Source organism: Amycolatopsis thermalba, assembly GCF_023376025.1.
Lineage (GTDB): Bacteria > Actinomycetota > Actinomycetes > Mycobacteriales > Pseudonocardiaceae > Amycolatopsis_E > Amycolatopsis_E thermalba.
On sequence record NZ_CP091196.1, the window covers coordinates 3633590 to 3689234 of the forward strand.

General features: G+C 72.2%; 58 protein-coding genes and 1 tRNA gene (2 of these 59 cut by a window edge). 31 read left to right on the forward strand and 28 right to left on the reverse strand.

What is annotated here, in order from left to right; translation table 11 throughout:
• On the reverse strand, positions 1–971 hold the 5' portion of the coding sequence (locus L1857_RS17445) for an MFS transporter (RefSeq protein ID WP_249465626.1). 232 nt of this gene lie to the left of the window's left edge; only the first 971 of its 1203 coding nucleotides appear in the window; the start codon lies at positions 969–971; its stop codon lies beyond the left edge, outside the window.
• Positions 972–1118: 147 nt separating this feature from the next.
• On the opposite strand from L1857_RS17445, the gene L1857_RS17450 reads away from it, so the two are divergent.
• The 8 genes from L1857_RS17450 to L1857_RS17485 are packed head-to-tail and all read left to right on the forward strand — an operon-like array spanning position 1119 to position 7341.
• Positions 1119–2186 (forward strand): FecCD family ABC transporter permease, encoded by a 1068-nt coding sequence (locus tag L1857_RS17450; protein ID WP_249465629.1) that lies wholly within the window; start codon positions 1119–1121, stop codon positions 2184–2186.
• Positions 2186–2968 (forward strand): ABC transporter ATP-binding protein, encoded by a 783-nt coding sequence (locus L1857_RS17455; protein WP_116113263.1) that lies wholly within the window; start codon positions 2186–2188, stop codon positions 2966–2968. Before L1857_RS17450 ends, L1857_RS17455 begins: the two co-directional genes overlap by 1 nt.
• Positions 2965–3261 carry a hypothetical protein gene (locus tag L1857_RS35885; RefSeq protein ID WP_249465632.1) on the forward strand — a complete coding sequence of 99 codons (297 nt, stop codon included), beginning with the start codon at positions 2965–2967 and terminating at the stop codon, positions 3259–3261. The genes L1857_RS17455 and L1857_RS35885 overlap by 4 nt, the downstream gene beginning before the upstream one ends.
• Entirely contained in the window at positions 3213–3950 is a 738-nt protein-coding gene (locus L1857_RS17465; RefSeq protein WP_249465635.1) for an ABC transporter substrate-binding protein, read from the forward strand. Before L1857_RS35885 ends, L1857_RS17465 begins: the two co-directional genes overlap by 49 nt.
• A complete protein-coding gene (locus L1857_RS17470; protein ID WP_240323356.1) occupies positions 3947–4702 on the forward strand; it encodes a class I SAM-dependent methyltransferase in 756 nt (251 codons plus the stop codon). Before L1857_RS17465 ends, L1857_RS17470 begins: the two co-directional genes overlap by 4 nt.
• Positions 4699–5502, forward strand: coding sequence for a Rossmann-like domain-containing protein (locus L1857_RS17475; RefSeq protein ID WP_094008357.1), 804 nt, complete (start codon positions 4699–4701; stop codon positions 5500–5502). The genes L1857_RS17470 and L1857_RS17475 overlap by 4 nt, the downstream gene beginning before the upstream one ends.
• Positions 5503–5507: 5 nt before the next feature.
• A complete protein-coding gene (locus L1857_RS17480; protein ID WP_240323357.1) occupies positions 5508–6434 on the forward strand; it encodes a GHMP family kinase ATP-binding protein in 927 nt (308 codons plus the stop codon).
• Positions 6355–7341 carry a pyridoxal-phosphate dependent enzyme gene (locus L1857_RS17485; protein WP_116113277.1) on the forward strand — a complete coding sequence of 329 codons (987 nt, stop codon included), beginning with the start codon at positions 6355–6357 and terminating at the stop codon, positions 7339–7341. Before L1857_RS17480 ends, L1857_RS17485 begins: the two co-directional genes overlap by 80 nt.
• A gap of 315 nt (positions 7342–7656) precedes the next feature.
• Here L1857_RS17485 and L1857_RS17490 read toward each other — a convergent pair whose 3' ends face one another.
• Entirely contained in the window at positions 7657–8334 is a 678-nt protein-coding gene (locus tag L1857_RS17490) for a GNAT family N-acetyltransferase (protein WP_094008404.1), read from the reverse strand.
• A 16-nt stretch (positions 8335–8350) separates the two neighbouring features.
• Positions 8351–9262 (reverse strand): Gfo/Idh/MocA family protein, encoded by a 912-nt coding sequence (locus tag L1857_RS17495; RefSeq protein ID WP_249465637.1) that lies wholly within the window; start codon positions 9260–9262, stop codon positions 8351–8353.
• 151 nt (positions 9263–9413) lie between these two features.
• Between L1857_RS17495 and L1857_RS17500 the strand changes: the two genes are divergently transcribed.
• Positions 9414–10385, forward strand: coding sequence for a magnesium transporter CorA family protein (locus tag L1857_RS17500; RefSeq protein ID WP_094008353.1), 972 nt, complete (start codon positions 9414–9416; stop codon positions 10383–10385).
• A 30-nt stretch (positions 10386–10415) separates the two neighbouring features.
• Here the strand turns inward: L1857_RS17500 and L1857_RS17505 are convergent, their stop codons facing one another.
• Positions 10416–10952: a L,D-transpeptidase gene (locus L1857_RS17505; RefSeq protein WP_094008352.1), complete on the reverse strand. Its 537-nt coding sequence runs from the start codon at positions 10950–10952 to the stop codon at positions 10416–10418.
• A 161-nt stretch (positions 10953–11113) separates the two neighbouring features.
• On the opposite strand from L1857_RS17505, the gene L1857_RS17510 reads away from it, so the two are divergent.
• A complete protein-coding gene (locus tag L1857_RS17510; protein WP_094008351.1) occupies positions 11114–11572 on the forward strand; it encodes a carboxymuconolactone decarboxylase family protein in 459 nt (152 codons plus the stop codon).
• A gap of 17 nt (positions 11573–11589) precedes the next feature.
• Here L1857_RS17510 and L1857_RS17515 read toward each other — a convergent pair whose 3' ends face one another.
• The 6 genes from L1857_RS17515 to L1857_RS17540 are packed head-to-tail and all read right to left on the reverse strand — an operon-like array spanning position 11590 to position 16725.
• Positions 11590–13068, reverse strand: coding sequence for an aldehyde dehydrogenase (locus L1857_RS17515; RefSeq protein ID WP_240323359.1), 1479 nt, complete (start codon positions 13066–13068; stop codon positions 11590–11592).
• On the reverse strand, positions 13055–13786 hold the full coding sequence (locus L1857_RS17520; RefSeq protein WP_249465640.1) for an alpha/beta fold hydrolase: 732 nt from the start codon (positions 13784–13786) through the stop codon (positions 13055–13057). The genes L1857_RS17515 and L1857_RS17520 overlap by 14 nt, the downstream gene beginning before the upstream one ends.
• Complete coding sequence (locus L1857_RS17525; RefSeq protein WP_094008348.1) at positions 13783–14334, reverse strand: amino acid synthesis family protein; 552 nt, start codon at positions 14332–14334, stop codon at positions 13783–13785. The genes L1857_RS17520 and L1857_RS17525 overlap by 4 nt, the downstream gene beginning before the upstream one ends.
• Positions 14335–14925, reverse strand: coding sequence for an amino acid synthesis family protein (locus L1857_RS17530; protein ID WP_249465643.1), 591 nt, complete (start codon positions 14923–14925; stop codon positions 14335–14337).
• Complete coding sequence (locus L1857_RS17535) at positions 14922–16055, reverse strand: LLM class flavin-dependent oxidoreductase (protein WP_094008346.1); 1134 nt, start codon at positions 16053–16055, stop codon at positions 14922–14924. The genes L1857_RS17530 and L1857_RS17535 overlap by 4 nt, the downstream gene beginning before the upstream one ends.
• A gap of 25 nt (positions 16056–16080) precedes the next feature.
• Positions 16081–16725 (reverse strand): GntR family transcriptional regulator, encoded by a 645-nt coding sequence (locus L1857_RS17540; protein WP_094008345.1) that lies wholly within the window; start codon positions 16723–16725, stop codon positions 16081–16083.
• A 143-nt stretch (positions 16726–16868) separates the two neighbouring features.
• On the opposite strand from L1857_RS17540, the gene L1857_RS17545 reads away from it, so the two are divergent.
• Positions 16869–17354, forward strand: a complete 486-nt coding sequence (locus L1857_RS17545) for a flavin reductase family protein (protein WP_094008344.1) — start codon at positions 16869–16871, stop codon at positions 17352–17354.
• Positions 17355–17380: 26 nt separating this feature from the next.
• Positions 17381–18937, forward strand: a complete 1557-nt coding sequence (locus tag L1857_RS17550) for a BCCT family transporter (protein ID WP_094008343.1) — start codon at positions 17381–17383, stop codon at positions 18935–18937.
• 27 nt (positions 18938–18964) lie between these two features.
• On the opposite strand, the gene L1857_RS17555 is transcribed toward L1857_RS17550, so the two are convergent.
• Genes L1857_RS17555 through L1857_RS17570 form a run of 4 tightly spaced genes read right to left on the reverse strand, consistent with a single transcriptional unit; the run spans position 18965 to position 23239 of the window.
• Positions 18965–19846 (reverse strand): carbohydrate ABC transporter permease, encoded by an 882-nt coding sequence (locus tag L1857_RS17555; protein WP_116113291.1) that lies wholly within the window; start codon positions 19844–19846, stop codon positions 18965–18967.
• The gene (locus L1857_RS17560) at positions 19843–20781 is read right to left on the reverse strand and encodes a carbohydrate ABC transporter permease (protein ID WP_249465645.1); all 939 of its coding nucleotides are present in this window, start codon (positions 20779–20781) and stop codon (positions 19843–19845) included. The genes L1857_RS17555 and L1857_RS17560 overlap by 4 nt, the downstream gene beginning before the upstream one ends.
• 1 nt (position 20782) lies before the next feature.
• Positions 20783–21820, reverse strand: coding sequence for an ABC transporter ATP-binding protein (locus L1857_RS17565; protein ID WP_094008340.1), 1038 nt, complete (start codon positions 21818–21820; stop codon positions 20783–20785).
• 3 nt (positions 21821–21823) lie between these two features.
• Entirely contained in the window at positions 21824–23239 is a 1416-nt protein-coding gene (locus tag L1857_RS17570) for an ABC transporter substrate-binding protein (protein WP_198958365.1), read from the reverse strand.
• 101 nt (positions 23240–23340) lie between these two features.
• Here L1857_RS17570 and L1857_RS17575 point away from each other — a divergent pair, with 101 nt between their 5' ends.
• Positions 23341–24507 (forward strand): metallophosphoesterase, encoded by a 1167-nt coding sequence (locus L1857_RS17575; RefSeq protein ID WP_094008339.1) that lies wholly within the window; start codon positions 23341–23343, stop codon positions 24505–24507.
• Here L1857_RS17575 and L1857_RS17580 read toward each other — a convergent pair.
• Together L1857_RS17580 and L1857_RS17585 are read right to left on the reverse strand one after the other, a co-directional pair.
• The gene (locus L1857_RS17580; RefSeq protein WP_094008402.1) at positions 24504–26030 is read right to left on the reverse strand and encodes an Nramp family divalent metal transporter; all 1527 of its coding nucleotides are present in this window, start codon (positions 26028–26030) and stop codon (positions 24504–24506) included. The two genes, L1857_RS17575 and L1857_RS17580, sit on opposite strands and share 4 nt — an antisense overlap.
• Positions 26031–26089: 59 nt before the next feature.
• Positions 26090–27325, reverse strand: a complete 1236-nt coding sequence (locus L1857_RS17585; protein ID WP_249465649.1) for an MFS transporter — start codon at positions 27323–27325, stop codon at positions 26090–26092.
• A gap of 38 nt (positions 27326–27363) precedes the next feature.
• Here L1857_RS17585 and L1857_RS17590 point away from each other — a divergent pair, with 38 nt between their 5' ends.
• Positions 27364–27816, forward strand: a complete 453-nt coding sequence (locus L1857_RS17590) for a winged helix-turn-helix transcriptional regulator (protein ID WP_094008337.1) — start codon at positions 27364–27366, stop codon at positions 27814–27816.
• A 25-nt stretch (positions 27817–27841) separates the two neighbouring features.
• On the forward strand, positions 27842–28072 hold the full coding sequence (locus tag L1857_RS17595) for a hypothetical protein (RefSeq protein ID WP_162830623.1): 231 nt from the start codon (positions 27842–27844) through the stop codon (positions 28070–28072).
• Between the two features lie 7 nt (positions 28073–28079).
• Here the strand turns inward: L1857_RS17595 and L1857_RS17600 are convergent, their stop codons facing one another.
• Positions 28080–28679 (reverse strand): TetR/AcrR family transcriptional regulator, encoded by a 600-nt coding sequence (locus L1857_RS17600; RefSeq protein WP_116113299.1) that lies wholly within the window; start codon positions 28677–28679, stop codon positions 28080–28082.
• Positions 28680–28784: 105 nt separating this feature from the next.
• On the opposite strand from L1857_RS17600, the gene L1857_RS17605 reads away from it, so the two are divergent.
• Positions 28785–29834 (forward strand): NAD(P)-dependent alcohol dehydrogenase, encoded by a 1050-nt coding sequence (locus tag L1857_RS17605; protein WP_249465652.1) that lies wholly within the window; start codon positions 28785–28787, stop codon positions 29832–29834.
• On the opposite strand, the gene L1857_RS17610 is transcribed toward L1857_RS17605, so the two are convergent.
• Positions 29795–30889, reverse strand: coding sequence for a LacI family DNA-binding transcriptional regulator (locus L1857_RS17610; RefSeq protein WP_249465654.1), 1095 nt, complete (start codon positions 30887–30889; stop codon positions 29795–29797). The genes L1857_RS17605 and L1857_RS17610 overlap by 40 nt on opposite strands.
• Positions 30890–31026: 137 nt before the next feature.
• On the opposite strand from L1857_RS17610, the gene L1857_RS17615 reads away from it, so the two are divergent.
• The 5 genes from L1857_RS17615 to L1857_RS17635 all read left to right on the forward strand — a co-directional run bounded on the left by L1857_RS17615 (position 31027) and on the right by L1857_RS17635 (position 37632).
• Positions 31027–32367 (forward strand): MFS transporter, encoded by a 1341-nt coding sequence (locus tag L1857_RS17615; protein ID WP_205413362.1) that lies wholly within the window; start codon positions 31027–31029, stop codon positions 32365–32367.
• Between the two features lie 34 nt (positions 32368–32401).
• Positions 32402–34444, forward strand: a complete 2043-nt coding sequence (locus tag L1857_RS17620; protein WP_249465657.1) for a hydantoinase/oxoprolinase family protein — start codon at positions 32402–32404, stop codon at positions 34442–34444.
• A complete protein-coding gene (locus L1857_RS17625) occupies positions 34441–36078 on the forward strand; it encodes a hydantoinase B/oxoprolinase family protein (protein WP_094008332.1) in 1638 nt (545 codons plus the stop codon). The genes L1857_RS17620 and L1857_RS17625 overlap by 4 nt, the downstream gene beginning before the upstream one ends.
• Positions 36079–36568: 490 nt before the next feature.
• Entirely contained in the window at positions 36569–37306 is a 738-nt protein-coding gene (locus L1857_RS17630; protein ID WP_233157488.1) for an HAD-IA family hydrolase, read from the forward strand.
• A gap of 83 nt (positions 37307–37389) precedes the next feature.
• Positions 37390–37632: a hypothetical protein gene (locus tag L1857_RS17635; RefSeq protein ID WP_094008331.1), complete on the forward strand. Its 243-nt coding sequence runs from the start codon at positions 37390–37392 to the stop codon at positions 37630–37632.
• Positions 37633–37730: 98 nt separating this feature from the next.
• Here the strand turns inward: L1857_RS17635 and L1857_RS17640 are convergent.
• A tRNA-Leu gene (locus tag L1857_RS17640) sits at positions 37731–37804 on the reverse strand.
• Between the two features lie 225 nt (positions 37805–38029).
• Between L1857_RS17640 and L1857_RS17645 the strand changes: the two genes are divergently transcribed.
• From L1857_RS17645 to L1857_RS17670, 6 genes are all read left to right on the forward strand, one after another.
• Positions 38030–38647 (forward strand): ANTAR domain-containing response regulator, encoded by a 618-nt coding sequence (locus tag L1857_RS17645; RefSeq protein ID WP_017988040.1) that lies wholly within the window; start codon positions 38030–38032, stop codon positions 38645–38647.
• 315 nt (positions 38648–38962) lie between these two features.
• Complete coding sequence (locus L1857_RS17650) at positions 38963–40135, forward strand: branched-chain amino acid ABC transporter substrate-binding protein (protein WP_094008330.1); 1173 nt, start codon at positions 38963–38965, stop codon at positions 40133–40135.
• A gap of 89 nt (positions 40136–40224) precedes the next feature.
• Positions 40225–41220 carry a branched-chain amino acid ABC transporter permease gene (locus L1857_RS17655; protein WP_094008329.1) on the forward strand — a complete coding sequence of 332 codons (996 nt, stop codon included), beginning with the start codon at positions 40225–40227 and terminating at the stop codon, positions 41218–41220.
• Positions 41217–42329, forward strand: coding sequence for a branched-chain amino acid ABC transporter permease (locus L1857_RS17660; protein ID WP_094008328.1), 1113 nt, complete (start codon positions 41217–41219; stop codon positions 42327–42329). Before L1857_RS17655 ends, L1857_RS17660 begins: the two co-directional genes overlap by 4 nt.
• Positions 42326–43243 (forward strand): ABC transporter ATP-binding protein, encoded by a 918-nt coding sequence (locus L1857_RS17665; protein ID WP_094008327.1) that lies wholly within the window; start codon positions 42326–42328, stop codon positions 43241–43243. Before L1857_RS17660 ends, L1857_RS17665 begins: the two co-directional genes overlap by 4 nt.
• The gene (locus L1857_RS17670) at positions 43230–43943 is read left to right on the forward strand and encodes an ABC transporter ATP-binding protein (RefSeq protein WP_094008326.1); all 714 of its coding nucleotides are present in this window, start codon (positions 43230–43232) and stop codon (positions 43941–43943) included. The genes L1857_RS17665 and L1857_RS17670 overlap by 14 nt, the downstream gene beginning before the upstream one ends.
• A gap of 62 nt (positions 43944–44005) precedes the next feature.
• On the opposite strand, the gene L1857_RS17675 is transcribed toward L1857_RS17670, so the two are convergent.
• Positions 44006–44449, reverse strand: coding sequence for a PaaI family thioesterase (locus tag L1857_RS17675; RefSeq protein ID WP_094008325.1), 444 nt, complete (start codon positions 44447–44449; stop codon positions 44006–44008).
• A gap of 85 nt (positions 44450–44534) precedes the next feature.
• Here L1857_RS17675 and polA point away from each other — a divergent pair, with 85 nt between their 5' ends.
• The 4 genes from polA to L1857_RS17695 all read left to right on the forward strand — a co-directional run bounded on the left by polA (position 44535) and on the right by L1857_RS17695 (position 48957).
• Positions 44535–47270 (forward strand): DNA polymerase I, encoded by a 2736-nt coding sequence (polA, locus tag L1857_RS17680; protein ID WP_240323361.1) that lies wholly within the window; start codon positions 44535–44537, stop codon positions 47268–47270.
• Between the two features lie 4 nt (positions 47271–47274).
• Complete coding sequence (locus tag L1857_RS17685) at positions 47275–47715, forward strand: helix-turn-helix domain-containing protein (RefSeq protein WP_094008323.1); 441 nt, start codon at positions 47275–47277, stop codon at positions 47713–47715.
• Positions 47716–47745: 30 nt separating this feature from the next.
• Complete coding sequence (locus L1857_RS17690) at positions 47746–48177, forward strand: VOC family protein (RefSeq protein ID WP_116113358.1); 432 nt, start codon at positions 47746–47748, stop codon at positions 48175–48177.
• Between the two features lie 162 nt (positions 48178–48339).
• Complete coding sequence (locus L1857_RS17695) at positions 48340–48957, forward strand: Rossmann-fold NAD(P)-binding domain-containing protein (protein ID WP_249465661.1); 618 nt, start codon at positions 48340–48342, stop codon at positions 48955–48957.
• A gap of 153 nt (positions 48958–49110) precedes the next feature.
• Here L1857_RS17695 and L1857_RS17700 read toward each other — a convergent pair whose 3' ends face one another.
• The 8 genes from L1857_RS17700 to L1857_RS17735 form a co-directional block, all read right to left on the reverse strand.
• Entirely contained in the window at positions 49111–50337 is a 1227-nt protein-coding gene (locus L1857_RS17700) for an RNA polymerase sigma factor (protein ID WP_249465665.1), read from the reverse strand.
• Complete coding sequence (locus L1857_RS17705; protein ID WP_116113364.1) at positions 50334–50669, reverse strand: YciI family protein; 336 nt, start codon at positions 50667–50669, stop codon at positions 50334–50336. Before L1857_RS17705 ends, L1857_RS17700 begins: the two co-directional genes overlap by 4 nt.
• 16 nt (positions 50670–50685) lie before the next feature.
• The gene (locus tag L1857_RS17710; protein ID WP_116113366.1) at positions 50686–51306 is read right to left on the reverse strand and encodes a dihydrofolate reductase family protein; all 621 of its coding nucleotides are present in this window, start codon (positions 51304–51306) and stop codon (positions 50686–50688) included.
• 85 nt (positions 51307–51391) lie between these two features.
• Complete coding sequence (locus L1857_RS17715) at positions 51392–51976, reverse strand: TetR/AcrR family transcriptional regulator (protein WP_116113368.1); 585 nt, start codon at positions 51974–51976, stop codon at positions 51392–51394.
• A complete protein-coding gene (locus L1857_RS17720; RefSeq protein ID WP_249465667.1) occupies positions 51973–53853 on the reverse strand; it encodes a YhgE/Pip family protein in 1881 nt (626 codons plus the stop codon). The genes L1857_RS17715 and L1857_RS17720 overlap by 4 nt, the downstream gene beginning before the upstream one ends.
• Positions 53850–54503: an ATP-binding cassette domain-containing protein gene (locus L1857_RS17725; RefSeq protein WP_249465670.1), complete on the reverse strand. Its 654-nt coding sequence runs from the start codon at positions 54501–54503 to the stop codon at positions 53850–53852. Before L1857_RS17725 ends, L1857_RS17720 begins: the two co-directional genes overlap by 4 nt.
• Before the next feature lie 73 nt (positions 54504–54576).
• Positions 54577–55494, reverse strand: coding sequence for a GNAT family N-acetyltransferase (locus L1857_RS17730; protein WP_094009191.1), 918 nt, complete (start codon positions 55492–55494; stop codon positions 54577–54579).
• Positions 55491–55645 carry the final stretch of a class I SAM-dependent methyltransferase gene (locus tag L1857_RS17735; protein WP_115944944.1) on the reverse strand. It continues 718 nt past the right edge of the window, so the window shows 155 of its 873 coding nt (coding positions 719–873); the start codon falls outside the window, past its right edge; it ends in the stop codon at positions 55491–55493. The genes L1857_RS17730 and L1857_RS17735 overlap by 4 nt, the downstream gene beginning before the upstream one ends.

The window sequence follows — 55645 nt, forward strand, 5'->3', positions numbered from 1 at the left end:
GTGAACCACGGGACGTTGAACAGTTCGATGCCCACCCCCGCGACCGCGTAGGCCGCCACGACGACCGCCGGGTGCACCGGCAGCAGCAGGCTCAGCGGGGCGGCGGCGTAGGCGGCCAGGCCGGCCAGTGCCGTCCGGCCCGCCGCCGCGGGCGTCCACCGCGCGAGCAACAGCGCACCGGCCAGCGCGCCGAGGGTGTAGGCGGTGGTCGCCGCGGCGAGCACCGCCTCCGAGCCGTACCGGTCGCGGCTGATCAGCGGCAGCGCCACCCCGGTGGCCGAGTAGCCGGTGGCGATCACGGCGGTCAGCGCGAACAGCCCGGCGACGAACCACGGGTGGCGGCGGGCTTCGCGGATCCCGTCGGCGAACTCGGTGACCAGCGACGCGCGCGCCGCGGGGACGGCCGGGAGCGGGCGCCCGGCGGGCGGGACGACCGCGGCGGCCAGCCACAGCAGCCCGGTGCCCCACAGCAGGGCCGGGACCGGCAGCACGGTCGCCAGCAGCGCGGTCAGGCTCGGCGCGACGAGGGTGGTGACGCGCACCGACAGGGTGATCGCGGCGTTCGCGCGCTGCCGGGCGTCCTCGGCGACCACCTCGGCGGTCAGGGCCTGGAACGCGGGGCGGCACGCGCCCTGCCCGGCTCCGGCGACGGCGGCCGCCACCACGGCCACGGCGAGCGAACCGCTCAGCCCGGCCCCGATCACCGGGCTGGCCACGGCCGCGGCCACCCCGGCGGCGGCGACCACGCGCCGCCGCGCGAGCCGGTCGGCCAGCACGCCGCCGACCGGGACGGCCGCGAGGAACCCGATCGTGCGGGCGGCGAGGAGCACGCCCAGACCGGCCGGGGTGAGCGTGGAGTCCAGAACGGCCAGGCCGAGGACGAACGGCAGCGCCCAGGTCGCCAGCCCGGAGGCCGTGGTGCCGCACCACAGGCGCAGGAACGCGGGATCACGCAGGACGGGAGCGGTCACGGCGGCGGGGTTCCTCCTCGGTCGGCGGCACATCCGGACGAGACTCTAGACGAAAATGATTATCGTTTGTAACATCGGGTCCGGTTCACGAAGAGTAAGCGGTTTCCGCCGCCGTCCTTCGACGGTGGTAACGACAAGGGGGTACTCGTGACGGTCACCGCGACCGGCGCACCGCCGGCCCGAGCCGTTCCGGGTGTGCTCGCCGTGCCCGTTCTCGTCGTCGTGCTCGGGGTGTCCGTCGTGGTGGGGGTCGCTCTCGGTCCCACCGTGATCCCGCTGCCGGACACGCTGCGGTACCTCGCCGCCGCGCTGACCGGGGGTTCCCTCGACGCCGCGGAGATCACCGGGTACTCGATCGTGTGGCAGGTCCGCACACCGCGCGTGCTGCTGGCCGCCGTCGTGGGCGCCGGGCTGTCGGTGATCGGTGTCGCCGTGCAGGCCATGGTGCGCAACGCGCTCGCCGACCCGTTCATCCTCGGCGTCTCCTCGGGCGCGTCGGTCGGGGCCAGCGCGGTGGTGTCCTTCGGGCTGTTCGGTGCGCTCGGCGTGTACGCGTTGTCGGCCGCGGCGTTCCTCGGCGCGCTCGCGGCGTCGGTCCTGGTCTACGTGGCCGCCCGCGGCCGGGCCGGCCTCACCCCGCTGCGGCTCGTGCTCACCGGTGTCGCGCTCGCCTACGGGTTCCAGGCGCTGATGAGCGTGATCGTGTTCTTCGCGCCGTTCGGCGAGGCCGCCCGCTCGGTGCTGTTCTGGCTGCTCGGCAGCCTCGGCGGGGCGACCTGGGGATCGCTGCCGGTCGCGGTGGCCGCCGTGGGGCTCGCGGTGGTGGTGCTGCTGCGGCGCAGCCGGGCGCTCGACGTGCTGGCTCTGGGTGACGAGTCCGCCGCGAGCCTCGGGCTCGACGCCGACGCCCTGCGGCGGGAGCTGTTCCTGCTCACCGCCGTCGTCACCGGCGCGCTGGTCGCGGTCAGCGGCGCGGTCGGCTTCGTCGGCCTGGTCCTGCCGCACCTGGTGCGGATGGTGGCCGGACCGGGCCACCGGCGGGTGCTCGTGCTCGCGCCCCTGGCCGGGGCGATCTTCCTGATCTGGGTGGATCTGGCCTCCCGCACCCTGTTCGCGCCGCGCGAGCTGCCGCTCGGGGTGATCACCGCGCTGATCGGGGTGCCGGTGTTCGTCGGCCTGCTGCGCGGCCGCGGCTACCTGTTCGGAGGCCGCTGATGGACCTCGCCCTCGACTCGGTCACCGTCGAGGTCGCCGGCCGCAGGCTGGTCGACGCGCTCAGCCTCAAGGCCGGCGACGGCGAGGTGGTCGGGCTGGTCGGCCCGAACGGCAGCGGCAAATCCACCGCGCTGCGCTGCGTCTACCGGGCGCTGGCCCCCAGCTCCGGCGCCGTCCTGGTCGGCGGGACCGACCTGAGTGGACTGTCCACCCGGGACAGCGCGCGGGTGGTCGCCGCGGTCACCCAGGAGGCGGGCAGCGACCTGGACTTCACCGTCGCCGAGATCGTCGCGATGGGCCGGTTCCCGCACCACCCCGGCAACCGGGCGCTGAGCGAGCGCGAGCACGACCTCGTCCGCCGGTGCCTGGAGCGGACCGGCGTCGCGCACCTGGCCGGGCGCGGCATCCAGTCGCTGTCCGGCGGCGAGCGCCAGCGCGTGCTCATCGCCCGCGCGCTGGCGCAGGAACCGCGGATCCTCGTCCTCGACGAGCCGACCAACCACCTCGACGTGCGTCACCAGGTCGAGCTGCTGTCGTTCCTGCGCACCTGCGGGCTGACCGTGCTGGTCGCCCTGCACGACCTGAACCTGGCCGCGGCCACCTGCGACCGCGTCGCCGTGCTGCACGAGGGGGAACTCGCGGCCGCCGGCCCGCCCGGCGAAGTACTCACCCCCGAGCTCGTCCGCCGTGTTTTCGGCGTGACCCCGGTGCTGGTGACCCATCCGGTCACCGGGGTCCCGCAACTGCTCTGGACGTTCACCGATCGAGGAGGAAGCCCGTGAGAGGGCGTTGGACAGCCGTGCTCGCGATCGCGGCGGTGGCACTCACCGCGTGCGGCGCGCAGGTGCGGCCCGGCGGTGACACCGGCCCGGCGCCGGTGACCGTCGAGAACTGCGGCCACGCGATCACCTACCCGCTGCCGGAGCGCGCGGTCGCCTACGACATGAGCAGCACCGAGAAGATGTTCGCGCTCGGGCTGGCCGGCCGGATGCGCGGCATCGTCATGCCCGCACCGCCGAACCCGCCGTGGCGCGGTCACCGTACGTGGCCGACTACCGGTCGGTGGAGACCCTGAGCACCGACGTGCTCAGCTTCGAAACCGTTGTCGCCGCGCGGGCCGACTGGGTGCTGGCCGGGTGGAACTCCGGCTTCAGCGAGGCCCGCGGCATCACCCCGGCCAAACTGGACGGTGTGGGCATCCGCAGCTACCAGCACACCGAGAGCTGCTTCAACTACGGCGACCGGCCGGTCAAGGTGCCGCCGCTGGAAGCGCTCTACACCGACCTGCGGCAGATCGGGCAGATCTTCCACGTCGGCGACCGCGCCGAGGCCCTGGTGGCGGACCTGCAGGCGCGGGCCGCCGCGCTGCGGGCGAACGCGCCGGCGGGGGAGCCCGCCCGGGTGTTCATCTACGACTCCGGCACCGACCAGCCGTTCACCTCCGGCAACCAGGCCGCGCCGGACACCATCGTGTCCCTGGCCCGCGGCCGCAACATCGCCGGGAACCTGGACGCCCGCTGGACCACCATCGGCTGGGAACCGGTCGTGCAGGCCCAGCCCGAGGTGATCGCCGTCGTCGACTACGGCGACCGCCCGGTCGCGGACAAGATCGCGTTCCTCAAGTCGTTCCCGCCCCTGGCGGACACCCCGGCGGTGCGGGAGAACCGCTTCCACGTCCTCGACTACGGCGAGGCCGTGAGCGGCCCGCGCAACCTCGACGCCGCCGAAAAGCTCGCCGCCTACCTGCGTTCGATCGGACGATGACCGGAAAGGCCGGAAAGGACACTGTGGACACCGTGGACACTGCCCGGATCGACCAGCTCCCGCCGCCCCTGCCCGCCGAGCGGATCATCGCGCTCAACCAGCCGAAGGCCGACCTGCACACCACCCGCCGCTACACCTGGCGGGGATGGGAGTTCACCGCGCCGCCGGGCGTGTTCCTGCCCGGCGGGACCAGCCGCATGATCCACGAGCGGGTCCTGGACGGCACCATCGAGGTCCGCGACCGCGTCTACGCCGCCATGGGCTGCGGGCTCGGCGTCGAAGCCGTCGCCGCCGGAGTGCGCGGGGCCCGGGAGATCTACGCGATCGACGTGCACCCGGACAGCGTCGAGGCCACCCGCCGGCACTACGAGCGGATCGCCGGGCCGCGCCAGGGCACCCGGTTCGTGCCGGTGGTCGCCGACCTCTTCGACGGTTTCCCGGACGGCGTGCGGCTGGACGTCGTCACCTTCAACCCGCCCGCGGTGAGCCAGCCGGTGAGCGACGACCCGGACGTCGTGCGCAACGTGTGCGCCGGAGCCCCGCTGCTGGAGCGGTTCTTCGCGCTGCTGGCCGGACGCGACCTGCTCGCGCCCGGCGGCGAGGTGTTCGTCATCGTGTCCAACACCGCGGACCTGCGCACGATCGTGCGGGACGCGGCCGGGCACGGGTTCACCACCGAGGTGGCGCACTGCCACGACTGGCAGGACGGCGTGCTCACCTACCTGTTCCGGCTGCGGCGGGAGGCGGCGTGAGCACCGTCGGCGCCCTGACCGCCGAGGTGCTCGCCGGCAAGCACGGCCCGGACCCGGCGGAGCTGACCGTCACCAGCGTCTTCTGGCTGCACCACGGCACCCGGCTGGCCGGCGGGGACGTGACCTACCGCAACTCCTACGTCCTCGTCCGGCTGGGCGCGGCGTTCGGGGCGTGTGCCTTCGAAACCGGTGAACTGGCGCCGGAGATCTGCGCGGAGTTCTCCGGGGCGCCGCTGGACGAGCTGCTGCGCCAGGAGCTGCGTCCACTGCGGATCGCCGCGCTGGACGCGTACCTGTCGGCGGCCGCGCCGCACGAGCAGCAGCCCGCGGCGGAGCCGGTGATCCTGCCCGCCGGCACGCCCGAGGTCCGGGCCCGCGCCCGGGACGCGGCGATCGCCGGGCTCCTGGACCTCGGGCCGGGCGCGCGGGTGGGGCTCATCGGCGTGGTGAACCCGCTGGTCGCGGCGATCCGCGAGCGCGGCGGGACCTGCCTGCCGTGCGACCTGAACCTGCGCCGCACCCAGTGGGGCGATCCGGTGACGCCGGAGATGGGGAAGGTGCTCGACGTGGCGGACGCGGTCGTGGCGACCGGGATGACGCTGGGCAACGGGACCTTCGACGAGATCGTCCGCCGCTGCCGGGAGCGGGCGGTGCCGCTGGTCGTCTACGCCCAGACCGGCAGCGCCGTGGCGCGGGCGTTCCTCGGTGACGGGGTCAGTGCCCTGTCCGCGGAACCGTTCCCGTTCTCGCAGTTCAGCGCCGCGCCCACGGTGCTGTACCGGTACCGGGCGGCGGCGTGACCGGTGTGGGGTACGCACCCGGGCACCACGGGGAGATCCTGCAGGGCGTCTTCCGCGACGGTGACCGCCGCTGCCGCGGGCTGGTCACGCTGCCCGTGCCGGGGGCGGTGACGCGCGCCGAGTTCGTGCCCCGGCCCGGCCCGCTGACGGTGGTCCCGGCCGACCGGGTCAAGGCGCGGCGGGCCGCCGAACTGGCCGCCGCCGCGTGCGGCCGCCCGGCGGGCGGGGCGTTGCGGCTGGACAGTGGATTACCGGTCGGGCTGGGGCTGGGATCGTCCACCAGCGACATCCTGGCCACCGTGCGGGCCGTGTCGGCGGCGTTCGGCACGGCGCTCGCCCCGGAGGCGGTCGCGCGGATCGCGGTGCGGGCCGAGCACGCCAGCGACCCGATCATGCTCGGCGGTGGTGCGGTGCTGTTCGCGCAGCGGGAGGGGCGGGTGCTGGAACGCCTCGGCCCCGCGTTGCCGGCCGCGGTGGTGGTCGGGTGCGTGACCGGCGGTGGCGCGCCGGTGGACACGCTCGCGCTGGACTTCGCCGGTGACGTGGCGGCGTTCGAGCGGCTGCGGCGGATGCTGCGGCTGGCGATCGCGACCGGGGACGTCGCGCTGCTGGGCCGGGTGAGCACCGAGAGCGCGCGGCTGAACCAGCGCGTGCTCGCCAAGGACGAACTGCCGGAACTGGAACGGATCGCGGCGCTCACCGGGGCGGCCGGCGTGCAGGTCGCGCACAGCGGCAACGTGGCCGGCCTGCTGTTCGACCCGCGCGGCGGCGGGGACCGGTTGCGCCGGTGCGTCCGCGCGCTGCGGGCCGCCGGGTTGCCGGTGACGCGCCTGTTCACGACGGAAGGGAAGGATGCACGACCACATCGCCGAGGCGATCGCGCGGCCGGCTCTGGTCCGGACCGGCGAGCGGCTCGTCTGCCTGCGGTTTGAGACGATGAAGGTGGTCTCCGCGCTGGAGGCCGTGCGGCATCTGCTGCGGACCGGCGTGGTCGCGCCGGGGGACACCCTGGTCGACAGTTCCAGCGGGATCTACGCCTACGCGCTGGCCCTGGCGTGCCACCGGTTCGGGTTGCGGTGCCACATCGTCGGATCGACCACAGTGGACCACACGTTGCGCACGCAGCTGGCGGTGCTGGGCGCGACGCTGGAGCAGATGCCGCCGGCGGCCGATCTCAAGCTCGACCAGGACCGGCGGGTGCGGCGGATCGGGGAGATCCTGCGCGCGCACCCGGACTGGCACTGGATGCGGCAGTACCACGACCGCGTGCACTACCTGGGGTACCGGGCGGTGGCTGAGGAGATCGCGCGGGAGCTGGACGCGTCGCGGCTGATCGTGGTGGGCGGGGTCGGGTCCGGTGCGTCGACCGGGGCGCTGGCGACGTGGTTGCGGTCGTCGGCGCCCGGTGTCGGCCTCGTCGGGGTGCAGCCGTTCGGGAGCATCACGTTCGGCAGCGAGCACGTCGCCGATCCGGACATCATCATCGCCGGGATCGGCAGCTCGATCCCGTTCGGGAACGTGACGCACGAGCTGTACGACACGATCCACTGGGTGGGGTTCTCCGCGGCGCTGTCCGGAAGCGTGGACCTGTTGCGCCGGCACGCGATCTTCGCCGGGCTCTCCACGGGCGCCGCGTACCTGGCCGCGCGCTGGGAACGCGACCATTCGGACCGCACGGTGGTGTTCATCGCCGCGGACACCGGGCACCGGTACGTGGACACGGTGTTCGCCCGGCACGCGGAGGCGGCCCCGGTGGCGTCCCTGGCGCCGGTGGAGCCGGCCACCCGGGCGGGCCTGGCGTTGCCGTGGTCGCGCATGCGCTGGCCGGCGCCCGCGTGATGCGTTTCGGGCGGGTGCGCACGCCGAGGGAGTCCTGACTTCGTCTCAGGTGGGCGCGCCCATCCCGAGGGAGTCGGTGCCGGGGCGGAGGTGGAAACCCCGGTGCGGGGCGGAGGGCGCACATCCGCCGCCGAGGCGGTGCCGGTGGCGTCCCTGGCGCCGGTGGAGCCGGCCACCCGGGCGGGCCTGGCGTTGCCGTGGTCCCGCATGCGCTGGCCGGCGCCCGCCTGACCCCGGCTCGGGCGGGCGCGCGTACGCCGACGAAGTCCGGACCCCGTCTCAGGCGGGCCCCCGCGCGCCCACGAAGTCCCCGGCTCAGGCGGGTACCCGCACCCCGACGAAGTCGATCTCCCGTCGCAGGCGGAAGCCCAGCGCCGCGTACAGGCGGATCGCGCTCGTGTTGTCCGCCGCCGCGTGGAGGAACGGGGTTTCGCCGCGTTCCCGGATTCCGTGCGCCACCGCGAGCACCAGCCGCGTCCCCAGCCCCTGCCCGCGGAACTCCGCGTCCGTGCAGACCGCGCTGATCTCGGTGTACCCCGGCGGGTGCAGGCGCTCCCCGGCCATCGCGATCAGCCGTCCCGCGCGGCGGAAGCCGAGGTAGGTGCCCAGCTCGACCGTGCGCGGCAGGAACGGCCCCGGCCGCGTCCGCTCGGCCAGCGCCAGCATGTCCGGCACGTCCGCCGCCGTCAGCCGCACCGCCTCCGGGTCCGGCGCGGTCTCCATCGGCCCGGCCACCATCTGCACGCCCGGCACGGCGAACTCCACCGCCCAGCCCGCCGGCGCCGGCAGCCGCGGCCCGGGCAGCGACAGCACACCGCCCGGCCCGGCCAGCTCGGCCAGGTCCTTCCACGCCGTTTCGTCCGCGTCGTCCGGCATGCCCGCCCACGGCGAGACCGCGGGGTCGTACCGCACCGCGGTCCCGTGCGACTCGGCGAACCGCGCGTGCGGTCCGGTCAGCGACGCGTAGGCCGGGTTGTCCAGGGGAGAACTCACGCCCCGACGGTACCGGTCACCCACCCGCCGCCGGTGCCACACGTGAGCGGGGACGCACACCGAACCCGGCGGCCCGGTAACACTCGTCGACCAGTGTCATCGTCGCGACCGCGTCCGCCAGGCCGTTGCGCGGCGGCGCACCCTCCCGCACGTACGCCGCGAACGCCTCCAGCTGGTACGAGTACGACGGGCGCCGCCCGAGGTGCTCGACCCGGTCGCCCACCAGGATCCGGTCGTCGGTGTCCGGGCGCACGAAGTTCACCGCGGTCGCCGCACCTCGGGTGCCGGTCAGCCGCAGGCCGAACCGGACCTCGCCCGCGGCCATGTCGCAGCGCACGGTTCCGGCCGCCCCACCGGGGAACGCCAGCCGCGCGTCCATCGCCTGGTCCACCCCGGGCCGCCGCGCCGTCCCGCTCGCCGACTCCAGCACCGGCGCGCCGCCCGCCCACGGCGCGAGCCCGCGCAGCGCGTGCAACCCGTAGCAGCCGACGTCCATCAGCGCGCCGCCCGCCAGCTCGAACGACCACCGCGGGTCGCCGTCGGCGGGCGCGGGGATCAGCAACTCGGCCTCGGCGCGGCGCAGCTCACCCAGCTCGCCGGAGTCCAGGATCTCGTGCAGCCGCGGCAGAACCGGGTGGTAGAGGTAGTGGAACGCCTCCATGACGCACACCCCGGCCTCCTCCGCCGCCTCGGCCACCTGGCGGGCCTCTTCGGCGTTGGCGGCGAAGGGTTTCTCGGTCAGCACGTGCTTCCCGGCGCGCACCGCGGCGAGGTTCCACGGCCCGTGCAGCCCGTTCGGCAGCGGGTTGTAGATCACGTCGATCTCGTCGTCGGCGAGCAGCTCGGCGTAGGAGGCGGCGACCCGTTCCACACCGTGCCCGGCGGCGAACGCCTCGGCGCGGGCGCGGTCCCGCGCGGCGACGGCCACCAGCCGGTGCCCGGTTTCGCGGGCCGGCGCGGCGATGGCGGTCCCGGCGATGCGCGCCGCGCGCCCAGGATGCCGATGCGGAGTGGTTCCACCGAGAAACCCCCAGGTACTCCGGTGCGCGGTCGTCCGGCGCACAGCCTAGCGTGGGGGCATGGCTCGCACCCGCGTGTACCGCCACGGCGTTCTCGAGGCCGAGAACTTCCCGGCGGCCGAAATGTCCGAGTATCTCCAGGATCCGGCGACGGTGGTGTGGCTCGACCTCGCCGCACCGACCGAGGCCGACCTGGCGACCATCAGCGAAGAGCTCGGCCTGCACCGGCTCGCCGTCGAGGACGCGGTGCACGAGCACCAGCGGCCCAAGCTCGACCGGTACTCCAGCCACGCGTTCCTGACCGCCTACGCCGTGCGGCTGGACACCGGGACCGGCGTGCTGAGTTCCAGTGAGCTGGCCGCGTTCCTCACCGATCGCGCGCTGGTGACCGTCCGCAAGGACGAGCACTTCGACATCGAGGCGGTCGTGGACCGCTGGGACGCCTCCGCCGACCTCGCCAAGGGCGGCGTCGGCTTCCTCGTGCACGGGCTGCTGGACTACATCGTGGACACCCACTTCGAGGCGGTGCAGGCGATGGACGACCAGATCGAGTCGCTCGAGGACGGGGTGTTCGCCGAGCACGTCGACCACACCGGCATGCAGCGCCGGTCGTTGCGGCTGCGCAAGAGCCTGGTGTCGCTGCGGCGGGTCGTGCTGCCGATGCGCGAGGTGGTGAACTCGCTGATGCGCCGCGACCACCACCTCGTCGACGAGATGCTGATGCCGTACTACCAGGACGTCTACGACCACGTGCTGCGTGCCTCGGAGTGGACCGAATCGTTGCGGGACCTGGTCACCACGATCCGCGAGACGCAGCTGAGCCTGCAGGGCAACCGGCTCAACCTGATCATGAAGAAGGTGACCAGCTGGGCGGCGATCATCGCGGTGCCCACGGCCATCACCGGGTTCTACGGGCAGAACGTGCCCTATCCCGGGTTCGAGCAGCCGTGGGGGTTCTGGCTGTCCACCGCCGTGATCGTGGCGCTGTCCGGCGCGCTGTACGCGATGTTCAAGCGGCGCGACTGGCTGTGAGCCGTCCGGCCTCGATGCCGGACCGGGCGGTCAGAACACCGCGACCTCGGCGCCCACCGGCAGGGCGTCGTAGAAGAGGGCGGCGTCCCGCGCCGACAGGTGGACGCACCCGTGCGACGGGGTGTCCAGGCTGCCCTCGTGGAAGGCGATCCCGCCGGGGGCGAAGAACACCGAGTGGTTCATCGGGTCGCCGAACTCGGCGCTGGTGTGCTCGGCGTCCTTCCACTCGACGCGGAAGACACCGCGCGGGGTGGCGACGGAGTCCGGGGCGCCGGGGTCGCCGGGCATGATCGCGACCGGGCCGTGGGTGACCTCGCCGTCGTGCTGGAGCCAGGCCACGCGCCGCTCCTCGTCGACGCAGGCGCGGGCGGTGTCCGGGCACAGTTCGGTGCGCGGGGCCGGCGGCGCGGTGCTGGACAGCGGCATCGGCGGCGGAACCGGACGGGCGGCGGGCGCGGCGGCGGTCTCGGCCGGCGCGGCCTCCAGCACGGCCCACCCGGCGGCGAGGGTGAGCGCGGCGAGGGTGGTCCAGCAGGCCTGGCGCGCGGGGGAGCGAAGCGGTGCCACGGCCGCACCCTAGCGAGGGTGAGCAGTCCCGGACCCGGGAATGCGGCGGATTCCGGCCGATATCCACGAATTCGGGTGAAAGATCCCCGGGCGGGGTTTGGCGGCCTCCGGTCACACTTCCGGGCGGCCATCCGTCAGACCGGTGAACCGAGGAGGACACCATGACCACACGGATGAAGAACCCGGCCTACGTACTGCCCGACGGGATGAAGGGCATCGGCACGCTGCTGAAGGCTGTCAACGACAGCGGGCTGCCCGCCGCGGTGCGCGAGTTCACCGGGCTGCGGGTGAGCCAGATCAACGGATGCGCGGCGTGCGTGTACGGGCACGTCGCCGAGGCGCGCAAGGCGGGGGAGACCGACGAGCGCATCTTCAACGTCGCGGCCTGGCGGGAAGCGCCCTTCTACAGCGACGCCGAGCGGGCCGCGCTCGAGCTGGCCGAGCACGCCACCCGCCTGGCCGACCTCTCCCGGGAGGGCGTGCCGGACCGGGTCTGGGACGACGCCGCCGACCACTTCGACGAGCGGCAGCTGTCCGGGCTGATCCTGGCGATCGCGCTGACGAACCTGTTCAACCGCATCAACGTGACCATCAAGGAACCCGCGGGCACCACCTGGTAGGGACCGGCGCGGGACCCTCACGAGCGCAGCACGAACGGGTCCCGCGCCTCCTCTTCGCCGGTGTTGATCCACACGCTCTTCACGCGCGTGTACTCGCGCAGCACCTCGGTCCCGTGCTCCACCCCGAGCCCGCTCGCCTTGAAGCCGGACCGCGGGGACATCGGCGCCATCGCCCGGTAGGTGTTCACCCACACGGTGCCCGCCTCCAGCGCCGAGGCCATCCGGTGCGCCCGCGCCAGATCCCGCGTCCACACGCCCGCCGCCAGGCCGTAGCTGGTCGCGTTGGCCAGGCGCACGACCTCCTCCTCGGTGTCGAACGGCATCACCGTCACCACCGGGCCGAAGATCTCCTCCTGGCAGATGCGCATCGCGTTGTCGGTGTCCACGAACACCGTCGGGCTGTAGAAGAACCCGTCCCGGCCGGTCTCCGGGCGCCGGCCGCCGGCCAGCAGGCGCCCGCCCTCGGCCACCCCGATCCGCACGTACTCCTCGATCTTGTCCAGCTGACCGGCGAACGCGACCGGCCCCAGCTCGGTCTCCGGCTCCAGCGGGTCGCCGATCCGGATCGTCCCGGCCCGCTCGCACACCAGCTCCAGCACCTCGTCGTACACCGCGCGCTGCAGGAACACCCGGCTGCCCGCGATGCACGTCTGCCCGGCCGCGGCGAACACGCCCGCGATGATCCCCATCGCCGCCGCGCGCAGGTCGGCGTCGGCGAAGACGATGTTCGGCGACTTCCCGCCCAGCTCCAGCGTGACCGGCACGAACCGGGACCCGCAGGCGGCGGCGATCCGTGCGCCGGTGGCCGTGCTGCCGGTGAAGGTCACCTTCGCCACGTCCGGGTGCTCCACCAGCGGCGCCCCGGCCTCGGCGCCGAACCCGGTGACCACGTTGACCACGCCCGGCGGGAACCCGGCTGCGTCGAACAGCGGCGCCAGCTTCAGCAGCGACGCCGAGGTGTGCTCCGACGGCTTCACCACGACCGTGTTGCCCGCCGCGAGCGCCGGGGCCAGCTTCGCGGCGGTGAGCAGCAGCGGCGAGTTCCACGGCGTGATCGCGCCGACCACCCCGACCGGCTCGCGCATCGTGTAGTTGAGGATGTCCCGGCTCGCCGCGGGGATCACGTCGCCGGAGATCTTGTCCGCGTATCCGGCGTAGTAGTGGAAGTACTCCGGGATGCTCGCCAGCTGCGACCGCATCTCGCGCAGCAGCTTGCCGTTGTCGAGCGTCTCGGTGCGCGCCAGCTCCTCGGCGTGCTCGCCGATCTTGTCCGCCAGCCGCCGCAGCAGCCGCCCCCGCGCGGTCTGCGACAGGTCCCGCCACGACGGCGCCTCGAACGCCGCCCGCGCCGCGGCGACCGCCCGGTCCACGTCGGCCCGGGTCCCGCGCGCGGCCTCGTACCAGGGCTTCGCGGTGGCCGGGTTGACGCTCGGGAAGTACTCGCCGCCGGCCGGGGCGGTCCACTCGCCGCCGATGTAGTGGTCAAAGCTGTCCACGGTCAGCCTCCTCGGTGTGGCTCAGGATCTCCTCGGTCAGCAGGTCCGGCTCCTCCAGCGGCAGCAGGTGCCGCGCGCCGGGCACGACCACCGCCCGCGCGCCGGGGATCCGCGACGCCAGCAGACGCGTCATCTCCGGGGTGGACCCCGGATCGGCCGCGCCGGTGACCGCGAGCGTGGGCGCGGTGATCCCGCCGATCCGCGGCCACAGCCATTCGTCAGCCGTGGCGAACACGCGATAGCAGGCCAGGTACGACGCGTGGTCGTTGCCCAGCAACGTCCTGCGCAGCTCACCGGCCAGCTCCGGCTCGGCCGCCCGCCACTCCGGCGACATCCACCGGCCGATCGCGGCGTCCGCGGTCTCCGCCGGTGATCGTTGCGCCGCCGCCAGCCGGGCCCGCACCGCGGCGGCCTGCTCCGGCGTCCGGCGCGCCACCGAGCTGACCAGGGTCAGCGACCGCACCAGCCCCGGCTCCTCGACGGCGAGGCACTGCGCCACCAGCGCGCCGAGCGAGAAGCCCACGACGTGCGCGGGTTCGGCGGGCCGTACCGCCGCGGCGAGATCGGACACCGTGATCCCGCCGCCGGCCGGTGCGGCGCTGCCGTGCCCGGGCAGGTCGGGCGCGCTCACCCGGTGCCGCCGCCGCAGCGCGGGCAGGCAGCGGTCCCACATGCGGTGGTCGAGCCCGACCCCGTGCAGCAGGAGCAGCGGGCTCATTGCTCGCTGGACAGCGGCGCCAGGCGCGCGAGCGGCCTGCCCTGCGCGGCGGCGGCGAGCCCGACGACGATCTCGTCCGGGCGCGGCGCGTCGGGCACGCGGGCCTCGACGGTCTGGTGGTGCGACCGGATCGTCGCGTCGGTGACGTGCTTGAGCGGGATGTCGAACACGACCCCGGCGGGCGCGCGCTTCTCCACCGCCGGCAGCAGGGTGGTCGCCTCGGCGACCTTGCGGAAGTGGTCACCGAACTTGAGCGTGTGGATCAGGCCGGAGCCGTGCTCGATCTCGCCGTCCAGGCCCACGATCGCGGCCTTGCCGTAGGCCTCGATGGGCGCGCCGAGCGCCTCGGCCACGCGCGGCGCGAGCAGCGCGCCCAGCTCGGGGGCCACCTCGTCGATGACCGGCAGCAGGTCGGCGACGTAACCGCGGCCCGCCCACGGGTTCTCGATCACGGCCAGCACCACCGCGGTGCGGGCGACGGGGTCGACCGGCCGCTCGCCCTCGCGGTGCAGGTCCTCGGTCAGGGTGACGATCTTGCGCAGTTTCACTTAGACGCTCTCCAGGTCCTCGAGGATGTCCAGGCTCACGGCCGGATCGGTGGTGCGGTCGCCGATGCGCGCGTGCGGGCGCGGCCCGCTCGCGGCCGCCGCGATGACGACGATCTCGTCGCCGCGCGGCGCGTCCGGCACCCGCACCTGCACGGTCTGGTAGTGCGACCGGGTGGCCGCGGCGGTCTTGTGCCACACCGGCACGGTCAGCGCCGTGCCGGCCGGGCCGCGCTCGTCGGAGAAGACCACGATGGACGTTCCGTCGACGAGCTCCCGCAGGATGTTGCCGAAGTAGGGGGTGTGGATCAGGGCCGCGCCGTGCTCGATCTCGCCGTCCAGCCCGACGATCGCCGCCTTGCCGAACGCCGCGATCCGGCCGCCGAGCGCGGCCTCCAGCGCGCGGGTGAGGCGCTGGGCGAGCAGGGGAGCGGTGCGCGCGGCCTCCGGGCCCAGGTCGCCGACGAGCCCGCGGCCCGCCCACGGGTTGGTGATCACGGCCGCCGCGGCGGCGCGCCGGGTGGGTGACGTGGCCGGCGCGCCCGCCTCGGTGACGATCTCCTCGGTGACCGTGACCAGCTTGCGCAGGGTCATGAACCCGACCCGGTGAACCGCGGCATGACCTTCTCGGTGAACAGCTCCAGGCTGCGCATCGCGTGGCGGTGCTCCAGGCCCGGGTGCGTGGTCCACAGCAGCAGGTGCTCCAGGTTCAGCTCGCTGCGCAGCTCCGAGATCTTCTCGGCCACGTAGTCGGGAGTGCCGACGAGCAGGTTGCGGTCGGCCAGGAAGTCGTAGGACAGCCGGTGGTCCGGGGTCAGCTCCTCGCCGGCTTCCATCAGGTTGCCCAGGCCGCGGAAGTGCAGGATCCACTGGTACGAGGTCATCACGGCCTCTTCGAACCGCGCTCGCGCCTGCTCCATGGTGTCGGCGACGAACACGTCGCGCACCAGGCCGATGCCCTCGCCCAGCGCGTACTCGCGCCCGCTGGCCTCGCTCGCGGTGTCCCGGTAGAGCGCGAAGCGGTCCTTGAGCGCCGACACCGGCGGCATCCAGAACAGGCCCTGGACACCCTGCTTGGCCGCGCTGACGATCGAGCGCGGGCTGTCGATGACCTGCCACAGCGGCGGGTGCGGGCGCTGGAACGGCCGCGGCGTGACCGCCAGCTTGGTGATCACACCGTCCGAGGTGTACTCCGGCGTGGCCGGCGACATGGGGTGGTTCCACTTCACGCCCGGCTCCGGGAACGTGTAGAACTGCCCCGAGTGCTCGAAGAACTCGTTGCTCCACGCCTTCTTGAGGATCTCCACGGTCTCCTCGTACAGCGCGCGGTTCTGTTCCTGGTCGCGCGGATCGGCCAGCGAGTTGAGGTTGAGCGCCTCCCGCCCGTAGAGCCCGCGGCCCAGGCCGACCTCGACGCGGCCGCCGGAGGCCTGGTCCAGGAACGCGATGTCCTCCGCCAGGCGCAGCGGGTGCCAGAACGTCGCGATGTTGGCGGCCTGCCCGATGCGGATGCGGGAGGTGCGCGCGGCGATGTCCGCGCCCATCAGCACCGGGTTGGCGGTGATCTCGAAGCCTTCGTGGCCGAAGTGGTGCTCGGTGTACCAGATCGACCAGTAGCCGCCCTCGTCGGCGGCCCGGGCGAACTCGCGGGCCTCGTTCATCACCTGGGCGTAGTCGTCGAGGCGGCCGGGTGCGCCGAGGTTGTGGAAGATCGAAAACCGCATGCGTGCCTCCGAAGTGGATGGTGGGTCAGTCGGTCATGGCTTCGCGCTGGGACGAGCGCACGTGATCGCGCATCGCCGCTTCCGCGCCGAAGCCGTCCTTTTCCAGGATTCGTTCCAGGACGAGGTGGTGTTCGTTGAGCGAGGCGCCGAGCCGGCCCGGGTGCCGCAGCGTGGACACGACGATCCGGTGGTATGCCAGCTGGTTCATCAGGATCTGGTAGTGGTCGGCGAGCTTGCGGCTGTCCGCGCCCTGGATGAGCAGGCCGTGGAAGTCGTGCACCAGCTTCGCGTACCGCTCCACGTCGCCCCGGGCCACGGCCAGCCGGGACTCCTCGACGTTGGCCTCGAGCAGCTCGGTCTCGGCGACGCGGCCGCGGCGGGCCAGCAGGTTCGCGCCCAGGCCCTCCAGCACCGACTTCAGCTCGAACAACTCGCCCAGCTCGCGCCGGGACGGCTCGCGCACGAACGTGCCCACCCGGGGGACGACCTCGACCAGCCCCTCGGACTGCAGCTGCTGGATGGCCTCCCGGATCGGGGTCCGGCTGGTGCCGTAGGTCTCGGCGAGCGTGCCCTCGGAGAGCGCGCTGCCGGGCGGGTACTCGCCCTTGATGATCGCGTCGCGCAACTGGTCGAGGACGCGGGCCCGCGCCCCGCGACGAACTTCTTGCATGGCAGAGACGCTAACCCGCGCCGGGCGGGCTCGTCAACGATCGCGGCGCAAACAGCTTGTGATCGCAGGCAATCCCGTGGTCACGAGCCACTTCACACGGAATCGTTGACATCTCAGTGTGGCCCCGCTTACCGTCCTCTGGCATGCAAGCTGACGTGGTACGCCAACTCCACCGGACCTTCACCACCGGAGTCACCGTCGTCACCACCCTCGACGACGGCCGGCCGCGCGGCCTCGCGGTGAACGCGTTCTGCAGCGTCTCGCTGGACCCGCCGACCGTCCTGGTGTGCGTGCAGAAGAGCTCCACCACCCACGGCGCGCTGCTGCGCGCCGGGCACTTCGCGGTCAACATCCTCGCCGCGGACCAGGCGGACGTGGTCGCGGTGTTCGCGAGCAAGGCCGCCGACAAGTTCGCCACGCTGTCCTGGCGTCCCGGCCCGCACGGCAGCCCGCTGCTCGACGGCGTCGCCGCGGCCGCCGAGGCCGAGGTGACCGAACGCCGGGACGCCGGCAGCCACACCGTGTTCTTCGGCCGTGTCGTCGAGGCGGCGGCCACCGACGCCCCCGCGCTGGTCTACCGCGCGGGACGGCTGTTCGACCCCTCCGGGTTGGTGCCGATCCCGGCCTGACCCCTCCTCCCTCCCAAGGAGCACCCATGGCTCTCCGGCGATCGGGCCCGCGCGCGAGCGGGAAACTCGGATCGGTGTTCTACGTCTCGGTCGGCATCTGCGCGTTGTTCGTCGTGTGGGCGAGCGTGTTCACCGAGAACCTCACGACGGTCAGCTCGATGGCGCTGGACTGGCTGACCGGCGGTTTCGGCTGGGCCTACCTGGTGGTGAGCCTGGCGATGCTGCTGTTCCTGGTGTACCTGGCCTGCTCCCGGCACGGGCGCGGGCGGCTCGGCGGCCCCGGCGACCGGCCGGAGTTCAGCCGCTGGTCCTGGTACGCGATGATCCTCGCGGCGGTGATGGGCGTCGGGCTGATCTCCTACGGGGTCGCCGAGCCGATCGCGCACTTCGCCGCGCCCCCGCACGACCTGGCCGCGCCGGGCAGCCGGGAGGCCGCCGTGCTGGCGCTGCAGTACTCCTACTTCGACTGGGGCCTGCACGCCTGGGCGATCTTCGGGGTGTTCGGACTGGCGATCGGGTTCTCCACCTACCGCAAGGGCCGCCGCGGCCTGGTGAGCCCGATGCTGCGGCCGGTGCTCGGGCGCCGGGTCGACGGGTGGCTGGGCAAGGCGATCGACGTCCTGGCGATCTTCTCGACGATGTTCGGCACGACGACCTCGCTCGGCCTGGGCGCGGTGCAGATGAACAGCGGGCTCACCACGCTGTGGGGCGTGCCGTCGACCACCCTGGTGCAGGTGCTGATCATCGTGGCGGTCACCGGGTTGTTCACGCTGTCCGCGGTGACCGGCGTGCACAAGGGCATCCGGTTCCTGTCCGAGACGACGATGGGCCTGGCGGCGCTGCTGTTCGTGTTCCTGCTCGCGGTGGGGCCGACCGTGTTCGTGGTGAACCTGTTCGTGGAGTCGGTCGGCGCCTACGCCGACGGGTTCTTCGGGATGAGCCTGAAGACCAGCGCGTTCGGTGATCTGCCGTGGATGCAGAGCTGGACCTACTTCATGATGGCGTGGTGGATCTCGTGGGGCGCCTTCGTCGGCGTGTTCCTGGCGCGGATCTCCCGCGGCCGCACCATCCGCGAGTTCGTGGTGGCGGTGCTCGCGGTGCCCAGCACGGTGTTCTTCGCGTGGTTCGCGGTGTTCGGCGGATCGGCGATCGAGCGGGACTACTTCCACGGCGCGGACATCGCGGGATCGTCGGCGGGGGACGCGATCTTCGCGACGCTGGGGCAGTTCCCGCTGGCGGGGGTGACGTCGTTCGTCGCGATCGTGCTGGTGGCGCTGTTCTTCGTCTCCGGCGCCGACGCGAACACCTACGTGCTGGCGATGCTGTCCTCGCACGGGGTGGAACGGCCGAAGCGGGCGGTGCTCGTGGTGTGGGGCGTGCTCACCGGGGTGACCGCGGTGGTGCTCCTGCTGGCCGGCGGACTGAACGCCCTGCAGACGACGGTGATCATCACCAGCGCGCCGTTCGTGGTGCTGCTGGTGCTGCTCGCGGTGTCCTTCTGGAAGGAGCTGCGAGCCGAGCCGCGGGAGGAGGTCCTGGCGGAGGAGCTGGAGACGGAGCTGGAACGGACGCCGGTCAGCTAGGGCCACCGCCCCGCCGCGACGTGACGATCACTCCTTGACCGCGCCCATCGTGAACCCCGCGACGAAGCGGTCCAGGAACCAGTTGAACACGAACGCGATCGGCACCGCCACGAGCACCGTCGCGGCCTGGAGTGACTGCCAGAAGAACACGTCGCCGCGGATGAGTTGCGTCGGGACTCCCGTGCTGACCGGCATCTGGCCCGTCGGCGCGACGAACGCCAGCGCGTAGATGAACTCGCTGGCGGTCAGGGTGAACGCGAACACCACCACCGCGACGATGCCGGGGAACGCCAGCGGCACCACCGCCCGCAGGAACGCGCCCACCCGGCTGTACCCGTCGACCATCGCCTGTTCCTCGATGTCCTTCGGGATCGTCTTGAGGAACCCCATCAGCAGCCACGTCGACACCGGGATCGTGATCGTCGGGTAGACCAGCACCAGCGACCACGTCGAGTCCTGCAGCCCGACCGCCACCACCATCCGCGACAACGCCAGGAACAGCAGGCTCGGCGGCACCAGGTACACGAGGAAGATCCCGATCGCCATGGGACCGGACCACGGCCGGTCCAGCCGCGCCAGCGCGTACGCCGCGGGCAGCCCGAACGCGAGCGTGATCAGCACGACCAGCACCCCGACCAGCAGGGTGTTGAGCACGAACGTGCCGAACGCGGTGTCGGTGAACAGGTAGGTGACGTGGTCGCTCGTCGGCGGCCGGTTGAACAGGAACGGGTTGTTGAGCGGGTTGTACAGGTCCCGGTTCTGCTTGAAGGCGGTGATCAGGCTCCACAGGAACGGCGCCGCGCAGACCAGGGCGGCCAGCACCGCCGCGAGGTACAGCCCGATGCGCGCCGAGACGTGCCGCCGCGCGTAGCGGCGCCGCTGCCGGCCGGCCTCCTCCGCGGTCGTCATCGCACCTCGATCCGGCGCACCGCGCGCAGGATGAGCACCGCGGCGGCGAGCAGCAGCGGGAACAGGAACAACGCGATGACCGCGCCCTGGGCCACGTCGCCGCCGTCGATGCCGCGGTAGAACGCCCAGCTCGCCAGCACCTGGGTGGCGTCGTTCGGCCCGCCGCGGGTGAGCACCCGGACCACGGCCATGTCGGTGAACGTGAAGATCGCGCCGAACAGGGCGGCGATCGCGGCCACCGGCAGCACCAGCGGAATCGTGATCTCGAACATCCGGCGCCAGTACCCGGCCCCGTCGACGCGGGCCGCCTCGTCGATGTCCTTCGGGATGGACATCAGCCCGGCCATCATGATCACCGCGGCCAGCGGCGTCAGCCGCCACACGTGCACCGCGATCAGCGACCCCATCGCCAGGTCCGGCTCGCCCAGCCAGTACACGTTCTGCACCGGGCCGAGCGCGCCGAACTGCCGCAGCACCCAGTCGATCGGCGAGTAGATCGAGTCCAGCAGCCACAGCCAGGAGATCGACGACAGCGCCACCGGCGTCGTCCACGGCAGCAGGACGAGGAACCGCACGACCCACTTGCCGCGGAAGTCGGCGACGAGGATGTTGGCGAGCACCTTGCCCAGCAGCACGATCAGCACCATCGACACGACCGTGAACAGGAACGTGTTGCGCAGGCTGCGCCAGAACACCGGGTCGTCCAGCACGGCCTCGAAGTTGCGCAACCCCACCCAGTCGAACGACGGGTCGCCCGCGCTCACGTCGGAGAACGCGAACGCGATGGCGAGCACGAACGGCACGCCGATCAACGCCACGATGTAGAGGATGCTCGGCACCAGGAACGCCCACGCCAGCACGCCGTCCCGGTCGGCCATCCGGCGCCGCGCCGGAGTCACCCCGGGCCGGGTGGCGGTGTCCGCGGTGGTCGCCATGTCAGCCGTCCAGCCGGACCGGGGCCGCCCGCTGCCCGGTCCGGGAGTCGAAGAACCGCAGCCGCCGCGCGGGCACGGCGAAGGAATGCGTCCGCCCGGCGGTGATCGGGGTGTCCACAGTGGCCGGCAGCCGGGCGACCACCCGGGTGCGCTCGCCGATGCGCGACACCGTGCCGTAGACGTGCCGGTCACCGGAGAGGTACTCCATGCGGTCCACCTCCAGCGGCACCGTCACCCGCTCGCCGGGCACCACCTCGGCCGGCAGCAGGTGCTCCGGGCGGAACCCGACGAGCCTGCCGTCGTGCGGGATGAGGTTCATCGGCGGGGAGCCGATGAACGTCGCGACGAACGTGTCGGCCGGGTCGTCGTAGACCTCCACCGGCGGGCCGGTCTGCACCACCCGGCCCGCGTTGAGCACCGCGATCCGGTCGCCCAGGCCCATCGCCTCGGCCTGGTCGTGCGTGACGTAGATCGTGGTGGTGCCCAGGTCCTCCTGGAAGCGCTTCAGCTCGTCCCGGGCGCTGGCCCGCAGCTTGGCGTCCAGATTGGACAGCGGCTCGTCGAGCAGGAACACCTGCGGATCGCGCACCATCGCGCGGGCCAGTGCCACCCGCTGCCGCTCGCCGCCGGAGAGCTGCCGCGGCTTGCGGTTCAGCAGCGGCTCGATGCCCAGCAGCCCGGCCGCCCACCGCGCCTTGCGCTCCCGCTCCTCCCGCTCCATCCCGGCCGCGCGCAGCGGGAAGACGATGTTCGCCAGCACCGTCTTGTGCGGGTAGAGCGCGTAGCTCTGGAACACCATCGCGATCTGCCGCGCCCGCGGCGGCAGCCCGGTCACCACGTGGCCGCCGATCAGGACGTCGCCGCTGGTCGGCTGCTCCAGGCCGGCGATGGTGCGCAGCAGCGTCGTCTTGCCGCACCCGGAGGGGCCGAGCAGCACCAGGTACTCGCCGGCCGCGGCGGCCAGGCTCACGCCGTCGATGGCGTGCACCCGCCCGCCGTCGAACTCCTTCACCAGCTCCCGGACCTCGACGACGGCCATGGCTCAACCGCCGACGAGCCCGGCCGCACGCCACTTCGCGAAGATGGCGTTGACCTGGTTCTCGGCCTCGGCCACCGACTGCTGCGGCGTCATCTCCCCGCGCGCCGCCCTGGCGAACATGTTGGGCACCACGAACGTGCTGAACACCTCGCCGATCGCGGTGCTCGCCGGGCCGGGGTGGCCGATGTTGGCGCTCCACGGGACCGCGTCGGCCAGCAGCTTCAGCTTGTCCGGCGGCTTCGAGCCGAACGGGTCGCTGGCCAGCCAGCCCGGCAGCTCCGGCGTCAGACCCGACCACGCGCAGAAGTCGTAGAGCTTCGAGGCGTACGTGGCCGCCTTGAAGTTGGCGGTGTAGTGCAGCAGGAACTCCTTCGCCGCGTCGGCGCCGGTGGCGTGCTGCGGGACGATCCAGTTGTAGAGCACGTGCTGCGCGGCCAGTGCGGCCCGCGGCCCGCGCAGCGCCGGGACGAAGAACGTGTCGTCGGCGACGTCCGGGTTGGAGGTGGCCGCGGTGCGCCAGGCGGAGATCGAGTTGACGATGTAGGACAGCTTCCCGGCGACCAGGCCCTGGTTGTTGCTGGCCGCGTTCCAGGAGAACACCTCCGGCGTCATCGCCTGCTGGTAGAGCCGCGTCATGTACTCGATCGCCGCGATCGTCTCCGGCGAGTTGATCACCACGCGCTCGTTCTCGTCCTGCACCGACGCGCCGTAGGACCACATCAGTGCCCGCAGCACCATGTTCGAGTCGATCTCCTGCGACATGCCCAGGCCGAGCGGGACGCCCTTGCTCCGCTTGATCTCCGCGGCGCCGGTGAGCAGCTCGTCCCAGGTGGACGGTCCGTTCGGCAGGCCGACCGGTTCCCACAGCGAGCGGCGGTAGTTGCCCGGGTCGGGCACCCAGCCGGGGGAGTAGGCGTAGAACTTGCCGGTGGCCGGGTTGCGGCTGGACTTCTCGCACAGCGGCAGCTGCCGGCCCCAGCGCCGGTTCGCCTCGGCCACCAGGTCCTTCATGTCCAGCACGCTCGGCTCGAACTGGGACAGCGTCGCGATGTACTGGATCAGGTCGTGTCCCTGCCGGGCCTGGATCTCGGCCGCGATGCGGGTCGGGATCTGGGCCTGGTCGATGTGGTCCACGGTGACGTTGACGCCGACGCGGGAGCCCCAGTCGCGGGCGAACCGGTCGAACCACTCGTCGTGGCTGGGCACGAAGTGGCTCCACAGCAGGATCCGCAGGTCACCGGAGAGCCTGGTGGCGGGCTCGGTGAAGACCTCCTGCGGCGCCTGCCCGGGAGCGGTGCCGGTGCCGCCGGGATCCTCCTCCGAGGCGCAGGCGCCCAGCGCCGCCGACCCCAGCGTCAGGGCTGCCGCCGCGCGCAGCACGTCCCGCCTGCTGTGCCGTGAACCGAGGAAGTCGTTCATCTCGACTCCTCCCCGTGGGGGTGGCTCGGGAAGCGTAGCCAGATAGTGTAGCGGTAATGTGATCCGTAACACACTCCGTAACCGATCTGGGATGCTTTCGCGTGGTCGTGATCATCGCCCTGGTGTTCGTCGTCGTGCTGGCGGCGGTGGCCGCGTTCCACTGGTGGGCCTGGCGCCGCCTGGTCCGCGACGCGCTGCCCCGCGGCTCGGTGTGGCGACGGGTGGCGACCGGGGTGCTCGTGGCCGGGCCGGTGCTGATGGTGGCCGCGCCCCTGAGCGAGCGGGCCGAGGCGCCGTACTGGCTGGTGCGGGTCGTGTCCTGGCCGGGGTTCGTCTGGATGGCGGTGTGCGTGTACCTGCTGCTGGCCCTGCTGGCCGGCGAGGTGGTGCGGCCGCTACTGCGCCGGTGGCTCGCCCGCCGCGACGCCGGGCCGGTGCCGGAGGAGACGGCGGTGACGCGGCGGGTGTTCGTGTCGCGGGTGGTGGGCGGCGCAACGGTGGCCGCGGTGGCGGGGACCGTCGGCTACGGCGCGCACAGCCTGTTCAGCGGTCCCCGGGTGCTGGACGTGACGGTGCCGCTGGCGAAACTGCCGCGCAGCGCGGACGGGTTCCGGATCGCGGTGGTCAGCGACATCCACGTCGGCCCGCTCCTCGGCCGCGGGTTCACGCAGCACGTCGTCGACACGATCAACGCCACGTCGCCGGACCTGGTGGCGGTGGTGGGGGACCTGGTCGACGGGGACGTCGAGGACCTCGCGCCCGCGGTGGCGCCGCTGGCCGGGCTGCGGTCGCGGCACGGCACCTTCTTCGTGACCGGCAACCACGAGTACATCTCCGGCGCCGGGCAGTGGGTCGGCCACGTCCGGACCCTGGGCATGCGGCTGCTCGCCAACGAGCGCGTCGAGCTGCCCGGCTTCGACCTGGCCGGGGTCAACGACGTCCGCGCCGGCGAAGGGGAAGGCCCGGACTTCGCCAAGGCGCTCGGCGGCCGCGACCCCGCCCGGGCCGCGGTGCTGCTCGCGCACCAGCCGATCGTCATCGACCAGGCCGTCGCGCACGGCGTCGACCTCCAGCTGTCCGGGCACACCCACGGCGGGCAGTTCTGGCCGGGACACCTGGTGGTGGACGGCATCCAGCACACGCTGGCCGGCCTGACCCGCCACGGCGGCACGCAGCTCTACGTCACCCGCGGCGCGGGCGCGTGGGGACCACCGGTGCGGGTCGGCGCCCCGCCCGACATCACGGTGGTCCGCCTGGCGTCGCTCTAGAACTTGACCAGGGCGCTCCCGGTGAACAGCTCGTACACGAAGTTGATGAAGAAGAACCCGAAGAACGCGAAGTTCAGCAGCAGGATCACGTAGTGCCACGGCCGTGGCCGCGCCGCCTTCGGCAGCCGCGAGTTCAGGTACATCAGCGCGAACGGGAAGATCAGCGCGCCCAGGTTCGACATGTTCGCCGAGGTCTGGACCAGGTCCGTGGGCAGGGCCAGGTGCATCGCCCCGGCGATCACCGCCAGCACGACCAGCATGAACGGGAAGTAGAACCGCCGCGGGTCGCCCTCGATGAGGCGGCGGATGCGCGGGCTGCTCGCGTGCGTGGCGTCGGTGAAGTTGCGCACCAGCGCCTCGAAGATGCCCAGCTGCGTGGAGAACAGCACCAGCACGCCGACGACCAGCATCAGGTAGAACATCCACGACCCGTACTGGGCGCCGAGCTGGGTGGCGGTGAACGTCGGGACGTTGGCCGACGTCGGCCGTTGCCCGCTGGTCGCCACGATGTGCGACATCAGCACGGTCGGCAGCAGCATGCCGACCATCGCGCCCACGAAGAACACGCCCCACAGGTCGATCAGCAGCAGCCGGTACCACCGCTTCCACCGGCTGGTGTTCGCCGCGTCGTCCGGGAACGTCACGCCGGAGTGGCGCAGCTCGGTCCGCCCGCCGCGCAGGCCGGAGATGAACCCGACGCGGTAGCCCATGCCGTAACCCTTGTCGCGGTAGTGGTTCATCACGTACCAGTTCAGCCCGGACGCCAGCGCGGTGAACCCGGCCAGCCCGCCGAGCTGGGTCGCGGTGATGCCCTCCGGGGGCGCGGCCGGCGTCACCAGGCCGCGCACGCCGTCCCACCACACCGATCCGGGCACGACCGTGATCGTGACGACCAGCAGGACCAGCAGCAGGGTGCCGACCATCAGCCAGTTCGCCAGCTCCAGCGTGCGGGAGATCTTGCGCGCCAGCACCGTGATCAGGAAGACCACCAGCAGCAGCCCGATGCCCAGCAGGCGGACGTACTCCAGCTCGCCGGGCCGGTGCGGCCGCCCGGCGATCAGCGCGAACAGCCCCTGGCCCGCGCCGGCCGCCCAGCCGCCGAAGATGAACGCGAAGTACAGCACCAGCAGGGAGAACGGGATCCACAGCTTGGCGCCCGGCGGCACCCGCCCGAAGCCGACGATGGGCACCTCTCCGGTGGCGACGACGTAGCGGGAGACCTCGACGTTGTAGAAGGTCTGCAGCAGCGCCGACACCGTGATGACCCAGCCGACCCCGACGAACCCGAACGTGCCCACCGCCTGCGGCCCCAGCAGCCACTCGCCGCTGCCGATGGAGATGCCCAGCGCGATGAGGCTCGGGCCGATCACGAACTGGACGATCTGCACCGCGCCGAGGCGGCGGACCCGGAACACCTCCTCCGGCTCCGGCAGGTCGTCCACCGCGAGCGGGGGCCTGCTGACGCCGATCTGGTACTCACCGACCGCGGCCGGGGGAACCGGCCTTCCGGATGCGTCGACCATGACCACCTCCGAGCCCGATACGGACTTTCCGGGCAGTAAGCACCCGGGTGTGCGCCGGGTCAAGGGGTCGCGCGCAAGTCGTGACCTTCGGCTCCGGAGACGTGCTCAGGTGGCTGCTCGCCGGGTCGCGATCGCCCAGCCCGCCGTTCGGCGAGTGCCCACGTGACCAGGGCGCACAGCGCGAACGCCGCGCCGAGCAGCGTGGGGCCGCTCCAGCCCGCGGCGTCGAACAGCGCGGTCGTCGCGGCGGCGCCGAGCGCCGAGCCGAGCGAGTAGAAGACCATGTAGCCGCCGATCGTGCTGCTGGTGCGGCTGGGGAAGGCGCTCGTGAGGACGTGCTGGTTGCCGACGTGCACCGCCTGCACGGCGAAGTCGAGCACGATCACCCCGGCGATCAGCAGCGGCAGCGACCAGCCGAGCTGCCCGATCGCGAGCCAGGAGCCGATCAGCAGGACCAGCGCGACGCCGCCGACCCGGCCCGCGTGCCCGGCGTCGGCCCAGCGCCCGGACCGGGCGGCGCCCAGCGCGCCGGCGAGCCCGGCCACCCCGAACAGCCCGATCTGCGCCTCGCTGAAGTGCCACGGCGCACCGGCCAGGGGCAGCGCCAGACCGCTCCACAGCGTGCCGAAGGAGGCGAAGAGGAAGAACGCGATCAGCCCGCGGCCGAGGAACACCGGCCGGGTGAACAGCCCGGCCAGCGACCGGAGGATCCGCCCGTACCGTTCGCCGCCGGCGCGGACGTCCGGCGGCAGCGCGACCAGGGTGAGCACGCCGAGGACGGTGGCGAGGACCGCCAGGGCGAGGTAGCTGCCGCGCCAGCCCCAGGCGTCCGCCACGCTTCCGGTGACCACCCGGGCGCCGAGGATGCCGACCACCACGCCGGAGGTGACGACGCCGAGGGTGCGCCCGCGCTCCCCGGCTGGGGAGATCGCGGCCGCGTAGGCGACGGCGGTTTGCACCACCACGGCGAACGCGCCTGCCAGGGCGAGGCCGCCGAACGCCATCCACGCGACCGGCGCGGCCGCGGTGATCGCCAGCCCGGCCGCCACCAGCCCGAGGTGCGCGGCGATGAGGCGCCTGCGGTCGAGCAGGTCGCCCAGCGGCACCAGCAGCACCAGCCCGGCGAGGTAGCCGAGCTGCCCGGCGGCCACCAGCCAGCCGACCGAATCGCGGGGGACACCGAGGTCGTGCCCCATCGGCCCGAGCACCGGCTGCCCGGCGTAGACCCCGGCGACCGCCACCCCGCACACCACCGCCAGCAGCAGCCTCGTTCCCCTGCCCACCCGCGCCTCCATTCGGTTTCAAATTGCAACTCTTTGGAGAGTAGGGCAGAATGGTTTCACAATGCAACTCAGGGGAGGGTCACGTGTGGACGGATCCGGACTGCCCGGTCGCGCGGGCGGCGGACGTGGTCGGGGACCGGTGGAGCCTGCTGATCATCCGGGACGCGATGGACGGCGCCCGCTCGTTCACCGAGTTCCAGCAGCGCACCGGCATCGCCCGCAACATCCTCGCCGACCGGCTCCGCAGGCTCGCCGCGCACGGCCTGATCACGCAGGTCGAGGCGTCGTCGGGCAAGCGCCGGGTGTACGCGCTCACCGCGGCGGGCAAGGACCTGTTCCCGGTGATCGTCACGCTCCGGCAATGGGGTGAGCGGCACGCCTACGGGCCCGGGGAGACGCATTCCGTGCTGGTCGACGAGGAGGGCGCGCTCGTGCCGCCGGTGGTCCCGGTGGCCGCGGACGGACGGCCGCTGACCAGTGACACGACCTCGGTGCGCAAGTAGTGTGCGAAGCGTGCGGCGGGTTGGCGTGACGGACGAGGAACTGCTGGTGGAGGTCGCCCTGACGCGGCTGGACCACCCGGACCTCGACCTCGAGGAGATCGCCGAGCTGGTGGTGCGCAAGGCCGGCCCGGGCACCGTGCTGGAGTTCGCCTCCCGCAACCTGGCCGAGCGGCGGGAACTGCGCGGCACGATGTTCGCCGCGGCCGTCGAGCACGTGCTGCGGGTCGTGCTGACCCTGCGGGGCCCCGCGGACTGACCGGCCGCTACCGGCCCGTGGTGGCGCGGTGGCCTTCGATCATCACCCGGGCCGCCGCGATCGACTTGGCGACCACCTGCTCCGGCGGGTAGCCGTGTTTGACGAAGACCCCGTCGAGCCAGAACATGCCGTAGCCGTGCGCCTGGGTGAACAGCTGCTCCATCAGCTCGAGCGCCTCCGTAGGCTCGTCGCACAGGCGCAGGCACAGCATGAGGAACTGGTCGGTCAGCACGCGGGTGTTCTCGTGCAGCTCGGTGTGCCCGGGGCCGTGCAGGCCCTCGGCGTAGATCAGGTTCATGCCGGCGCGCCGCCGGATCAGGTAGGCGGTGTAGGCGCCGGCCGCCGCGGCCAGCGCGTCGGCCGGGCCGGCCTCCCGCTCGATCGCGGCCCGCACCTCGCCGGCCAGCTGGCCGGCCACGGTGGCGGCGACGGCGGCCAGCAGGCTCTCCCGCTCCGGGAAGTGCCGGTAGGGCGCGCCCGGGCTGACCTTGGCGCGCCGCGCGACCTCGGCCACCGAGAAGCCGGCCACGCCCCGCTCGGCGATCAGGTCGAGGGACACCCGGACGAGCTCGTCACGCAGGTTGCCGTGGTGGTACTTGCCGCCCATGGCGTGGATCACATCCCCCGGCCGGAATATGTAAGAGCCCTCTTACGTCGTTGATGTATGAGGGCTCTTACAGTATGCCCCGAAACGGCGTTTCCCGGAGGATTCATGACCACGACCACGCACGCTATCGCTGTCCCGTCGCCGGGCGCGCCCCTGGCGCCCACCACCATCGAGCGGCGGGACCTGCGACCGGACGACGTGCTGATCGACATCGCCTTCGCCGGCATCTGCCACAGCGACATCCACCAGGCCCGCGAGGACTGGGGCGAGGCGATCTTCCCGATGGTGCCCGGCCACGAGATCGCCGGTGTCGTCGCCGCCGTCGGCCCCGAGGTGACGAAGTACCGGGTCGGCGACCGCGTCGGCGTCGGCTGCATGGTCGACTCGTGCGGCGAGTGCGAGTACTGCCGGGCCGGCACCGAGCAGTTCTGCGTGCGGGGCAACGTCCAGACCTACAACGGCGTCGGCTTCGACGGCGAGAAGACCTACGGCGGCTACAGCAGGCAGATCGTCGTCAAGGAAGCCTTCGTGTGCCGGATCCCCGAGGGCATCGGCCTCGACGTCGCCGCACCCCTGCTGTGCGCCGGGATCACCACCTACTCGCCGCTGCGGCAGTGGGGCGCGGGCCCGGGCAAGAAGGTCGCCGTGGTCGGGCTCGGCGGGCTCGGCCACATGGCGGTCAAGCTCGCGGCCGCGATGGGCGCCGAGGTCACCGTGCTCAGCCAGAGCCTGAAGAAGCGGGAGGACGGCCTGCGCCTGGGCGCCACCGGCTACTACGCGACCGGCGACGAGGGCACGTTCGAGGCGCTGCGCGGCCGGTTCGACCTGATCCTCAACACCGTGTCGGCCAAGCTGCCGGTCGACGCCTACCTGGGCCTGCTGCGCGTCGGCGGCGCGATGGTCAACGTCGGTGCTCCCGGCGAACCGTTGTCCTACAACGCGTTCTCGCTGCTGGGCGGCAACAGGGTGCTGGCCGGTTCGATGATCGGCGGGATCGCCGAGACCCAGGAGATGCTCGACTTCTGCGCCGAGCACGGCATCGGCGCCGAGATCGAGACGATCTCCGCCGATCAGGTCAACGAGGCCTACGAGCGCGTGGACAACAGCGACGTGCGCTACCGCTTCGTGATCGACGCGTCCACGATCGGCGCGTGACGATCCGCCCCGGCGCGCCTGACCGTCCTACCGGGACGGTCACGCGCGCCGGGTGGACGCGCGCAGGTGCAGCACCGGGGCGATGACCAGTGGTTCCCGGGGTTCCCCGCCCCGGACAGCCGCGCGAGCATCAGTTCGACCGCGTGCTCGGCGAGCTTCTCGTGGTTGAGGTCCATCGCGGTGATCGGCGGGGACGCGGTGCGGGAGTGCTCGGTGTCGGTGAGCGAGGCGACCATCAGATCGTCCGGAACCCGTAGCCCCTCGGCGGCCGCGACGCGCGTCACCAGCGCCGCGAAGTCACTGGTGGCGATGATGACCGCGTCCGGGCGGCTTCGGCCGGTCAGCAGCGGACGCACCGCCGCCGCCGCGTCGTCCGGGGTCAGGCCCTCGCTGAGCACCTCGACCCGCGGTGTGCGGCGGCGCCGGGCCGACCACGCGAGGTAGGTCTCCCTCGTGCGCCGGTTCCACGCGTTGTCCTCGGTGCCGGTGAACAGCGTGATCCGGCGGGCGCCCTGCTCGCGCAGGTGGTCCAGCAGCGCGGTGACGACCGCCGGGTAGTCGAGGCGGACGGCCCACGGGAAGCCGGGCCGCTCCGGGTCCTCCTCGACGGTGACCACCGGGATCCCGCGGCGCGTCAGTTCCGTGAGCACCGAGTCGTCGCCGTACGGGTGGGCCACGATGCAGCCGTCCATGGGCACCCGCGCGACCGACGGGTCGTCGATGTCGGGCACGTGGATCAGCCCGGTCTTGCGCCGCAGCATCTCGGTGGCGATCGAGCCCACCAGGCGGTTGAACGTTTCGGCCCGGTCCGGGGTGCCGGTGACCGCGTAGCGCGGCCGCAGCACCAGCCCGACGATGCCGGACCGCCCGGTGCGCAGCGAGCGCGCGCTCGGGTTCGGGTCGTAGCCCAGCTCGGCGGCGGCGCGCAGGACGCGTTCCCGGGTGGCCTGCGAAATCGGCCTGCTGCCGGAGAACGCGTGCGACACGGTGCTGATCGCGACCTGGGCGCGTTCGGCCACCTCCCGGATCGTGACCTTCGCGGCCGGTCTGCTCACCCCGCCCACCCTCCTGTCCGGACACCCTGGACCCGGCACCCAGTATCGCCCACGACCCGTCCGGCTCTTGACAGTCCCGGCCGCGGGCGCGTTTCATGGCCCGAATCATCAAATCGTTTTGACGAAGGTGGTGGGCGATGACCTCCGAGGGCGGAGCAGCCATCCCGGACAGCGACCGCGCCGCGCCGGTGTCCGTCGGCGACGTGTGCGACCGGATGACCCTCAGCCGCGCCCACCTCGTCGCGGGCGCGGTCCTGTTCTTCACCTTCGTCATCGAGGCGTGGGAGCAGGTCGGGCTCGTGTACGTCTCGACCGGCATCGGCGACGACTTCGGCGTCGACAACACGCGGCTGGGCTGGGCGCTGTCGGCCGTCGCGTTCGGCATGGTGCCGGGCGCGCTGCTGTGGGGCGTGATCATCGACCGGCTGGGCCGCCGCCGCGTCACCGTGCTGAGCCTCATGATCTACGCGGCGCTGGCCCTGCTGGCCGGGGTGGCGCCGGAGTTCTGGATGTTCCTGGTGCTGCGGTTCGCCTCCGGCATCGCCTTCGGCGGCGTGTACTCGGTGACGTTCCCGTACTTCCTGGAGCTGCTGCCCACCCGGTGGCGTGGTCAGGGCGCGGTCGCGCTGTCGATCGGGTTCCCGGTCGGCACGTTGCTGTGCATCCTGGTCAGCCAGACCCTGGGCGCGGTCAGCTGGCGGGCCGTGGCGATCGTGGCCGCGCTGGCCGGGCTGTGGGCGCTGGCGGTGCTGCGCTGGGTGCCGGAATCCCCGTACTGGCTGGCCAAGCAGGGCCGCCACGCCGACGCCGCTCGCGTGTTGCGCCGCCTCGGCGCCGGAATCGGCGAGGACACCCGGTTCCGGGTCGACCACGAGGGCCGGGGCGGGGACCTGCGCGGGCTCTTCCGCGGCCGCGTGCGGACGCGGTTCCTCCTGCTGCTCGTCGTCTCGTTCACCTTCAGCTGGGGCTACTGGGGGCTGCAGACGTGGCTGCCGGTGCTGTTGCAGGGCCGCGGCATGAGCGTGTCCGGCGCGCTGTGGTTCGTCGCCGTCACCCAGCTGGTGTCCGTGCCCGGGTACCTGCTGGCCGCGTGGCTGACCCGGCGGCAGGGCCGCAAACGCGTGTTCCTCTGGTTCGTGCTCGCCTCCGCCGCCGGCGGGGTGCTGTTCGGGATCGCGGCGAACGCCGGCCAGATGTACGCGGGCAACCTGGTGCTGGCGTTCTTCTCGCTCGGCGCGTGGGGCATCTGGAACACCTGGGCCGGCGAAGCCCTGCCGACCAGCCTGCGCGGTCTCGGCTACGCGTGGATCACCTCGGCGATCCTGCTGGCCAACACGGTCTCGGTGCCCGTCATCGGCGCGATGATGGACCACGGCGTCCCGTCCGTCGCCGTCATCGGCTCGATCGTGGCGTTCCTCGTCGTCGCGCTGCTGGCCGTGCTCCCGCTCCCGGAGACCGAGGGCCGGGCCCTCGACTGACGCCGTTTCCGCCGCAACGACAAGGAGTTTCCACATGACCTACCGGGTCGCCATGGACATCGGGGGCACGTTCACCGACGTCGTCACCTACGACGAGACGACGCGGGAGCTGCGTGCGGGCAAGGTCCTCACCACCCCGGACGACCTGGCCCGGGGCGTGTTCGACGCGCTGGAGGGATTCGGGCTGCCCTTCGAAGACATCGGGTTCTTCGTGCACGGCACGACGCAGGGCCTCAACGCGCTGCTGGAACGGCGCGGCGCGCGAGTGCTGATCCTGACGACGCAGGGGATCGGGGACGTCTACCAGATCGCCCGGGGCAACCGGAACCGGTTGTTCGACCTGCACTACCGCAAACCCGAGCCGCTGGTCCCGCGCAACGCCGTCGCCGAAGTCGCGGGCCGGTTCTCCGCCGCGGGCGAGGAGCTGGAGCCGCTGGACGAGGACGCGGTGCGGCTGGTCGCCAAACGCGTGCGCGCGGAAGGGTTCGACGCGGTCGCGGTGTGCTTCCTGTTCGCCTACCTGAACTCCGGGCACGAGCGCCGCGCCGGCCGGATCCTGCGCGAGGAACTGGGCGAGGACGCGCTGGTGGTGCTGTCCCACGAGGTCGCCCCGGAATGGCGCGAGTACGAGCGGACCTCCACCACCGTGATGGAGGCCTACACCGGCCCGTCCGTGCACCGCTACCTGGACAAGATCGAGACCCGCTTCGCGGACAAGGGCCTGGCGGTGCCGGTGCACGTCATGCAGTCCTCCGGTGGGCTGGTCAACGCCGGCTTCGCCCGCGAGCACCCGTTGCAGACGCTGCTGTCCGGCCCGGTCGGCGGCACGATGGGCGGTGTCGCGGCGAGCAGGCTGCTCGGCAGGCCCGATGTCATCTGCATCGACATGGGCGGTACGTCGTTCGACGTCTCGCTGGTCATGGACCACCGGCCCGACGTGTCCCCGGACGGCGAGTGCGAGGGCTTCCCGCTGCTCATGCCGCTGGTGAACCTGCACACCGTGGGCGCGGGCGGCGGTTCGCTCGCCTACGCCGAGGGCGACGGGCTGCGCGTCGGTCCCGAGTCGGCGGGCGCCGTGCCCGGTCCGGCCTGCTACGGCCGCGGGGGCACCCAGGCGACCGTGACCGACGCGAACTGCGTGCTGGGCCGCGTGGATCCGGAGTCCTTCGCCGGCGGTGGCATGCGGCTGGACACCGCCGCGGCGCACCGGGCGGTGGCCGCGCTCGCCGCCGAGTTCGGGATGGACCCGGTGGAGCTCGCCTCGGGCATCTGCGACGTGTCCAACGCCAAGATGGCGCAGGCGATCCGCACCCTGACCGTCGAGCACGGCCGCGAACCGGCCCAGTTCGCGTTGCTCGCCTTCGGGGGTGCCGGGCCGATGCACGCGGCGTTCATCGCCCGCGAGATCGGCGTCCGCGAGGTGGTCGTGCCGCGGTTCCCCGGCGCGTTCTCGGCGTGGGGCATGCTCGAAGCCGACGTGCGCCGCGACTTCACGCAGCAGTTCTTCGCCACGAGCCAGAGCCTCGACACCGCCGCGCTCGCGGCCGCACTGTCCACCTTGGACAGCCAGGCGCGGGCCGCGCTGGGGGAGCAGGGCATCGCCCCGGAGCGCCGCGAGGTCACCCACGGTCTGGACATGCGGTACGAGAGCCAGGACTACACCCTCACCGTGCCGATCCTGCCCGGCGAGGACGTGACCGCGCCGGAGTTCCCCGCCGCCATCGAGGACCGCTTCGCCCAGGCGCACCACCAGCGCTACGGGCACGCCACCCCCGGCGCCCCGGTCCAGTTCGTCACCATCCGCACCACCGCCCGCGGGCTGGTGGACCGGACACCGGGCGAGCCGCCCGCCGTCGCGGACCCGGGCGAGGAGGTGGTGCGCGCCGTCGTCTTCGACGGCACCGCGGTGCCGACCTCGATCGTCGCGCGGTCCACGCTGCCCCTCGGGGCCACGCTGGCGGGCCCGGCGATCGTGCACGAGGAAACCTCGACCACCGTCGTGCCCCCGGGCGCCCTGCTGCGGGTCGACGACCACGGATTCCTGATCATCACCCTGGACGCGGAGGAGCTGGCATGACGCCGAGCCCGGTCACCACGGAAATCATCCGCTCGGCGCTGATCCAGGCCGCCGAGGACATGAACATGACCCTGATCCGGTCCTCGTACACGCCGACCATCTACGAGGGCAAGGACTGCGCGGTCGCCCTGCTGGACCGCGAGCACCGGGTGCTCGGCCAGTCCTCCGGCCTGCCGATCTTCCTCGGCAACCTGGAGGAGTGCACCCGCTACACCGAGGCCGAGTTCGGCGCGCGGGTGTGGCAGCCCGGCGACGTGTGGGTGCTCAACGACTCCTACATCGGCGGCACCCACCTCAACGACTGCACCGTGTACGCGCCGATCTTCGTCGGCGGTGAGCTGGCCGGGTTCGCCGCGTCCCGCGCGCACTGGATCGACATGGGGTCCAAGGACCCCGGCGGGTCGATGGACTCGACCACGATCTACCAGGAGGGCCTGCGCATGGGGCCGACCCGGATCGTGGTCGGCGGCGAGGAGAACCCGGACGTGCTGCGCCTGATCGCCTCCAACGTGCGCTTCCCGTACGTCACGCTGGGGGACATGCGGGCGCAGGTGGCGTGCGCGCGGATGGGCGTGCGCCGGCTGGGGGAGCTGTTCGAGCGGTTCGGGGCGGAGACCATCGAGGCCGCCCGTGCGGAGATCTTCGCCCAGACCGAGCGGCTGGAACGCGAGCGGGTCGCGGCGATCCCGGACGGCACCTACGAGGCGACCGGGTACCTGGACAACGACGCGATCGACCTGGGGACGCCGCTGGAGGTCACCGTCCGGGTCACCGTCGACGGCGAGCGGATGACCATCGATCTCACCGACTGCGCCGACCAGACGACCGGGCCGGTCAACTGCGGGCGGTCCCAGGCCGTCTCGGCCGCCCGCGTCGGGTACAAGCTGCTGATCTCCCCGTCGATCAGCCTCAACGGCGGGTCGTTCGCGCCGCTGGAGGTGAAGGTCCGCGACGGGTCGATGCTGGGCGCCCGCGAGCCGGCGGCCTGCCAGTACTACTACTCCAGCCTCGGCATGCTGATCGACCTGGTGGTGCGGGCGCTCGCGCCGGCGATGCCGGAGCAGGTCGCGGCGGCCAGCTACGGCGATTCGATGATCGTCCAGTTCGCCGGCGACAACCCGCGCACCGGGGAGCCGTTCGTGACGCTGGAGGCGACGGTCGGCGGATGGGGCGCCTGGCGCGGCGGTGACGGTGAGACCGCGCTGATCAACAACGTGAACGGGTCGTTGCGCGATCTGCCGATCGAGGTGGTCGAGACGCTGTACCCGGTGCGGGTCGACGAGTACCGCATCCGGCCCGACTCCGGGGGTGCCGGCCGCTGGCGCGGTGGGAACGGGGTGATCCGCGAGTACACGATGGAGGCCGATCAGGACCTGTCGCTGTGGTGGGAGCGGTCGGTGACCCCGGCGTGGGGCGTGTTCGGCGGTGAGGCCGGTGCGCCGCCCCGGGTCGTGCTCAACCCGGGCACCCCCGGCGAGCGGGAGATGCTCAAGGTGAACAGCCTGCGCGTCCACAAGGGCGACGTGCTGCGGTGCGAGTCCGGGGGAGGCGGAGGCTACGGTGAGGCGGCCGATCGCGACCCGGCGGCGGTCGAGTCGGATCTGGCCCAGGGGCTGATCACGCGCCGGCCCTGACCGGCGCCACCCGGCCGCCGGCGACGGTCGCCTTGGCTGGTGGACCACCACGAGCGGCGGCCCGTGCTCCGGTTGCGGATGGAGACTCGAGCCAAGGGGCCTTCACGCCCGACCCCTCCGCTCGTTCCGGCGCCGCGATCTGGTCGCGCGGGCCGGGTGCATCTCACCAAATCGGGACGAGCCACCGTTGCACGCTGGTCTCGGCGTCCTTCGTTTCGCCATGCGGAATCAGGGCCGCGGACCGGTTCTCCGTCCCAAACCTCCAACTCGACCGTCGGCTCGCTGACGTCGTGATGCGTGAAGAACAGGACGCCGCCCGGTCCGTGAACAGGCTACCCACCAGGGTGGGGCACGCTTCAGCTCAACGTGTCGTAGTTGTTTCGGAGCGAGCCGAGCCGGTGAACCCTCCGCCCGCCGGGCTGCGCTGCGGCCCGGACTTGGCCAAGCTGGACTTCGGCGTCGTCCCTCCGTATCACGAAGGAGCCGCACCATGACCGGCCTGGACCTGACCGCGTACGAGGCCCTCAGCTTCGACTGCTACGGCACCCTCATCGACTGGGAGACCGGAATCGCCGCGGTCCTGGCGCCCTGGGCCCGGGAACAGGGACTCGGCCTGACCGACGAGGAACTGCTGCTCGCCTACGCCGACAACGAGGCCGCGGTGGAGCGGGAAACCCCGGCCGCGCGCTACCCGTTGGTCCTCGCCACCGCGTTCCGCCGGACCGGGGACCGGCTCGGGCGGCCGGTGAGCGACGAGTGGGCGCGGCGGCTGGGCGACTCGGTGCCGGACTGGCCGGCCTTCCCCGACTCCGCCGGCGCGCTGGCCCGGCTGGCCCGGCACTACCGGCTGATCATCCTGTCCAACGTGCACCGCGACGGCTTCGCCGGCAGCAACCGGCACCTGCGCGGTGACTTCGCGGCCGTGATCACCGCCGAGGACGTCGGCGCGTACAAGCCCGCGCCGAACCACTTCCGGGCGCTGGACGCCACCCTGCCCCGGCTCGGTGTGCAGCGCGACCGCCTGCTGCACGTGGCGCAGAGCCTGTTCCACGACCACGTGCCGGCCAGGCGCGAGGGTCTGCCGTCGGTGTGGATCAACCGCCGGCACGACCGGCCCGGCTGGGGCGCGACCCCCGAGCCCCGCGAGGAGTGGAGCTACGACCTCGAGTTCACGTCGATGGCCGAGTTCGCCGACGCGGCCGACGAGGCCTTCGCGCGCGCGTCGTAACGAGGTGAGCCGGACCGGAAACGCCGGTTCTCGGGGGATCCGAAGGGGCCCATGCCCGCGGCGTGGGGAGGATGGAGTGCCGAATGGAGATCGAACCCGTCATGAAGGAGCTCGGCCGACGGGGCTTGACGGTTCTGCTCAAACTGGATCACGAGAGGCTGGCGGACGGCGGAAGACCCTGGATGGTGTTGGCTTCCGGCCCGGCGCTGGGAGACGGAAGGTTCGTCCGGACGGACTCGGCGTCGATTGAAGCGGGTTTTGCGGAGATCTTCCGGCAACTCCGAGAATCGGAAGGAGCCTGGGACTGGCTTCCGCCCCTTGCGTGAGAAGTGTCGTTCCCGCGCGGTGGGCAGGACGGCAGGATCCTCGTCGAGGCAACTGCCCGTCGAGCAACCCAGGTCAGGGCCAGTGTGCATCCCGCGAGTGCCCCCGGTGAGATTCGAACTCACACTGGACGGGTTTTGAATCCGTTGCCTCTGCCAGTTGGGCTACGGGGGCGGCGCAGCCAGACTTTACGCGCCCGCCCACCCACCCGAGCAGCGGGGGTAGCCCTCAGTGACGACCGCTCACGGGCGAGTCGATCAACGCGACACGCCGTCGCACGACGTGGTGAACACCATGCTCGGTACGTGGTCTGCGCCATCCACCGACTGGATCGTTCCGGGTAGGCTCGTCCTGCGGTTTACCGCATTCCCATTCCGTCGAGCACGCAGGAGGACCCCGGTGACCGAAGAGGCTACCGAGGCCAGCGGTGTGGCCACCGCTCCGCAGCGTCGGGTGCTCGTCGCCGAAGACGAAGCACTGATCCGGCTTGACCTCGTCGAGATGTTGCGCGAAGAGGGATACCAGGTGGTGGGCGAGGCGGGCGACGGCGAAGAGGCCATCAAGCTGGCTGCCGAGCTCAAGCCCGACCTGGTGATCCTGGACGTCAAGATGCCCAAGCTGGACGGCATCGAGGCGGCGTCCCAGATCACCACCGACCGCATCGCCCCCGTGGTCATCCTGACCGCGTTCAGCCAGCGCGAGCTGGTCGAGCGCGCCCGCGACGCGGGCACCATGGCGTACCTGGTCAAGCCGTTCAACAAGCGGGACCTCGTTCCCGCGATCGAACTGGCCGTCAGCCGGTTCTCGGAGATGCAGGCCCTCGAAGCCGAGGTCGCCAGCCTGTCCGACCGGCTGGAGACCCGCAAGGTCATCGACCGGGCCAAGGGCCTGCTGATGACCCACCAGGGCCTGACCGAGCCGGACGCGTTCCGGTGGATCCAGCGCACCGCCATGGACCGGCGCACGACCATGAAGGCCGTCGCCCAGGCGGTCGTCGAGAGCATCGGTCAGAAATAACCCCACGCGTTCGCGTGCGTGGTCAAACGCTCCGACATCACTCCAACGAGAGCGTGACGGCGCTGCTCATCTGAGCAAAAGGTCACTGATTGTTATCACCCGGTTGTTGCAATGCAGCAACCGGGTGTAAATCATGCATGAACTATAGTGACCCCCGTCACGATGTGGAAACAAGACAGCGCGGACCGCTGTGCTTGACCTCACCGGGCGGCTACGTTCAGCGCCCGATAGGTCCCTATCTCGGGACGGCCGCAGTCCGCGGCCGGCTGGATATTGGAGGAACGAGTGTCAGGAGCACGACTCACGCGAGTTCTCGTGCTGGCAGCGGCGGCAACGCTGGCGCTGGGTGCGTGCGCGGCGCGTGATGAGGGAGGTACGTCGGGCGACACCACCGGCTCGGCGGCGGCGCCTTCGCAGGCGGCCGACGCGGCGAACCCGCGCGGCGACGGCAAGGCGGTGTGCTCGGGCGTGTCGATCGCGTACGCGGGCACCATCAACGGCGCGAGCGCAGCGCTGGGCCAGAACATCCTGCGTGGCGCCGACCTCGCGGTGAAGCAGCACAACGAGGCGAACCCGAACTGCCAGGTGACGCTGAAGCAGTTCGACACCGAAGGCAAGCCGGACAAGGCCCCGGGCATCGTCACCCAGGTCATCAACGAGGCCGACATCATCGGCGTCGTGGGCCTGCCGTTCTCCGGTGAGTCCAAGGCCGCGGGCAACCTGTTCAACCAGGCCGGCCTGGTCACCATCAGCCCGTCGGCGACCAACCCCGCGCTGGCCGAGAACGGCTGGAAGACCTTCTTCCGCGGCATGGGCAACGACTCGGTCCAGGGCCCGGCGGCGGCCAAGTTCCTCACCGAGACGCTCAAGGCCAACAAGGTCTGCGTCGTGGAGGACGACTCCGAGTACGGCATCGGCCTGGCCAACGCCGTGAAGCAGGCGCTGGGCGCCAAGGCCTCCTGCACCGACAAGGTGAAGACCGGTCAGACCGACTTCTCCGCGGTGGTCAACAAGATCTCCACCGAGAACCCGGACGCCATCTTCTACTCCGGCTACTACCCCGAGGCCGGCCCGTTCGCGCAGCAGCTCAACGACAAGGGCGTCACCGCCAAGTTCGTCGGGCCGGACGGTGTGAAGGACAACGAGTTCCTCAAGGGCGCCGGCGGCGGCGCGACCAACGCCTACTTCACCTGCCCGTGCGTCCCGGAGGACAACTTCCGCGACTTCACGGCCGCCTTCAAGCAGGTCGAGGGCGCTGACCCGGGCACCTACTCGCCCGAGGGCTACGACGTCACGACCATTCTGCTCAAGGGCATCGACAGCGGCATCAAGGACCGCGCGGGAATGCTCAACTTCGTCAAGAACTACGACGGTCAGGGCCTGACGAAGAAGTTCAAGTGGAACGACAAGGGCGAGCTCTCCGACACCCCGGTGTGGAGCTACCGCGTCGAGAACGGCAGGATCGTCAACAACGGCCAGATCAGCTAACGACCTGACCTTATCGGGCATGCACGCGGCCGATCGTCGCGTGCATGCCCGATCCGTACCCGGGAATGAGTGAACCCTTGTACCCCGCGATGACCCCATTCCTCGCGCAGTCCGAGCCATGGATCTCCTTCGACGTGGCCGGCCTCGCGGAACAGTTCTGGAACAACACCGTCGACGGCCTCGCGCTCGGCGGCATCTACGCACTGGTGGCCCTGGGCTACACGCTCGTCTACGGCGTGCTCAAGCTCATCAACTTCGCGCACTCCGAGGTCTTCGTCGTCGGCGCGTTCGCCACCTGGCTGACCTTCTACGGCCTCGGGTTCCGCGCCGGCGCCACGCCGGTCCTGTCGGTCTTCGAGATCATCCTCTTCCTCGCGATCGCCTGCATCGCCGCGATGGCGGTCTCCGGCGGCACCGCGGTGCTGCTGGAACGCGTGGCCTACCGCCCGTTGCGCAAGCGCAACGCCCCGCGCCTGGTCTTCCTGATCACCGCGATCGGCGCCTCGTTCGCCATCCAGCAGGTTCTGCGCCTGGTGTTCGGCCTCAACCAGCAGCCCCAGATCCGGCTGCTGCAGCCGGAACCGCTGTTCCGGCTCTTCGGCGCGACGGTCACCAACATCCACATCATCCTCTTCGTCGCCGCCGTCCTGCTGTGGTTCGTGGCCGACTACTTCGTCAACCGGACCCGCCTGGGCCGCGGCATCCGCGCGGTCGCCCAGGACCCGGACACCGCGACGCTGATGGGCGTCAACAAGGAACGGGTCATCGTCATCACGTTCCTCGTCGGCGGGCTGCTCGCCGGCGCCGCCGCGCTGTTCTACATGATGCGGATCCCGCAGGGCGCCATCTACAACGGCGGCTTCCTGCTCGGCATCAAGGCGTTCACCGCCGCGGTGCTCGGCGGGATCGGCAACCTGCGGGGCGCGCTGCTCGGCGGGTTCCTGCTCGGCCTGGTGGAGAACTACGGCCAGTCCCTGTTCGGCGGCGAGTGGAAGGACATCGTGGCCTTCGTCGTGCTGATCGTCGTCCTGATGTTCCGTCCCACCGGCATCCTCGGTGAGTCCCTCGGGAAGGCGCGCGTATGAGCACCCAGACCGTGAGCGCGCCGGCGAAGCGGCGCTCCATCCGCGAGCAGTGGAACAACCTGTCCCGGCCGGCCCAGTGGGCGATCCTCATCCCGGTCGTGGCGCTGATCTACTTCCTGCCGGTGCTCAACCCGCCGCTCATCGCGACGACCGGCACCGACTTCCCGACCGCGATGTTCGACGTGGCCCGCTACGCGCTGGTCGCGATCGGGCTCAACGTGGTGGTCGGCCAGGCCGGCCTGCTGGACCTGGGCTACGTCGGCTTCTTCGCCGTCGGCGCCTACGTCGCGGCGCTGTTCACCAGCCCGAACTCCGGGCTGACCAAGCTGCCCTACCTGTGGACGCTGCCGCTGGCGATGGTGGTCACGATGATCTTCGGGGTCATCCTGGGCACGCCGACCCTGCGGCTGCGCGGTGACTACCTGGCGATCGTCACGCTCGGGTTCGGCGAGATCATCCGCCTGGTGGCGGACAACGTCGACCCGCTGCGCGGCCAGTCCGGCTTCGAGCGCGTCGGCACCGACGCGGACGGCACGCCGTTCTTCGCCAACGCCACCGCCTGGTACTGGCTGACGGTCACCATCATCATCGCGATCCTGCTGCTGGTCGGGAACCTGGAACGCAGCCGCGTCGGCCGCGCCTGGGTGTCGATCCGCGAGGACGAGGACGTCGCCGAGATCATGGGCGTCCCGGTCTTCAAGTTCAAGATCTGGGCGTTCGTCATCGGCGCCGCCATCGGCGGTCTCTCCGGCGCGCTCTACGCGGGCAAGCTCGGGTTCGTGAACAACCAGTCGTTCGACGTCATCACCTCGATGCTGTTCCTGGCCGCGGTGGTGCTCGGCGGCGCCGGCAACAAGGTGGGCGTGCTGCTCGGCGCGGCCGTGGTGGCCTACCTGCCGCTGCGGTTCGTGCAGCTGGCCGAGTACAACTACCTCATCTTCGGCATCGCGCTGATCATCCTGATGATCTTCCGCCCGCAGGGCCTGCTCGGCGCCCGGCAGCGGCTGCTGGCCCGGGGCCGCCAGGCCTACCAGCGGCTGCTCGGCCGCGGTGAGCAGATCAGCGGGGAGAGCGCGCTGGCCGCCGACACGACGGGAGGTCCCCGATGAGCCACCCCAGCGAGGAGACCCCCGTCGAGGGCGGCCTGGTCGCCGAGGTCGCCCGGATGAGCCCGGAGGAGCTCGCCGAACACGAGGCCGAGGTCGCCGAGGCTGTCGCCGTCGACCGGGACATCCAGGTCGAGGTCGGCGAGACCCTGCTCGAGCTGCGCGACGTGACGCTGAAGTTCGGCGGCCTGACCGCGCTGGACTCGGTGTCCTTCGGCATCCGCCGCGGCGAGATCCTGGGCCTGATCGGGCCCAACGGCGCCGGCAAGACCACCTGCTTCAACGCGATGACCGGGGTCTACCGGCCCACGTCGGGGCAGGTGCTGCTGGAGGACAAGCCGCTGGGCAAGGCCACCCGGCACCAGATCACGCAGCGCGGCATCGCCCGCACCTTCCAGAACATCCGCCTCTTCGGCGAGATGACCGCGCTGGAGAACGTGGTGGTCGGCACCGACGCCCGCCACAAGACCAGCGTCATCGGTGCGCTGCTGCGGCTGCCGCGGCACCACCAGGAGGAGAAGACCGCGGTCGAGCGGGCCATGGCGCTGCTGGAGTTCGTCGGCATCGCCGACCGGGCCGCGGACAAGGCCAAGAACCTCCCGTACGGCTACCAGCGCCGCCTGGAGATCGCGCGGGCGATGGCCACCGAGCCGAAGCTGCTGTGCCTCGACGAGCCGGCCGCCGGGTTCAACCCGGCGGAGAAGGAAGAGCTCATGGGGCTGATCCGCAAGATCCGCGACGACGGCTACACCGTCCTGCTCATCGAGCACGACATGAAGCTCGTCATGGGCGTGACCGACCGGATCGTCGTTCTGGAGTTCGGCAAGAAGATCGCCGAAGGACTGCCGGCCGAGATCAGGGAGAACCCCGCTGTGATCGCCGCCTACCTGGGAGTGCCTGACGATGACGCTGCTTGAGCTTGACGGGGTCTCCGTCCACTACGGACGGATCCAGGCGGTCTCGGAGCTGACGCTGCGGGTCGACGAGGGCGAGGTCGTCGCCCTCATCGGCGCCAACGGCGCCGGCAAGAGCACCACGATGCGCGCCATCTCGGGGATCCGCCCGCTGTCGGCGGGCCGGATCACCTTCGCCGGTGAGGACATCACGAAGCTGCGCGCGGACCTGCGGGTCGTGCGCGGCATCTCGCAGGTGCCCGAGGGGCGCGGGGTGTTCCCGGGCATGACGGTCGCGGAGAACCTGGACATGGGCGCCTACGCGCGCAAGGACCGGAAGAACCTGCAACCCGACCTGGACCGCGTGTTCGACCTGTTCCCGCGCCTGGCGGAACGGCGCAACCAGGCCGGCGGCACCCTCTCCGGCGGTGAGCAGCAGATGCTGGCGATGGGCCGGGCCCTGATGGCCAAGCCCCGGCTGCTGCTGCTCGACGAGCCGTCGATGGGGCTGGCGCCGCAGTTCATCCAGCAGATCTTCCGGATCGTCACGGAGATCAACAAGCAGGGCACGACCGTGCTGCTGGTGGAGCAGAACGCGCAGCAGGCGCTCTCCCGCGCCCACCGCGCGTACGTGCTGGAAACCGGCCGGATCACCAAGAGCGGCACCGGGACCGAGCTGCTCGCGGACTCCGCGATCAAGGAGGCCTACCTGGGCGTCGCCTGATCGGGTGGACCTGGAACGGTGAGGGCCCCGGCGCCGCGTGCGCCGGGGCCCTCGTCCGTGTGTCAGCGGCTGCCCGGCGCGCGGTCGCGCACCAGGCAGGACAGGCGCGCGGTGCAGGTGCGGCGGCCCTGGTCGTCGGTCAGCACGATCTCGGCGGTGATGGTGCCGCGGCCCACGTGCAGCGGCGTCGCCACGCCCGTGACCAGGCCCGAGCGCGCGGCGCGGTGGTGGGTGCAGGACAGCTCGAACCCGAGCGTGGCCTTGTCCGGGCCGGCGTTGAGCGCGGCCACCGTCGAGCCGAGCGCCTCGGCCAGCACCGCGTTGGCGCCGCCGTGCAGCAGGCCGTAGGGCTGCAGGTTGCCCTCGACCGGCATCGTGCCGACCACCCGCTCCGCCGTGAGCTCGACGAACTCGATGCCGAGCTTGTCGTTGAGCTGCTGCTCCGCGACGCGCGGATCGATGCCCGCGAGCTGCTCGCGGATGGCTTCGGACAGGTTCTCGGTCACGGCTGAGTGCTCCTCGGTGAGACGACGGCAGGGCGAAGCGACCGCTCGCGCGGTTCTGTCGGTGCCCCACCCTAGACTCGCACCCGTGAGCCCCAGCCAGAACCAGCCAGTAGCCAACACCACAGCCACGCTGCCCGCGGACGGGCGGCCGCGGCTGTTGCTGATCGACGGCCACTCGATGGCCTACCGGGCGTTCTTCGCGGTCCCGGCCGACCGGTTCAAGACCTCCACCGGCCAGGTCACCAACGCGGTGTTCGGGTTCACCTCGATGCTCATCAACCTGCTGCGCGACGAGCAGCCCACGCACCTCGCGGTGGCGTTCGACGTGTCGCGGCAGACGTTCCGCTCGGAGACCTTCGCCGACTACAAGGCCACGCGCACGTCCACGCCGGACGAGTTCAAGGGGCAGGTCGACCTGGTCAAGGACGTGCTCGGGGTGCTCGGCATCCCGGTGCTGACCAAGGAGAACTACGAGGCCGACGACATCATCGCCACGCTCACCACGCAGGCCACGGCGCAGGGCTACCAGGTCCTCATCTGCACCGGCGACCGGGACGCGCTGCAGCTGGTGGACGACGCGGTGACCGTGCTGTACCCGCGCAAGGGCGTGTCCGACCTGGTGCGGTACGACCCGGCCGGGGTGTCGGAGAAGTACGGGCTCACCCCGTCGCAGTACCCGGACTTCGCGGCGCTGCGCGGCGACCCGTCGGACAACCTGCCGGGCATCCCGGGGGTGGGGGAGAAGACGGCCACCAAGTGGATCCAGCAGTTCGGGTCGCTGGCCGCGCTCATCGACCGCGTCGACGAGGTCAAGGGCAAGGTGGGCGACGCGCTGCGCGCCCACCTCGACTCGGTGATGCTCAACCGCCAGCTCACCGAGCTGGTGCGGGACGTGCCGCTGGACGCCACGCCCGACGACCTCGCGCTCAAGCCGTGGGACCGGGACGCGGTGCACCGGCTGTTCGACGAGCTGGAGTTCCGGGTGCTGCGCGACCGGCTGTTCCAGACGCTGTCCAGCGCCGAGCCGGAGGCCGAGTCCGGGTTCGAGGTGGAGGGCGCGGCGGTGCCCGCCGGCGGTCTCGCGGCGTGGCTGTCCCGGCACACCAAGGCCGGCCGGACCGTGGGCCTGTCGTTCCGCACCACCGGATCGTCGGTGCGGTCGGACATCCAGTCGATCACCCTCGCCTCGGCGGGCGGCGAGGCCGGCTACGTCGACGTCACCACGCTGGACGAGGCCGACGAGCAGGCGCTGGCGGCGTGGCTGGCCGATCCGGCGATCCCCAAGGCCGGGCACGCCCTGAAGGTGCCGCTGCACGCGCTGCGGGCGCGCGGCTGGAAGCTCGCCGGGCTGGCGATGGACACCGAGCTGGCCGCCTACCTGGTCCGGCCGGGGCAGCGGTCGTTCGAGCTGGACGACCTGGTGCTGCGGTACCTGCAGCGCGAGCTGCGCAACGACAGCGACTCCGGCGACGGCCAGCTGTCCCTGCTCGACGGCGACGACGGCGACCAGAAACTGGTGCAGGGCGAGCTGGTCCGCGCCAGCGCGGTCGCCGAGCTGGCCGGCGCGCTCGCCGGCGAGTTGGAGAAGATCAGCGGCACCACGCTGCTGAACGACATCGAGCTGCCGCTGCTGCAGGTCATCGCCGAGGTCGAGGCCGCGGGCGTGGCGGTGGACATCGAGCAGCTGACCGCGCTGGAGGCGCACTACGGCGCCCGCGTGAAGCAGGCCGCCGAGGCCGCCTACGGCGTGATCGGCAAGCAGGTCAACCTGGGCTCGCCCAAGCAGCTGCAGGTCGTGCTGTTCGACGAGCTGGGCATGCCCAAGACCAAGCGCACCAAGACCGGCTACACCACCGACGCCGAGGCGCTGCAGACGCTGTTCGAGAAGACCGAGCACCCGTTCCTGCAGCACCTGCTGGAGCACCGGGACGCCACCCGGCTCAAGACCACGGTCGAGGGCCTGCTCAAGTCGGTCGCCGACGACGGCCGGATCCACACCACGCTGCACCAGACCATCGCCGCCACCGGGCGTCTGTCCTCTGTGGACCCGAACCTGCAGAACATCCCGATCCGCACCGAGGAGGGCCGCCGCATCCGCGACGCCTTCGTGGTCGGCGAGGGGTACGCCGAGCTGCTCACCGCGGACTACAGCCAGATCGAGATGCGGATCATGGCGCACCTGTCCGAGGACGCGGCGCTGATCGAGGCGTTCCAGTCCGGGTTCGACTTCCACGCCGCCACCGCGGCGCGGGTGTTCGGCGTCGACCCGGCCGACGTCACCGGGCCGCAGCGGGCGAAGATCAAGGCGATGAACTACGGCCTGGCCTACGGGCTGTCGGCGTACGGGCTGTCGCAGCAGCTGCGGATCTCCACCGAGGAGGCGCGCGGGCTGATGGACGAGTACTTCGCCCGGTTCGGCGGGGTGCGCGACTACCTGCACAGCGTCGTGGTCGAGGCGGGCAAGGTCGGCTACACCGAGACGATCTTCGGCCGCCGCCGGTACCTGCCCGACCTCAACAGCGACAACCGGCAGCGCCGGGAGATGGCCGAGCGGATGGCGCTCAACGCGCCGATCCAGGGCAGCGCGGCCGACATCATCAAGGTCGCGATGATCGGCGTGCACCGCGCGATCGCGGAGGCGGGCCTCTCGTCGCGGGTGCTGTTGCAGGTGCACGACGAGCTGATCGTGGAGGTCTGCGAGGGCGAGCGGGACCGGGTCGAGGAGCTGGTGCGCCGCGAGATGGGCGCGGCCTACGAGCTGGCCGTGCCGCTGGAGGTGTCGGTCGGGTTCGGCCGGTCCTGGAACGAGGCGGCGCATTGAGCCGATGACCGACCGGGTGGCGGTGGTGGCGCAGGTGCGCCGCGCCAAGGACTGGATGGACGCGCACTACGCCGAGCCCCTCGACGTGGACGCGCTCGCCGCCGTCGCCTGCTGTTCGCGCTACCACTTCATGCGGTCGTTCGCCGCCGCGTACGGGGAGAGCCCGAAGGCGTACCTGACGCGGCGGCGCATCGAGCGGGCGCAGGACCTGCTGCGGTCGGTGAACCTGACGGTCACCGAGGTGTGCCTGGCCGTCGGGTTCTCCAGCCTGGGCACGTTCAGCCGCCGCTTCACCGAGATCACCGGCGAGTCGCCGAGCGAGTACCGGGCGCGGGTGCGTTCGGACGGGCCGCCGCCGGTGCCCGGGTGCTACCTGATGATGTGGACCCGCCCGGGGGCGGAAACCGCACATTCGGAGAAGCCCGGGGACGCGGCCGGGCCGTAGCGTCTGGTCATCGACGACAGGAGGTTCGCGATGATCAGGGGACTGTCCCATGCCAGCGTCTACGTGCTGGACCACGACTCGGCGAAGGCGTTCTACACCGAGAAGCTCGGCTTCGAGGTGCGGCGGGACCTGCGGATCGGTGATTTCCGCTGGCTCACCGTCGGGCCGCCCGGCCAGCCGGACCTGGATTTCATCCTGATGAAGCCCGGCCCGCCCCAGCACGACGCGGAGACCGAGAAGCAGATCCGGGAGCTGGTGGCCAAGGGCGCGCTCGGCGGGGGAGTCTGGCGCACCGACGACTGCCGGAAGACGCACGCCGACCTGGCCGCCCGCGGGGTCACGTTCCTGCAGGAGCCGGCCGAACGCCCGTACGGCATCGAGGCGGTGTTCCGCGACGACTCGGGCAACTGGTTCAGCCTGACCGAGCCGCACGCCTTCGACCCGGGCAAGGACTGGGGCTGAGCGTCGCCGGTCTCCAGCTGCGCGCCGAGCTGCGCCGCACTTCGGCGCGGGGCGGACCGGTCGCCGGTGAACAGTGTCGTGGCGGGTGTCCGGCGTGTTGCGGGCGGGAAAACGGCACGTGGAGAGGCTGTGCGGGCGGCGGGCAGCAGGTAGCGTGGGGTCATGGCTGGCCGGAAAGCGCTGATCCTGGCGGGAACGGGCATGCTGGCGAGGGTCGCGCAGGTCCTGACCCACGAAGGCTGGCACGTGGTGCTGCCCTCCCGGCGGTACCACCCGCTGGACTGCGAGGTGCGGCCCGGGGCGGCGGCGCGGCGGTCGATGCGGCCACCCGGGCACCGGCCCTACCACCCCGCCACCCTCCGTCCGTGGGGCGGCGGGAAGGCGATCTGGGTCGAGGCGCACTGGGACCGGCCGCGGGAACTCGCGGCGAAGGCGGAGCTGGCCCTGCGCGGGCCGGCGGACCTGCTGGTGGCGTGGATCCACGAGCAGTACCGCCGGTCGGTGATGGGGGCGGTGGAGCCCCTGCTCGCCGAGGACGCGCCGGTGGTCGAGGTCCGCGGCGGCCTGAGCGGCACCGGGACCGTCGAGCCACCCGACCCGCTCCTCCCGCTCCACCCGACGCAGGTGGTGCAGCTGGGCACGGTCTCCGCCTACGACGCCCACCGCTCCCTGGCGCAGGACGAAATCGCCGAGGGAGTACTCGACGCGGTGCGGCGGGCGCTGAACGGGCACGCGAGCTCGACGCATCAGGTGGGGCAGCTGCGGCCGTTGGTGCGCTAGCGGTCAGGGCGGGCAGGTCTGCGAGCGGCGGGGGCCGGGATCGCCGAGGCGGTGCGGCGCGCGCCGAACGGGCACGCGACCTCGACCCACCAGGTGGGCAGGTGCGGCCGTTGGTGCGTAGGTCCGTGAGCGACCCCCCGAAGACCCGGCGTCTCAGCCGGGAGCGCCCGCCTGCCGCACCTCCGTGAGGCGGCCCCTCAGGAACGCTCGTTCGGCTTCGTTCCCGGTCGCGGTCAGCGCCTCCTCGTAACACGCCGCCGCCTCGGCCCAGCGGCCGAGGCGGCGCAGGAAATCAGCCTTGATCGCGGGGAGGTACCGGTACCCGGACAGCCGCCGGTCGCCCTCCAGCGCCGTCACCTCCGCCAGCGCCCGCGCCGGGCCGTCCACCATCGCCACCGCCACCGTCCGGTTCAGCGCCACCACCGGCGACGGCCACACCTTCACCAGCTCGTCGTACAGCACCAGGATCTGCGGCCAGTCCGTCTCCGCGAACGACGGCGCGCTCGCGTGCAGCATCGCGATCGCCGCCTGCAGCGTGAACCGTCCGGGTGCGCCGCCGCGCAGGGCCGACACCACCAGCTCGTCCGCCTCCTCGAGCGCGGCCGCGTCCCAGCGGGAACGGTCCTGCTCGGACAGCAGCAGGAGCCGTCCCGCCTCGTCCGTGCGGGTGGCCCGGCGCGCGTGCCCCGCCAGCAGCAACGCCAGCAACCCCCGCACCTCCCGCGAGTCCGGCATCAGCTCCCGCAGCAGCCGCGCCAGCTCCAGCGCCCGCTCGGCGCACGACACCCGCATCAGCGACGCGCCGGACGGCGCGGTGTGCCCGGTCGTGAACAGCAGGTGGATCGTGGTCAGCACCGCGTCCAGCCGGTCCGGCAGCTCAGCCCGCGACGGCATCCGGAACGGGATCCGCGCCGCCGCGATCTTCTTCTTCGCCCGCGTGATCCGGGCCGCCATCGTCGCCACCGGCACCAGGAACGCGGCGGCGACGTCCGGCGTCGGCACCCCGCACACCAGCCGCAACGTCAGCGCGACCTGCGCCTCGCCCGCCAGCGCGGGGTGGCAGCACAGGAACACCAGCCGCAGCGGATCGCCAGCAGGCGGGGGATCGGGCGCGGGCTCGACCAGCAATGGCAGCTTCGCGCGCAGGGTCGCCGCGCGGCGCAGGGCGTCCAGCGCGTTGTGCCGCGCCGCGGTCGTCAGCCACGCGGCCGGCCGGTCCGGCACGCCGTCACGCGCCCACGCGTCCAGCGCGGCGGCGTAGGCGTCCTGGACGCACTCCTCCGCCAGGTCGAGATCGCGCGTGACCCGCACCGTCGCGGCGAGCACCCGGGCCCACTCGCGGCGGTGCGCGTCGGCGACGGCGCGCCGGGCCTCGGTCACACCTCGAGCACCGGCCGCACCTCGACCGCCCCGTCCATGATCGGCAGCAGCTTCCCGATGGCCACCGCCTGGTCGAGGTCGGCGGCCTCGACCACGAAGAACCCGGCGATGACCTCCTTGCTCTCCAGGAACGGGCCGTCGGTCACCGCGCCGCCCCGGTGGATCGTGCGGGCCCGCGCCGCGGGCTGCAGCGCCTGCTCGTGCACCACCCGGGCGCCCATCTCCTCGATCTTGGGCCCGGCGGCGAGGTTGGCCGCCATGACCTCCGGCGGGATGTCGGCGACCCCGCCGGGCAGTTCCTTCTCGTAGATCAGAATCGCGTACTGCGGCATCGCCTCGAACCCCCGCTCACCAGTTGCCCGTCTCCGGGCCCATCGCACCGTAGCGGAGCTCGCCCCCGCGCGAATAGCGGTTGAGCAGGCCACCGCGCGGCAGCGGCTCGCTGTGGGTGAGCTCCAGCGCGGCCGGCCCGGCGCCGGGACCGAACAGCCGTTTCCCGGTCCCGAGCACCACCGGGAACACCAGCAGCTGGAACTCGTCGACCAGGTCGTGGGCGAGCAGCGTCTGCACCAGGTCGCTGCTGCCGTGGACCTGGATGTCCCCGTCCGCGCCGCGCTTGAGCCCGGCCACCGCCTCGGCGGCGTCCCCGCGCAGCAGCGTGGAGTTCCGCCAGGTCACCTCGGTCAGCGTCCGGGAGGCCACGAACTTGGGCAGGCCGTTCATCACCTCGCCGAGCGGGTCGTCGGCCGGCGGCCAGGTCGCGGCGAACTCCTCGTAGGTCTTCCGGCCGAGCAGCAGCGCGCCCGCCCCGGCGGTGAACGCGCTCATCACTTCGAGCACCCGCTCGCCGATGAACGGCACCGCCCAGCCGCCGTGGGCGAACCCGCCGTCGCGGTCCTCGTCCGGCCCGCCCGGCGCCTGCATCACACCGTCGGCCGACACGAACGCCGTGACCACCAGTTTCCGCATGTCGATCCCTTCCTCACCGGGCGTCCGGATGACGCCCGCGCCCCTACGGCGAACGAGGAGCCGCGGAATCGACAACCGGCGGGAATCAATCCGGGCGGGCCACCCCGCGGACGAGGACCATGATGCCCTCGCGCACCTCGGCGCGGGACCGGTGCGGCTGGAACACCTGCCAGTCCAGCGCGACGACCAGCAGCGTGCCGAACAGCCCGGCCGCCGCGGTCGGCACCTCGACACCCGGCGGCAGCCGCCCGGCGTCGGCCACCCGCTGCAGCTGCTCCTTGACGATCGACACGATGTCCTCGCGCAGCAGCGACAGCGTCTCCTGCCACTGGCCCGGCGTCCGCCACAGCTCGCTGACCAGGATCTGCGAGAACCCGCGGTGCCCGGCGATGAACTCCAGCCCGGTGTCCACCAGCGCCTCCAGCGCGGCCACCGGGTCCGTGCCACCCGTTTGCGCCCGCAGCCGTGAGGCGAGCTGGCCCACGCCGTAACGCAGCAACGCGTCGATGAGCCCGTCCTTGCTGCCGAAGTTGTAGTACACGGTGCCCTTTGCGACCCCGGCCGCCGCCGCGATCTCGTCCACCGTCAGCCCGGCCAGCCCCTTCTCGGTCGCCAGCCGCAGCGTCGCCTCGAACAACTTCTGCTTGGTGTGCTCACCGCGCGGGCTCACAGGGACAGCTCCGGCTGGAGCTTCGACACCGTCCACACCCGCTGCCTGCGCGCGGCCAGCGCCGACACCGCGAGCGCGCCGACCAGGTAGGCGACCAGCACCCCGATGTCCACCAGGTTCCGCAGCGACGCCCCGGTGTACATCAGGTGCCGCAGCCCGTCGACCACGTACCCCATGGGCAGCACGACGTGCAGCGGGTACAGCGCGTCCGGCAGGGTCTGCCAGGGGAACGTGCCGCCCGCGCTGACCAGCTGCAGCACCAGCAGCACCAGCCCGAGGAACTTGCCGACGGCGCCGAAGAACGCGTTGAGCGCGTGCACGATCGCGGTGAAGGTCAGCGACGCGAGGATCGCGAACGCCAGCGCGCCCACCGGGTGCGCGATGTGGATGCCGACGAACCAGGTGACCGCGGCGAACAGCACGACGACCTGCGCGATGCCGAGCAGCGCCGAGGGCAGCCACCCGCCGAGCGCGACCCGCAGCGGCGCGGTGCCGGCCGCGATCGCCCGCGCCGACAGCGGCCGGATCAGCAGGAACAGCACGAACGCGCCGATCCAGGTGGCCAGGGCGAGGAAGAACGGGGCCAGCCCGGCGCCGTAGGTGCCGGCGGAGGCGACGCCCACCGAGTTGACGGTGACCGGGTCGGCGATCGTGTCGGCCGTCGCCGTCCGGGTGGGGTCGCTGGGGTTGGGGATCTGGCCCAGCCCGTTGGTCAGCCCGTCCCGCAACCGGCCCGCGCCGGCCGCCAGCTCCTGGGTGCCGGACAGCGCGGTCTTCTCGCCGTCGTTGAGCTGGGCGGCCCCGGCCGACAGCGTGTTCGCGCCGTCGGCGGCCTGTGCGATCCCACCGGACAGCGCCGGCGCCGAGTTCGCCAGAGTGGCCGCGCCGGCCGCGACCTGCCGCGCGCCGTCGGCGAGCTGGTTCAGCTGGGCGGACGTCTGCTGGATCCGGGCGTTGGCCTGGTCGACCGGGGCCCGCAGATCACCGAGCACGCCCTGCACGCGCTGGATGTCGGTCTCGGACAGCCCGGCGGCGCGCAGGCGGTCGGTGAGCTGGTTGTCCACGTTGTCGAGGTCGCTGACGAGCTGGGCCGACCCGCTGGCGACGGTGGCCCCGGCCGCCGCGACCTGGCTGTTGCCGTCGGCGACCCGCTGCGCGCCGTCGGCCAGCTGCCGGGTGCTCTGCGGCAGGGTCGCGGTGCTCGACCGCAACGTGGACAGCCCGGACGACAGCTCGGCGCTGCCGGTGGCCAGCCGCTGGGCGCCGTCGGCGAGCTGCTGCTGACCGGTCAGCAGCCGGTTCGCCCCGTCCGCGAGCTGGGTCGCGCCGGTCGCGGCCTGCTGGGTCTGCCCGAAGATCGTCGAGAAGCCCATCAGGAACCGGTTCGCGGCCTCGCTGCCCACCTTCTCCGCGATCGTGCCGCGGATCTGCTCGGCCACCTGGTTGGCGATCGTGTGCGACAGGTAGTTGTTCGCGTCGTTCGTGGTCAGCTGGATCGTGGCCCGCTGGGGGGTGAAGTTCCCGCTGGAGGTCAGCGCGGCGGAGAAGTCGCGCGGGATGGTGATCGCGAACGAGTAGCGGTCGTCGCGCACCCCGGCGTCGGCCTCGGCGGCGGAGACCTCGTGCCACTGGAAGGTGCCGGAGCCGACGACCGAGGAGGTGACCTCGTCGCCGATGTTGCGGTCGGTGCTGCCGGTGTCCTCGTTGACGATCGCCGCGGGCAGGTTGCCCAGCCTGCCGTAGGGGTCGAAGTTGGCGTAGAGGTAGAACGACGCGTAGAGCAGGGGGACGAGCACCAGGGCGGCCACGGCGAGCTTGGGCAGCTTGCCGGAGGTCAGGCGGCGCAGTTCCCCGGCGGCGAGACGGAGGCCGGTCACTGCGGATCTCCTTGCACGAGTTCGGGTTCGGGCTGCTCGGTCCGGCCGAGCCGGGCCGGGGGAGCGGGCAGCGCCTCGGGTGGGGTGGTGGCGGTCAGCACGACGACGGCGAACCCGCGCGCGGCGTGCTCGCGGGCCAGGTCCGCCCAGCTCGCGACATCGCTGGTGTGCCGGTCGGGCGTGTCGAGCACGAGCAGCCGCACGCCGGGGCGCGCGGCGGCCAGCGCGGTGAGCAGCCGGGTGCGTTCGGCGGGGGACAGGTGCTCGAACCGGACGCCCGCGCGCCCGGCGAGGTCGTGCTCGGACAGCCACCGCGCGACGGCGTCCTTGCCCGACGGCAGCTTCCCGATCGACAGCTCCTCGGCGACCACCATCCGGACCGGCAGCGAGCCCTCCGGCGCGGTGATCTCCGGCGCGTCCACCACCGCGCCGGCACGGCGCAGCTTCGCCGCGTCCGCCGCGCCGTCGAGCGTCACGAGCCCGGTCGACGGCCGCATCCGCCCGGTCAGGGCGAGGCCGAACGCGGTGACCCCGGCGCCCGGTTCGCCGTGCACGAAGACGAGTTCGCCCTCGGTGACGGTGAGCGAGGTCGGCGGCAGCAGCGTGCCGTGCGGACCTTCGACGGTGACCCGGTCGGCGTGCACCCGCACAGGATCCCCCTCTTTTGAACTGACTGGTCAGTTCAAAAGATACGACCGTCCGCCGGAGCCGGCAACTCGGGGGTCACCGCAGGGCGGAGGCCGGCCGCACCTCCCAGTACGACCACAGCGGCCGGTACCCCTGGCGCGGCCAGAACACCGAGGACAGCGGGTTGGCCGGGTTGTAGTAGAGGTAGGTCGCGCGGGCGCCGCGGCCGGCGAACTCGCGGTGCACCCGGGCCAACAGCGCCCGGCCGATGCCCTCGCCGCGCACGTGCTCGCTGGTGGCGACGTTGTTGACGTAACCCCACCGGCCGGTGGGCAGCAACTCGGCCGCCCACGACCCGGGTGCCGACTCGACCCAGCCGCAGTCGGCCAGCGCCACGGCGACGCCGTCCCGTTCGGCGAGCCAGATCGGCGCCTCCGCCGCGAGGTTGCGCTCCAGGCGCGGGGCGATCAGCTCCCCGGTGCCCGGCCGCCACGGCCCGGCGACCAGGCCGGAGTAGCGGAACGTGGCCAGCGACAGGGCCACGACCTCCTCCAGGTCCTCCGGCCGCGCGCGGCGGATCGTGACCCCGGGCGGGGCCGGGTGGTCCTGCGGCGGGCCGGTGCGCACCGCGAGCACCGACAGCGGGACCAGGCCGTGGTCGAGGAACGCGCGCGCCGCCTCGGCGTCCCGGCTCGGCCAGGTCACCGTGCACGACGAATCCGCGCCCGGTGACTCGCGGTCCATCCGGTGCCGCCACGCGCGCAGCAGCGCGTCCATGCCTGCGGTCCCGGTGTCCCCGATGCAGGGGAACAGGTGCCACACCCGCGCCGCGGACCACAGCAGGTCGAACGCGCCCGGCTCGTGCCGGTGGACCTGGAGCACCCCGGTGACCCGGGTGCCGCCGGCCGTGGCCGCGTCCAGCACCTCGCCCTCCGGCAGCGGCGCGGCGGCCGGCAGCAGCGGGTCCAGCGCGGCGAACCGGGCCCGCTGCGCGGACAGCAGCGCGGTGTTCACCGCGTCCCTGCGCGGGCCCGGAAGATCGCGGTGCCCGGGAACAGCCTGCCGCGCAACGGGCTCCACTGCCCCCACACGCGCGTGTGCCCGGCCGGCCACTCCGGCTCCAGCAGGTCCTCCAGCACGAACCCGGTGGCCGCCAGCGCCCGCA

Excerpts from the sequence above, each read along its gene's own strand:
- L1857_RS17455 (WP_116113263.1), top strand. The coding sequence starts at position 2,186 with ATGGACCTCGCCCTCGACTCGGTCACCGTCGAGGTCGCCGGCCGCAGG.
- L1857_RS17470 (WP_240323356.1), top strand. The coding sequence starts at position 3,947 with ATGACCGGAAAGGCCGGAAAGGACACTGTGGACACCGTGGACACTGCC.
- L1857_RS17485 (WP_116113277.1), top strand. The coding sequence starts at position 6,355 with ATGCACGACCACATCGCCGAGGCGATCGCGCGGCCGGCTCTGGTCCGG.
- L1857_RS17500 (WP_094008353.1), top strand. The coding sequence starts at position 9,414 with ATGGCTCGCACCCGCGTGTACCGCCACGGCGTTCTCGAGGCCGAGAAC.
- L1857_RS17510 (WP_094008351.1), top strand. The coding sequence starts at position 11,114 with ATGACCACACGGATGAAGAACCCGGCCTACGTACTGCCCGACGGGATG.
- L1857_RS17520 (WP_249465640.1), bottom strand. The coding sequence starts at position 13,786 with ATGAGCCCGCTGCTCCTGCTGCACGGGGTCGGGCTCGACCACCGCATG.
- L1857_RS17530 (WP_249465643.1), bottom strand. The coding sequence starts at position 14,925 with ATGACCCTGCGCAAGCTGGTCACGGTCACCGAGGAGATCGTCACCGAG.
- L1857_RS17535 (WP_094008346.1), bottom strand. The coding sequence starts at position 16,055 with ATGCGGTTTTCGATCTTCCACAACCTCGGCGCACCCGGCCGCCTCGAC.
- L1857_RS17540 (WP_094008345.1), bottom strand. The coding sequence starts at position 16,725 with ATGCAAGAAGTTCGTCGCGGGGCGCGGGCCCGCGTCCTCGACCAGTTG.
- L1857_RS17545 (WP_094008344.1), top strand. The coding sequence starts at position 16,869 with ATGCAAGCTGACGTGGTACGCCAACTCCACCGGACCTTCACCACCGGA.
- L1857_RS17550 (WP_094008343.1), top strand. The coding sequence starts at position 17,381 with ATGGCTCTCCGGCGATCGGGCCCGCGCGCGAGCGGGAAACTCGGATCG.
- L1857_RS17555 (WP_116113291.1), bottom strand. The coding sequence starts at position 19,846 with ATGACGACCGCGGAGGAGGCCGGCCGGCAGCGGCGCCGCTACGCGCGG.
- L1857_RS17560 (WP_249465645.1), bottom strand. The coding sequence starts at position 20,781 with ATGGCGACCACCGCGGACACCGCCACCCGGCCCGGGGTGACTCCGGCG.
- L1857_RS17565 (WP_094008340.1), bottom strand. The coding sequence starts at position 21,820 with ATGGCCGTCGTCGAGGTCCGGGAGCTGGTGAAGGAGTTCGACGGCGGG.
- L1857_RS17570 (WP_198958365.1), bottom strand. The coding sequence starts at position 23,239 with ATGAACGACTTCCTCGGTTCACGGCACAGCAGGCGGGACGTGCTGCGC.
- L1857_RS17580 (WP_094008402.1), bottom strand. The coding sequence starts at position 26,030 with ATGGTCGACGCATCCGGAAGGCCGGTTCCCCCGGCCGCGGTCGGTGAG.
- L1857_RS17585 (WP_249465649.1), bottom strand. The coding sequence starts at position 27,325 with ATGGAGGCGCGGGTGGGCAGGGGAACGAGGCTGCTGCTGGCGGTGGTG.
- L1857_RS17590 (WP_094008337.1), top strand. The coding sequence starts at position 27,364 with ATGGTTTCACAATGCAACTCAGGGGAGGGTCACGTGTGGACGGATCCG.
- L1857_RS17600 (WP_116113299.1), bottom strand. The coding sequence starts at position 28,679 with ATGGGCGGCAAGTACCACCACGGCAACCTGCGTGACGAGCTCGTCCGG.
- L1857_RS17605 (WP_249465652.1), top strand. The coding sequence starts at position 28,785 with ATGACCACGACCACGCACGCTATCGCTGTCCCGTCGCCGGGCGCGCCC.
- L1857_RS17615 (WP_205413362.1), top strand. The coding sequence starts at position 31,027 with ATGACCTCCGAGGGCGGAGCAGCCATCCCGGACAGCGACCGCGCCGCG.
- L1857_RS17620 (WP_249465657.1), top strand. The coding sequence starts at position 32,402 with ATGACCTACCGGGTCGCCATGGACATCGGGGGCACGTTCACCGACGTC.
- L1857_RS17625 (WP_094008332.1), top strand. The coding sequence starts at position 34,441 with ATGACGCCGAGCCCGGTCACCACGGAAATCATCCGCTCGGCGCTGATC.
- L1857_RS17630 (WP_233157488.1), top strand. The coding sequence starts at position 36,569 with ATGACCGGCCTGGACCTGACCGCGTACGAGGCCCTCAGCTTCGACTGC.
- L1857_RS17635 (WP_094008331.1), top strand. The coding sequence starts at position 37,390 with ATGGAGATCGAACCCGTCATGAAGGAGCTCGGCCGACGGGGCTTGACG.
- L1857_RS17655 (WP_094008329.1), top strand. The coding sequence starts at position 40,225 with ATGACCCCATTCCTCGCGCAGTCCGAGCCATGGATCTCCTTCGACGTG.
- L1857_RS17660 (WP_094008328.1), top strand. The coding sequence starts at position 41,217 with ATGAGCACCCAGACCGTGAGCGCGCCGGCGAAGCGGCGCTCCATCCGC.
- L1857_RS17665 (WP_094008327.1), top strand. The coding sequence starts at position 42,326 with ATGAGCCACCCCAGCGAGGAGACCCCCGTCGAGGGCGGCCTGGTCGCC.
- L1857_RS17670 (WP_094008326.1), top strand. The coding sequence starts at position 43,230 with ATGACGCTGCTTGAGCTTGACGGGGTCTCCGTCCACTACGGACGGATC.
- L1857_RS17685 (WP_094008323.1), top strand. The coding sequence starts at position 47,275 with ATGACCGACCGGGTGGCGGTGGTGGCGCAGGTGCGCCGCGCCAAGGAC.
- L1857_RS17690 (WP_116113358.1), top strand. The coding sequence starts at position 47,746 with ATGATCAGGGGACTGTCCCATGCCAGCGTCTACGTGCTGGACCACGAC.
- L1857_RS17695 (WP_249465661.1), top strand. The coding sequence starts at position 48,340 with ATGGCTGGCCGGAAAGCGCTGATCCTGGCGGGAACGGGCATGCTGGCG.
- L1857_RS17705 (WP_116113364.1), bottom strand. The coding sequence starts at position 50,669 with ATGCCGCAGTACGCGATTCTGATCTACGAGAAGGAACTGCCCGGCGGG.
- L1857_RS17710 (WP_116113366.1), bottom strand. The coding sequence starts at position 51,306 with ATGCGGAAACTGGTGGTCACGGCGTTCGTGTCGGCCGACGGTGTGATG.